Source organism: Vogesella urethralis, assembly GCF_007644045.2.
Lineage (GTDB): Bacteria > Pseudomonadota > Gammaproteobacteria > Burkholderiales > Chromobacteriaceae > Vogesella > Vogesella urethralis.
This window is the reverse complement of record NZ_VMDW02000066.1, coordinates 1-55118: the sequence shown is the minus strand read 5'-3', so window position 1 is coordinate 55118 and position 55118 is coordinate 1. Positions and strand designations below refer to the sequence as shown.

General features: G+C 59.9%; 65 protein-coding genes (1 of these 65 running past the window's edge). 8 read left to right on the top strand and 57 right to left on the bottom strand.

Annotation, left to right across the window (positions count from 1 at the left end; translation table 11 throughout):
* From FLQ03_RS05585 to FLQ03_RS05495, 19 genes are all read right to left on the bottom strand, one after another.
* On the bottom strand, positions 1-57 hold the beginning of the coding sequence (locus FLQ03_RS05585) for a 5-(carboxyamino)imidazole ribonucleotide synthase (RefSeq protein WP_144372293.1). Its footprint begins 1074 nt before the window's first position; only the first 57 of its 1131 coding nucleotides appear in the window; the start codon lies at positions 55-57; the stop codon falls past the left edge of the window.
* Complete coding sequence (gene purE / locus FLQ03_RS05580; protein WP_144372292.1) at positions 57-545, bottom strand: 5-(carboxyamino)imidazole ribonucleotide mutase; 489 nt, start codon at positions 543-545, stop codon at positions 57-59. The genes FLQ03_RS05585 and purE overlap by 1 nt, the downstream gene beginning before the upstream one ends.
* A gap of 144 nt (positions 546-689) precedes the next feature.
* Entirely contained in the window at positions 690-1445 is a 756-nt protein-coding gene (locus FLQ03_RS05575; RefSeq protein WP_144372291.1) for a YbgF trimerization domain-containing protein, read from the bottom strand.
* An 83-nt stretch (positions 1446-1528) separates the two neighbouring features.
* Positions 1529-2071, bottom strand: a complete 543-nt coding sequence (locus FLQ03_RS05570; RefSeq protein ID WP_144372290.1) for an OmpA family protein — start codon at positions 2069-2071, stop codon at positions 1529-1531.
* Between the two features lie 102 nt (positions 2072-2173).
* Positions 2174-3460, bottom strand: a complete 1287-nt coding sequence (gene tolB / locus FLQ03_RS05565; RefSeq protein ID WP_240802204.1) for a Tol-Pal system beta propeller repeat protein TolB — start codon at positions 3458-3460, stop codon at positions 2174-2176.
* A gap of 4 nt (positions 3461-3464) precedes the next feature.
* Positions 3465-4349, bottom strand: a complete 885-nt coding sequence (locus tag FLQ03_RS19535; protein ID WP_144372289.1) for an energy transducer TonB — start codon at positions 4347-4349, stop codon at positions 3465-3467.
* Positions 4349-4756, bottom strand: coding sequence for a biopolymer transporter ExbD (locus FLQ03_RS05555; protein WP_144372288.1), 408 nt, complete (start codon positions 4754-4756; stop codon positions 4349-4351). Before FLQ03_RS05555 ends, FLQ03_RS19535 begins: the two co-directional genes overlap by 1 nt.
* Positions 4757-4858: 102 nt before the next feature.
* Complete coding sequence (locus FLQ03_RS05550; RefSeq protein ID WP_144372287.1) at positions 4859-5524, bottom strand: class I SAM-dependent methyltransferase; 666 nt, start codon at positions 5522-5524, stop codon at positions 4859-4861.
* A 75-nt stretch (positions 5525-5599) separates the two neighbouring features.
* Complete coding sequence (locus tag FLQ03_RS05545) at positions 5600-5779, bottom strand: DUF3460 family protein (protein WP_144372286.1); 180 nt, start codon at positions 5777-5779, stop codon at positions 5600-5602.
* 58 nt (positions 5780-5837) lie between these two features.
* The gene (locus tag FLQ03_RS05540) at positions 5838-7103 is read right to left on the bottom strand and encodes a hypothetical protein (protein WP_144372285.1); all 1266 of its coding nucleotides are present in this window, start codon (positions 7101-7103) and stop codon (positions 5838-5840) included.
* Between the two features lie 38 nt (positions 7104-7141).
* On the bottom strand, positions 7142-8701 hold the full coding sequence (locus tag FLQ03_RS05535) for a tetratricopeptide repeat protein (protein WP_420855649.1): 1560 nt from the start codon (positions 8699-8701) through the stop codon (positions 7142-7144).
* A gap of 177 nt (positions 8702-8878) precedes the next feature.
* Entirely contained in the window at positions 8879-11071 is a 2193-nt protein-coding gene (locus FLQ03_RS05530; RefSeq protein ID WP_420855648.1) for a UvrD-helicase domain-containing protein, read from the bottom strand.
* 1 nt (position 11072) lies between these two features.
* Positions 11073-12104: a LacI family DNA-binding transcriptional regulator gene (locus FLQ03_RS05525; protein ID WP_144372282.1), complete on the bottom strand. Its 1032-nt coding sequence runs from the start codon at positions 12102-12104 to the stop codon at positions 11073-11075.
* Between the two features lie 213 nt (positions 12105-12317).
* Entirely contained in the window at positions 12318-13250 is a 933-nt protein-coding gene (rbsB, locus tag FLQ03_RS05520; RefSeq protein WP_144372281.1) for a ribose ABC transporter substrate-binding protein RbsB, read from the bottom strand.
* A 66-nt stretch (positions 13251-13316) separates the two neighbouring features.
* Positions 13317-14255 carry an ABC transporter permease gene (locus FLQ03_RS05515; protein WP_144372280.1) on the bottom strand — a complete coding sequence of 313 codons (939 nt, stop codon included), beginning with the start codon at positions 14253-14255 and terminating at the stop codon, positions 13317-13319.
* 4 nt (positions 14256-14259) lie between these two features.
* Positions 14260-15768, bottom strand: a complete 1509-nt coding sequence (locus tag FLQ03_RS05510) for a sugar ABC transporter ATP-binding protein (protein WP_144372279.1) — start codon at positions 15766-15768, stop codon at positions 14260-14262.
* 9 nt (positions 15769-15777) lie between these two features.
* Positions 15778-16176 carry a D-ribose pyranase gene (rbsD, locus tag FLQ03_RS05505; RefSeq protein ID WP_144372278.1) on the bottom strand — a complete coding sequence of 133 codons (399 nt, stop codon included), beginning with the start codon at positions 16174-16176 and terminating at the stop codon, positions 15778-15780.
* On the bottom strand, positions 16173-17063 hold the full coding sequence (locus tag FLQ03_RS05500) for a ribokinase (protein ID WP_144372277.1): 891 nt from the start codon (positions 17061-17063) through the stop codon (positions 16173-16175). The genes rbsD and FLQ03_RS05500 overlap by 4 nt, the downstream gene beginning before the upstream one ends.
* 395 nt (positions 17064-17458) lie before the next feature.
* Entirely contained in the window at positions 17459-17689 is a 231-nt protein-coding gene (locus tag FLQ03_RS05495) for a DUF2061 domain-containing protein (protein WP_144372276.1), read from the bottom strand.
* A 251-nt stretch (positions 17690-17940) separates the two neighbouring features.
* On the opposite strand from FLQ03_RS05495, the gene FLQ03_RS05490 reads away from it, so the two are divergent.
* The 8 genes from FLQ03_RS05490 (at position 17941) to lnt (ending at position 25059) form a co-directional block, all read left to right on the top strand.
* Entirely contained in the window at positions 17941-19134 is a 1194-nt protein-coding gene (locus tag FLQ03_RS05490) for a cation:proton antiporter domain-containing protein (RefSeq protein WP_144372275.1), read from the top strand.
* Positions 19135-19231: 97 nt separating this feature from the next.
* Complete coding sequence (gene miaB, locus FLQ03_RS05485; protein WP_144372274.1) at positions 19232-20566, top strand: tRNA (N6-isopentenyl adenosine(37)-C2)-methylthiotransferase MiaB; 1335 nt, start codon at positions 19232-19234, stop codon at positions 20564-20566.
* 43 nt (positions 20567-20609) lie between these two features.
* Entirely contained in the window at positions 20610-20900 is a 291-nt protein-coding gene (locus FLQ03_RS05480; protein WP_144372273.1) for a YciI family protein, read from the top strand.
* 2 nt (positions 20901-20902) lie between these two features.
* Positions 20903-21238 carry a hypothetical protein gene (locus FLQ03_RS05475; RefSeq protein WP_144372272.1) on the top strand — a complete coding sequence of 112 codons (336 nt, stop codon included), beginning with the start codon at positions 20903-20905 and terminating at the stop codon, positions 21236-21238.
* Between the two features lie 5 nt (positions 21239-21243).
* Complete coding sequence (locus tag FLQ03_RS05470) at positions 21244-22212, top strand: PhoH family protein (protein ID WP_144372271.1); 969 nt, start codon at positions 21244-21246, stop codon at positions 22210-22212.
* Entirely contained in the window at positions 22193-22702 is a 510-nt protein-coding gene (ybeY, locus tag FLQ03_RS05465; protein ID WP_144372270.1) for an rRNA maturation RNase YbeY, read from the top strand. The genes FLQ03_RS05470 and ybeY overlap by 20 nt, the downstream gene beginning before the upstream one ends.
* A gap of 7 nt (positions 22703-22709) precedes the next feature.
* Positions 22710-23546: an HlyC/CorC family transporter gene (locus FLQ03_RS05460; protein ID WP_144372269.1), complete on the top strand. Its 837-nt coding sequence runs from the start codon at positions 22710-22712 to the stop codon at positions 23544-23546.
* 1 nt (position 23547) lies between these two features.
* Entirely contained in the window at positions 23548-25059 is a 1512-nt protein-coding gene (lnt, locus tag FLQ03_RS05455) for an apolipoprotein N-acyltransferase (RefSeq protein ID WP_144372268.1), read from the top strand.
* A 130-nt stretch (positions 25060-25189) separates the two neighbouring features.
* Here the strand turns inward: lnt and FLQ03_RS05450 are convergent, their stop codons facing one another.
* The 38 genes from FLQ03_RS05450 to rplJ form a co-directional block, all read right to left on the bottom strand.
* Positions 25190-26716, bottom strand: a complete 1527-nt coding sequence (locus FLQ03_RS05450) for a methyl-accepting chemotaxis protein (RefSeq protein ID WP_240802203.1) — start codon at positions 26714-26716, stop codon at positions 25190-25192.
* Between the two features lie 376 nt (positions 26717-27092).
* Positions 27093-27485, bottom strand: coding sequence for a 50S ribosomal protein L17 (gene rplQ, locus FLQ03_RS05445; protein WP_026107677.1), 393 nt, complete (start codon positions 27483-27485; stop codon positions 27093-27095).
* Between the two features lie 23 nt (positions 27486-27508).
* Positions 27509-28492 carry a DNA-directed RNA polymerase subunit alpha gene (locus FLQ03_RS05440; RefSeq protein WP_144372266.1) on the bottom strand — a complete coding sequence of 328 codons (984 nt, stop codon included), beginning with the start codon at positions 28490-28492 and terminating at the stop codon, positions 27509-27511.
* A gap of 23 nt (positions 28493-28515) precedes the next feature.
* Positions 28516-29136, bottom strand: a complete 621-nt coding sequence (gene rpsD, locus FLQ03_RS05435) for a 30S ribosomal protein S4 (protein ID WP_144372265.1) — start codon at positions 29134-29136, stop codon at positions 28516-28518.
* Between the two features lie 18 nt (positions 29137-29154).
* Positions 29155-29550, bottom strand: a complete 396-nt coding sequence (rpsK, locus tag FLQ03_RS05430) for a 30S ribosomal protein S11 (RefSeq protein WP_017507353.1) — start codon at positions 29548-29550, stop codon at positions 29155-29157.
* A gap of 18 nt (positions 29551-29568) precedes the next feature.
* The gene (gene rpsM, locus FLQ03_RS05425) at positions 29569-29931 is read right to left on the bottom strand and encodes a 30S ribosomal protein S13 (RefSeq protein WP_144372264.1); all 363 of its coding nucleotides are present in this window, start codon (positions 29929-29931) and stop codon (positions 29569-29571) included.
* Between the two features lie 68 nt (positions 29932-29999).
* Entirely contained in the window at positions 30000-30113 is a 114-nt protein-coding gene (gene rpmJ / locus FLQ03_RS05420; protein WP_011137711.1) for a 50S ribosomal protein L36, read from the bottom strand.
* Between the two features lie 35 nt (positions 30114-30148).
* Positions 30149-30367 (bottom strand): translation initiation factor IF-1, encoded by a 219-nt coding sequence (gene infA / locus FLQ03_RS05415; protein ID WP_144372263.1) that lies wholly within the window; start codon positions 30365-30367, stop codon positions 30149-30151.
* A gap of 20 nt (positions 30368-30387) precedes the next feature.
* Complete coding sequence (gene secY / locus FLQ03_RS05410; protein ID WP_144372262.1) at positions 30388-31704, bottom strand: preprotein translocase subunit SecY; 1317 nt, start codon at positions 31702-31704, stop codon at positions 30388-30390.
* Positions 31705-31714: 10 nt separating this feature from the next.
* Complete coding sequence (rplO, locus tag FLQ03_RS05405; RefSeq protein WP_144372261.1) at positions 31715-32149, bottom strand: 50S ribosomal protein L15; 435 nt, start codon at positions 32147-32149, stop codon at positions 31715-31717.
* Positions 32150-32152: 3 nt separating this feature from the next.
* Positions 32153-32338 carry a 50S ribosomal protein L30 gene (gene rpmD, locus FLQ03_RS05400; protein ID WP_017507358.1) on the bottom strand — a complete coding sequence of 62 codons (186 nt, stop codon included), beginning with the start codon at positions 32336-32338 and terminating at the stop codon, positions 32153-32155.
* Entirely contained in the window at positions 32331-32849 is a 519-nt protein-coding gene (gene rpsE / locus FLQ03_RS05395) for a 30S ribosomal protein S5 (protein ID WP_144372260.1), read from the bottom strand. Before rpsE ends, rpmD begins: the two co-directional genes overlap by 8 nt.
* Positions 32850-32861: 12 nt before the next feature.
* A complete protein-coding gene (rplR, locus tag FLQ03_RS05390) occupies positions 32862-33215 on the bottom strand; it encodes a 50S ribosomal protein L18 (RefSeq protein WP_144372259.1) in 354 nt (117 codons plus the stop codon).
* A 13-nt stretch (positions 33216-33228) separates the two neighbouring features.
* The gene (gene rplF, locus FLQ03_RS05385) at positions 33229-33762 is read right to left on the bottom strand and encodes a 50S ribosomal protein L6 (RefSeq protein ID WP_144372258.1); all 534 of its coding nucleotides are present in this window, start codon (positions 33760-33762) and stop codon (positions 33229-33231) included.
* Between the two features lie 12 nt (positions 33763-33774).
* Complete coding sequence (rpsH, locus tag FLQ03_RS05380) at positions 33775-34170, bottom strand: 30S ribosomal protein S8 (RefSeq protein WP_144372257.1); 396 nt, start codon at positions 34168-34170, stop codon at positions 33775-33777.
* A 13-nt stretch (positions 34171-34183) separates the two neighbouring features.
* Positions 34184-34489, bottom strand: coding sequence for a 30S ribosomal protein S14 (gene rpsN / locus FLQ03_RS05375; protein WP_026107680.1), 306 nt, complete (start codon positions 34487-34489; stop codon positions 34184-34186).
* A 4-nt stretch (positions 34490-34493) separates the two neighbouring features.
* Positions 34494-35033 (bottom strand): 50S ribosomal protein L5, encoded by a 540-nt coding sequence (rplE, locus tag FLQ03_RS05370; RefSeq protein ID WP_144372256.1) that lies wholly within the window; start codon positions 35031-35033, stop codon positions 34494-34496.
* Positions 35034-35042: 9 nt separating this feature from the next.
* The gene (gene rplX / locus FLQ03_RS05365; protein WP_144372255.1) at positions 35043-35357 is read right to left on the bottom strand and encodes a 50S ribosomal protein L24; all 315 of its coding nucleotides are present in this window, start codon (positions 35355-35357) and stop codon (positions 35043-35045) included.
* An 11-nt stretch (positions 35358-35368) separates the two neighbouring features.
* Positions 35369-35737, bottom strand: coding sequence for a 50S ribosomal protein L14 (rplN, locus tag FLQ03_RS05360; protein ID WP_017507366.1), 369 nt, complete (start codon positions 35735-35737; stop codon positions 35369-35371).
* Between the two features lie 172 nt (positions 35738-35909).
* Positions 35910-36173, bottom strand: a complete 264-nt coding sequence (gene rpsQ / locus FLQ03_RS05355; protein WP_144372254.1) for a 30S ribosomal protein S17 — start codon at positions 36171-36173, stop codon at positions 35910-35912.
* A gap of 1 nt (position 36174) precedes the next feature.
* On the bottom strand, positions 36175-36363 hold the full coding sequence (rpmC, locus tag FLQ03_RS05350; protein ID WP_144372253.1) for a 50S ribosomal protein L29: 189 nt from the start codon (positions 36361-36363) through the stop codon (positions 36175-36177).
* Entirely contained in the window at positions 36363-36779 is a 417-nt protein-coding gene (gene rplP, locus FLQ03_RS05345) for a 50S ribosomal protein L16 (RefSeq protein ID WP_144372252.1), read from the bottom strand. Before rplP ends, rpmC begins: the two co-directional genes overlap by 1 nt.
* On the bottom strand, positions 36763-37467 hold the full coding sequence (gene rpsC, locus FLQ03_RS05340; protein WP_144372251.1) for a 30S ribosomal protein S3: 705 nt from the start codon (positions 37465-37467) through the stop codon (positions 36763-36765). Before rpsC ends, rplP begins: the two co-directional genes overlap by 17 nt.
* Before the next feature lie 10 nt (positions 37468-37477).
* Entirely contained in the window at positions 37478-37807 is a 330-nt protein-coding gene (gene rplV / locus FLQ03_RS05335) for a 50S ribosomal protein L22 (RefSeq protein WP_144372250.1), read from the bottom strand.
* Between the two features lie 9 nt (positions 37808-37816).
* On the bottom strand, positions 37817-38095 hold the full coding sequence (gene rpsS / locus FLQ03_RS05330) for a 30S ribosomal protein S19 (protein WP_017507372.1): 279 nt from the start codon (positions 38093-38095) through the stop codon (positions 37817-37819).
* Positions 38096-38109: 14 nt separating this feature from the next.
* Entirely contained in the window at positions 38110-38937 is an 828-nt protein-coding gene (rplB, locus tag FLQ03_RS05325) for a 50S ribosomal protein L2 (protein ID WP_017507373.1), read from the bottom strand.
* 11 nt (positions 38938-38948) lie between these two features.
* Entirely contained in the window at positions 38949-39257 is a 309-nt protein-coding gene (rplW, locus tag FLQ03_RS05320) for a 50S ribosomal protein L23 (protein ID WP_017507374.1), read from the bottom strand.
* The gene (gene rplD, locus FLQ03_RS05315) at positions 39254-39874 is read right to left on the bottom strand and encodes a 50S ribosomal protein L4 (RefSeq protein ID WP_144372249.1); all 621 of its coding nucleotides are present in this window, start codon (positions 39872-39874) and stop codon (positions 39254-39256) included. Before rplD ends, rplW begins: the two co-directional genes overlap by 4 nt.
* Positions 39874-40518 carry a 50S ribosomal protein L3 gene (gene rplC / locus FLQ03_RS05310; RefSeq protein ID WP_144372248.1) on the bottom strand — a complete coding sequence of 215 codons (645 nt, stop codon included), beginning with the start codon at positions 40516-40518 and terminating at the stop codon, positions 39874-39876. The genes rplD and rplC overlap by 1 nt, the downstream gene beginning before the upstream one ends.
* A gap of 144 nt (positions 40519-40662) precedes the next feature.
* Complete coding sequence (gene rpsJ / locus FLQ03_RS05305; RefSeq protein ID WP_017507377.1) at positions 40663-40974, bottom strand: 30S ribosomal protein S10; 312 nt, start codon at positions 40972-40974, stop codon at positions 40663-40665.
* A 20-nt stretch (positions 40975-40994) separates the two neighbouring features.
* Positions 40995-42185 (bottom strand): elongation factor Tu, encoded by a 1191-nt coding sequence (gene tuf, locus FLQ03_RS05300; RefSeq protein ID WP_144372247.1) that lies wholly within the window; start codon positions 42183-42185, stop codon positions 40995-40997.
* 72 nt (positions 42186-42257) lie between these two features.
* On the bottom strand, positions 42258-44357 hold the full coding sequence (gene fusA, locus FLQ03_RS05295; protein WP_144372246.1) for an elongation factor G: 2100 nt from the start codon (positions 44355-44357) through the stop codon (positions 42258-42260).
* Between the two features lie 27 nt (positions 44358-44384).
* Entirely contained in the window at positions 44385-44855 is a 471-nt protein-coding gene (rpsG, locus tag FLQ03_RS05290; protein ID WP_144372245.1) for a 30S ribosomal protein S7, read from the bottom strand.
* Between the two features lie 98 nt (positions 44856-44953).
* Positions 44954-45325, bottom strand: coding sequence for a 30S ribosomal protein S12 (rpsL, locus tag FLQ03_RS05285; RefSeq protein WP_017507381.1), 372 nt, complete (start codon positions 45323-45325; stop codon positions 44954-44956).
* Positions 45326-45477: 152 nt separating this feature from the next.
* Positions 45478-49671, bottom strand: a complete 4194-nt coding sequence (rpoC, locus tag FLQ03_RS05280; protein WP_144372244.1) for a DNA-directed RNA polymerase subunit beta' — start codon at positions 49669-49671, stop codon at positions 45478-45480.
* A gap of 59 nt (positions 49672-49730) precedes the next feature.
* Positions 49731-53906 (bottom strand): DNA-directed RNA polymerase subunit beta, encoded by a 4176-nt coding sequence (gene rpoB, locus FLQ03_RS05275; RefSeq protein ID WP_144372243.1) that lies wholly within the window; start codon positions 53904-53906, stop codon positions 49731-49733.
* 150 nt (positions 53907-54056) lie between these two features.
* Positions 54057-54428: a 50S ribosomal protein L7/L12 gene (gene rplL, locus FLQ03_RS05270; RefSeq protein ID WP_144372242.1), complete on the bottom strand. Its 372-nt coding sequence runs from the start codon at positions 54426-54428 to the stop codon at positions 54057-54059.
* 36 nt (positions 54429-54464) lie between these two features.
* Positions 54465-54962, bottom strand: a complete 498-nt coding sequence (gene rplJ / locus FLQ03_RS05265) for a 50S ribosomal protein L10 (protein WP_144372241.1) — start codon at positions 54960-54962, stop codon at positions 54465-54467.
* Between the last annotated feature and the right edge of the window lie 156 nt (positions 54963-55118).

Here is a 55118-nt window from a genome sequence, read left to right as displayed (position 1 = left end):
GCCCAGCTGGCCACCGCCGAGAATACCCAGCATGGCCGGTGGCAGGATGGCGGGCATTACTGCACCTCCGGCAGGGTCATGGCCAGCACGGTTTCTTCCTGCTGCTTGCGGAAAGCTTTCAGTTTGGCGGCCAACTCCGGCTGGCTGTTGGCCAGCATGGCCACGGCGTACAGTGCGGCGTTGGCGGCACCGGCTTCGCCGATGGCGAAGGTGGCCACCGGAATGCCCTTCGGCATCTGCACGATGGACAGCAGCGAGTCTTCGCCACGCAGGTACTTGGACGGTACCGGCACACCCAGCACCGGGATGTGGGTCTTGGCTGCCAGCATGCCCGGCAGGTGGGCGGCGCCACCAGCGCCGGCGATGATGGCCTTCAGGCCACGCGCTTCGGCGGTATCGGCGTACTGGAACAGCAGGTCGGGGGTACGGTGGGCGGAGACGACGCGGGTTTCAAAGGCAACACCGAAGTCTTTCAGTACGCGTGCGGCGTTCTGCATGACTTCCCAGTCGCTGTTGCTACCCATCACGATGCCAACTTCGATCATGGAGGCGGATTCCGTCAAGAAGGGGGAAAAGCGGAATTTTACCTGATTTGGCAAGGGCTTGCCGCCGCGATTTTCCTTCCCCGGAAGCATCTTCCGGGCAAGAAAAAGCCGCCCCGAAGGCGGCGTTGGCTGGCGACAGGCGGTTTACAGGGTGGCCAACTGTTGCTGCGCACGCTGCGCCGCGGGGGTGCCGGGGTACTGCTTGATGATCTTGCGCAAGGTCAGCCGGGCCTGGTCTTTCTGCTCCAGTTGCAGCTGGTTGCCGGCCATCAGGCGCAACGCTTCGGCGGCTTTCGGGTGTTTCGGGTACTGCTCGGCAAAACGGCGCTGGATATCGATAGCGGCGCTGTACTGCTTCAGCGCGGTATGCGCCACCCCCATCCAGTAGCTGGCTTCTTGCGCCTGCTCGCTACCCGGATAGCTATCGGTCACCGCTTTCAGCAGCGGCAGCGACTTGGCGAAGTCGCGTGCACGCAGCACTTCCAGCCCCTTGGCTAGGGCTGCGTCGGCCGGGTTGGCCGCCGCCTGCTCGGCCACCGGCGCTTCGGCTTGCGGCTGGCTGGCGTCGCGCAGCTGCTTTTCCACTTTGCCCAGGCGCAGGTCCATATCGTTATAGAGGTCGTTCTGCCGCTTTTGCGTCTCGGCCACCTGGTGCTGCAACACCTCGTTCTGGCCACGCAACGTCGCCATTTCGCCTTTGAGCAGGGTGACCTGGTTCACCAGATCCAGCAGGCGCTGGTTGGCCAGTTTGGCTTCCACATCGGACAGGCGGGCGCTGGCTTGCTGGTTGCTGCTGGCCAGTTTGGTTTCCAGCTCCTGCCGCGCCTGCTCCAGGTCGGTCGTGGTGGCGCAGGCACCCAGCATGACGGGCAACAACAGGGGGATCAGTCGGTTACGCATGGCAAAGGGCTTCTGTGAAAAAAACAATCCGGGAAGCGTGACGCGTTCCCGGATGCGGGTCAAGTAAGTGGCCTCAGTCCGGCTTACTGGTAGATGAAATCCGCACGGCGGTTTTGCGCGTGATCGGCTTCGGTGCTACCGGTGGCGCGCGGTTTTTCCATGCCCAGGCTAACGGCTTCCACCTGCTCCGGCTTCACGCCCAGCACTTCCAGCGATTGCTTCACGCTTTCGGCACGGCGCTGGCCCAGCGCCAGGTTGTACTCGCGGCTGCCGCGAACGTCGGTATTACCCTGTACCAGCACGTGGCCCTTGTACTTACCCAGGTAAGCGGCATGGGCTTCGACGACGCCCTTGTACTCGTCTTTGATGGCCGACTGGTCAAAGTCGAAGAACACGCTCTTGCCGTTGACACCGGCAAACGCGGCCGCTTCTGCGCCGGCGGCGTCCACCTGGGCTACCGGCTGCACCGGGTTCAGCGCGGTATTGCCGCTGCTGCCGGTATTGGCACTGCTGCCCTTGTCAGACACCACGGGTGCCGTGGTGCCGGCCTGCCCCCCAGGGTTGGTACTGGCGCAAGCGCTCAGCAGGGCGGCGGCGGCGATGACGGCAAAGGGTAGGACTTTCATGCAAGGCTCCTTTATTCAGCTGGGCCGCCTGGCGGCCGGATGGTGACGATGTTGCTGATTGGATGGACTTTTGTCCAAAACTAAAGTTCCACCCCGATGATGTCAAGGGTTGAACGGGCCCCAGGCTGCGTCTTGCACCTGGCCTTCCAGTACCCCCAGTTTCACGCGGCCGGGGTGCTGGGTGGATGCGGCGTACAACACGCTGCGGCCGCCTTCGTCGCTGGCGTACAGCACCATCTTGCCGTTGGGCGCAAAGCTGGGCGATTCGTCGTAGGCACTGCTGCTGATCATGCGGGTGTCACCACTGGCCAGGTCTTGCAGTATCACCTTGAAACGACCGCCTTCACGGGTAACGTAGGTCAGCTGGCGACCATCCGGCGAAAAGGCCGGCGACACGTTGTAGGCGCCCTGGTAAGTAATGCGGCGCACGGTTTTGCTGCCGTCCAATGCTTGTACATAAATCTGTGGCCCGCCGCTGCGGTCGGAAACAAACGCCATCTGGCGGCCGTCCGGGCTGAACACCGGTTCGGTATCGATAGCATCACTATAGGAGAAACGGCTCAGACCAGTGCCATCGGCATTGATCAGGTAAATCTGCGAATTCCCGCTAAGGGTGAGCACGATAGCCAGACGGCGGCCGTCCGGGCTCCAGGTGGGCGCCGAGTTGCTGCCCTTGAAGTTGGCCAGCAGGCGGCGCTGGCCGGTGGCCAGGTCCTGGATGTAGATCACCGGTTTCTTGTTTTCGAACGACACGTAAGCCAGACGGCTGCCGTCCGGGCTCCAGGCCGGCGAGATGATGGGTTCGGCGGAACGCAATACCGTCTGCGCACGGCGGCCGTCCACGTCGGCCACCTGCAGTCGCGATTCGCGCCCTTTTTGCACCACGAAGGCAATGCGGCTGGCAAACAGGCTCTTGCCGCCCAGCAGCGCTTCGTAGGTCATGTCGGCAATACGGTGCGCCACGTCGCGCAGCTGCGAGCTGTGCACGTCAAACTCGGCGGCCAGCTTCTGTTCGCGCGGGTTGACGGTGTCGGCCCAGAACGTCAGGCGCAGCATGCCGTTATCGAGCTTGCTGACCTTGCCGTACAGCACGGCGCGGCTACCGTTCTGCAGCCACGGTGCGGTGTCGAATGCCTGCGGCGACGCCGGCAACGCCACACCAGCAGGCGCCTCCAGCAAACCGAACAGCCCGGTCATCGCCAGGTCGCTCTTGACGGTCTGGGTCACTGCCTCCGGCAGCCACTCTTCGTTCTGCAACGGCAAGATGGTCAGCGGGTAGCGGTTGCTGCCGCCACCGACGATGTCCACGGTCAGGTCGGCACGCGCCGGCGCCACCAGCACCATGGCCAGCAGCAAGGCGTGCAGGATAAAAGCGATCAGTCGTTGCAAGGCATTACTCCTTGGGACGGAAATTGAGGGTGATGCGGCGATAGTCGGCAAACTCGGCCCCCTTGGGCAGCGGCGGGAAGCGCTTCACTTCGGCCAGCGCCGCCAGTACCGCCTGGTCCCAGGCCGACGAACCGCTGCTGCGCAGGATACGGCTGCTACGGATCTCCAGCGTCGGCAGGATGATCACTTCCACCACCGCCTCCGGGTTGCCCTTGATGCCGTCCGGCAGCACCACATACGGCCGCACCCGGTTGCGTACCGACTCGCCATATTGCTGTTTCAGGTCCGGCTGGCCGTTGGCCGCACCATTTTTGCTGCCCACCTTGGCGCCAGCCTGACTGGTTTTGGCATTACCCGGGCCGGGCGGCAGGTTATCCAGCTCGGCCAACAGATCGTCGGTTTTCACACCGGGGGCCGGTTTGGCCGCTGTTTTGCTGGCAGGCGCAGGGTTGGCCGCAGCGGCCGGCTTGGCCTTGCTGTCGGGGCGCTGCGCCGGCTTGGTCTCCGGTTTGGCTTCCGGCTTCGCCGGTTTCACCGGTTCCGGTTTGGGCGGCGGCGGTTTGGGCGTCGGCTGCGGTTTGATCTTGTCGGGTTTGGCGGCTTGCAGTTTCACGTCGGCCGCCGGGTTATCCGCCACCAACGACGGCGGCGCCACTTTCGCTACCGGTGCCGGGGCTGGCTTCACCGGCGCGGGCGGCGGCGGGGCGGGTTCTGCAGGCTGGGGGGCCAGAATCGGCTGCGCGCCACCGGCCCACAGTTCCACCGCCAGCGGCGGCGGCGTGTCCAGTTTTTGCGGCGCGGCCGACCACCACAGGCACAGCAGCACCAACAGATGCAATGCACCAGAAAACAGCCAGGAAGCGATGCCCGGCTCGCGTGCGGCTGCCATCAGCTACCCTGCTGGCGCACCGTCAGCGCCACCCGCTGGATACCGGCCGCGTGCAGTTTATCGGCCACTTTCACCACTTCGCTGTACTTGAGATCCTGGTGGGCAGTGACCACCACCGGGCGGCTGTCTTTCAGCCTTGCCTGCACCATGCCGATCAGCGCATCCAGGTTGGCAGCCGGCTCGCGCTTGCCGCCTTCGCCGACAAAATAATCACCGTTGGCTTCAATACTGATTTCCAGCGGCGTGGTGTCCACCTGCGCGGCACGGCTGACGCTGGGCACGTCGATGACGCCGGGCGTGAACATGGGCGCGGTGACCATGAAGATCACCAGCAGCACCAGCATCACGTCAATGTAAGGCACCACATTCATCTGGTTCATCATGCGGCGCGGGCGGCGTTGCAACATGGCGGTATCCTGATTCAATAAACAAGCCGATGGTAACACCGGCAGCGCACAAACACATGCCGGACAGACTGCGCGCCGGCGGCCAGGTTCCTGCGCGCCGGCTTACAGTTTGCGCAGCAGCGTCATGCCATCGCCCATCGGCAGGATGCACAGGCTGACACGCGGGTCGTTGACCAGCGCGTCGTTGAAGGCGCGCATGATGGGGACGCTGCGCGGGTGGTCCGGCTGCGGGTCTACCACACGGCCATTGAGCAGGATGTTGTCGATGGCGATGATGCCGCCCGGGCGCACCAGCTGCAGGCAGGTTTCGTAGTATTCCGGGTAGTTGTTCTTGTCGGCGTCGATGAAGGCCAGGTCGAAGGTACCGGCCTGGCCCTGCGCCAGCAACATGGCCAGCGTGCGCACTGCCGGTTGCACGTACAGGTCGATGCGGCCATCCACGCCGGCTTCGGCCCAGTACTGGCGCGCGATGGTGGTGAATTCGGTGCTCATGTCGCAGCACACGGTACTGCCCTGCTCGCCCATGGCCAGGGTGACGGTCAGCGCGCTGTAGCCGGTAAAGGTACCGATTTCCAGATAACGGCGGGCGCCGGTCAAGCCCACCAGCCAGGTGAGGAACTGCCCCTGCTCCGGCGCAATCTGCATCTTGGCCAGGCGATGGGTGGCAGTGAACTCGCGCAGTGCGCGCTGTACCGGGTGTTCGCGTACCCCCACCTGCAACAGGTAGTCAGCAACGTCGGCACCCATGGTCATGGTTTGTCTGGTCATGCCAATGCTCAAAAAAAACAAACGCCCTTGCGGGCGTCATGGTCTGTCCGCTACACGGCAAGCCGTGCGGGCGGGTCACTCCGGCTGGTAAACGTACGGTTTTTGCGGCACGCGGGATTCTTTCCAGCGGCGCAGGTCGTCCAGATCCAGCTTGCGCTCCCACCAGGTCAGGCGCAGTTCGCGACGTTCGGTATCGACTTGCGGGTTCTGTTCCAGAAAGCCGTTCATGAAAGCGGTAAAGTCGGATTGGTACACGGTATCTTCCCCCGGTTAACGTTGGCCGCAATTGTAGCGCAAAAGCAGCGGCAGGACATCAGCGCCGGTCTGGCAAGCGGCTGCGCTCGTGCCCCGGCACGTACCATTGTGCATCGCCAATGGTACGCTCCAGTGCCTGCACGCCGTGGCTGACATCGAAGCATTGCCACAGCAAGGCGGCATCCTCCGCCCGCCCGCCCATCACAGCAGTAAGCCAGGCAGACAGTTGCGATACCGTCTCGCCCGCCTGAGAGGCCTCCAGTTGCAAAGCCAGCAGTACCCCCCCGTGCCGCAAGCGCATGGCCGACACGCCGTCGGACGGCGCATGCAGCAACTGGTGCTCCAGCCGCAGCATCGCGGCTTCACGGTTGAAGTGCCGACGACGCACGCCCTTGCCATGTACCCACCACACCACCAACTGCTGCGAAGATTGCAAGGACTGTACCTTGCGTTCCAGCGTGGCCAGGGCACCTTGTACCGATACCAGCGCCAGCGCTTCAGCCTGGGCCAGCCACTGCTGCTGCAGCGCCCTGGCCTGGCCGATACTTTGCATCAACGTGCAATGCAGTCGCCACGAGCGCCAACCCAGCCACCCGAGCAACGCCAGGAACAGCAAACATACCAGCATGCGCCACCCTAGCACCTCGCCCAGCGACCACGGCTGCCATACCGTGAGGCTCACGGCGATAACGCCACTTTGCAGCGGTAGCTGGACAAACAGGTTGCGGCCTTCCAGTGCCTGCTGCGGCACCACCGGCAAGGCTGACAACTGCGAGCGTTGCGGCCCGCTACCCCGTTCTGGCAGCCATAGCTGTGGCTGCAGCCACACGGCCAGTGTCAACCCGTGCTGGCCGGGCACCAGCAACAGCCATTGTTCCGGGCCGCGCCGCTGCCACAGCAACAGTAACGGCTGGCCGCGTTGCAGCATCGGCAGTGCAGCCGCCACTACCGGTTGGCGCGCCAGGTCCTGGGTTGGCAGCAAACGGGTATCAGACTGAGACGGCGTAAACGCTAGCACTTCCAGTTGCCGGCCCGCTGCCGGGTTGGCACCCAACAGGGCCACTTGGCCCAATGGGGGCTGCAACTGACGATAATTGCTCAGATAAGACAGGTATTGGCGCTCGCCCTGCTGCTGCGCCTGCTCCAGACTGCGCAGCAATTGGCGGGCGGATAGCTGCAAGCCATCCAGCTGGCTGCGTAGCATCATGCGTTGCTGGCTGGCGTGTGCCTCCAGCGTCTGTTGCGCAGCGTTGCGCTCGCTGGCCAGCAGCCACAGCCAACCGATACCGGCAAACAGCAGCCAGCAACAAAACAGCCCCGTCAACAACAGGGGCTGTAAGCAGCGGCGCCACTCGGGCGAGGTCACAACAGGAATTCCCGTTTCTGGCTCTGCTCAATCAGGCTGCGCCAGGCTTGCAGCAGCTTCTGGAACTTGTTGTTGGTCGGTGCCATCTCGCGCACGCGCTGCAGCAGCTCGTGCGCCTGGCGGATGTGGCTTTCGTGCCAGCCCTGGCGATGGCTCTGCGCGATGATGGCGTTGACCAGGTTGAGCATCAGCTGCACGTTGTCGGGCATTTCCTGCAGCGCCTTCTGGAACAGCGCAATGGCCTTGTCGTGATCGCCGGACTGCGCTTCGCGCACCGCCTGGTTGTTGAGGTCGACAATGCCCTGCACATTGCTGGCAATCAGCTCGCGACCGGCGTCGCCGCGGCCAACCTGGTCGAACATGGTGGATAGCTTTTGCAGCAGCTCTTCGTTGTCGTGGTTGTTGCGCACCAGCTCGCGTGCCACCTTGTCGCCGATGTCATGCTGGCCCTGGCCATAGGCGGCGCGGGCAAACTCCATGCGGTCGGCTTCTTTCAGCTTGGTCAGCTGCGGCATGCGCTCTTCTGCTGAACGCAGCAGCTTTTCGGCCGCAGCCTTGTTGCCGCTATGGTTTTGAATACTGCTATCCACCACGTCTGCCATCCACTCGCCTTCCGGGTTGTGCTTGTAGTCGCGGCGCAGCGAGGCCAGCGTTTTCATCGCTTCGGCCTTGTCCTGGCTAGCCAGCTGCGTGCGCGCCAGCGTGGCATAGTGGGCGGGGCTGCGGTGCCAGCTGGCCTTGGCCAGGTCCAGCGTGGTGGCGTAGGCTTTCTTGGCCTGCTCCAGATCACCGTTTTCTTCGGCCACCTGCGCCAGTGCCTGGTGACGACGAATGGTGGCTGGCGACAGCTCGGTGGCGCGCTTCAACGTCTGCTGTGCCTTGTCCAGCTCGTGGTTGTCCTGATACAGCTTGGCCAACCAGTCGTAAGCCTCCATCACGCGGTCGTTTTCGATGATCACCTGCTGAAACAGACCGATGGCCGGTTCCACTTTCTTCAGCCCGGCCATCGACTTGGCCATGCCCACCTTGGCCCACGGAATTTCCTTGATCTTCAGCACCTGTTGGTACAGGTTGTGCGCCGAGTCGTAGTCGCCGATCTTCATGCTCAGGCTACCCTTGAGCTTCATGAAGTCGAGGCTGAACTCGTTGCGCTCGCCAATCTTCTTGCTGCAGGCGTCGATGGCTGCCATGTAGTCGTGGCTCATCAGTGCTTCGTCCACCACCTTGAACGCGTCGCGGCGGCGCATGGCCACCTCCAGCCGCTTGGCCAACTCTTCGCCGGTAAACGGCTTCAGCAGGTAGCCATCCGGTGCCAGCTCGGCCGCCGACAACACCTTGGCCGCACGGCGCTCGCCGCTGACAATCATGAACACGCACGATTGCTTGAGCAGGTTGCGCTCCTTGGCCTCCTCATACAGGTACAGGCCGTCGCTGCCGCTGCCCAGGTCGTAATCGCACAGCACCACATCGAAGTCGTAGCGCATCAGCTTGACCAGTGCATCGCTAGCCTTGCCGGCGTACTCCACCTTCTCGGCACCGAAAGACTGCAGCGTCATCGACATCGCACGCTGCATTTCCGGTACGCAATCCACCACCAGAAACTGCTTCTTGGCAAACGGGTTGCTGTAATCGCGGCGGCCGGTCGCTTCCTTGGCCCCGGTGATGGCATTGAAGGTAGTCGATTGGTTGGACAACGAACTCATGGAAGGCCCCACTATTGTTGGTGTTGTGGCTTATGCAGGTGTCAGTTTGTCAGCAGCGTAACGCAAATCCAGCAGCTTGACGCCGTGTTCTGCAAAATTGATGAGCAAGCGCAAGTCTTCGCCGCTGCCTTCTGCAGTAATGATGACGCCGGCGCCAAACTTGGTGTGCGTCAACGACTGCCCTACCCGCCACTGCCCCTGCCCTTCGGCGGCACGCTGCTTGACGAAAGCCGGCGTGGCCTGATCCCAGCGCTGACGGGTCGATACCGGTGCAGCTTTTACCGTAGCAGATAATGCGTGCAGCAGCTCGGCCGGAATTTCATCGACAAAGCGCGAACGGATCGGATAGCGGCTCTGCCCGTGCAGCATGCGGCTTTGCGCATGGCTGAGGTACAGGCGCTTGCGGGCGCGGGTGATGGCCACGTACATCAGGCGGCGCTCTTCTTCCAGGCCCTTGGGGTCGTTGAAACTGTTCTCGTGCGGGAACAGGCCTTCTTCCAGGCCGCCAACGAATACCGCGTCGAACTCCAGGCCCTTGGCCGCGTGCACCGTCATCAGCTGCAGCGCGTCTTCACCGGCCTCGGCCTGATGGTCGCCAGCTTCCAGACTGGCCTGGGTAAGAAACTCCACCGCGGCCAACTGCGGTTCTTGCGGCATGAAGCCGGTGGCGGCGTTGATCAGTTCGTCCAGGTTGGCCAGCCGTTCTTCGCCTGCCTTGCGGTCGGCCTCGTACATGGCGCGCAGGCCGCTGTCGTCGATCACCAGGCTGATCTGCTCCGCCAGGTTCAGCGGTTCGCTGCGCTGGCGCAGTTTTTCGATCAGCAGCACAAACTCGGCCAGCTTGCCGGCGGTACGGCCGCCGCCGGCACCGCAGCAGGCTTGCCACAGGCTGATGCCCTGCTCGCGGCTGGCGGTCTGCAGGTTTTCCACGCTGCGGGCGCCGATGCCGCGCGCCGGTACGTTGATCACGCGCAGCAGCGCGTTGTCGTCGTCCGGGTTCAGTACCAGGCGCAGGTAGGCCAGCGCGTGCTTGATCTCCTGACGCTCGAAGAAGCGCAGGCCGCCGTAGATGCGGTAGGCCACACCGGCCTGCACCAGCACCTGCTCCAGGATGCGCGACTGCGCGTTGCTGCGGTACAGCACCGCCATGTCGGCCAGGTTCCAGCCGTCGCGGCGCAGCGCCTTTACTTCATCCACGATGAACTGCGCTTCTTCGCCGTCGGAGTAGGCCTCGAACAAGCGGATCTTGTCGCCGGGGCCGGCGGCGGTCCACAGCTTCTTGCCCAGCCGGCCGTCGTTGCGTTCGATCAGCGCGTTGGCCGCATCCAGAATGGTGCCGGCCGAGCGGTAGTTTTGCTCCAGCCGTACTGGGCCGGCCACGCCGTAGTCGGCCAGCAGCGCGCGCATATTGCCCACTTCGGCGCCGCGGAAGGCGTAGATGGACTGGTCGTCGTCGCCCACCGCAAACAGCGCGTTGTCGGGGCCGGCCAACAGCTTCAGCCAGGCGTATTGCAGGCGGTTGGTATCCTGGAATTCGTCCACCAGCACAAAGCGGAAGCGCGCGCGGTAGTGCTCGCACAGCGCGGCGTTGCGCGACAACAACTCGTAGCAGCGCAGCAGCAGCTCGGCAAAATCCACCACACCTTCGCGGTTGCACTGCGCGTCGTAGGCGGCGTACAGCTCGATCAGCTTGCGGGTGTAGGGGTCGTAGGCGTTCAGTTCGCCGGCGCGCACGCCGGATTCCTTCTGCCCGTTGATGAACTGTTGCACCTGCTTGGGCGGGAATTTCTCGTCGGAGATGTCCAGGCTTTTCAGCAGACGCTTGATGGCGCTTTGCTGCTCGCCGCTATCCAGAATCTGGAAGGTTTGCGGCAGGCCGGCGTCGCGGTAGTGCATGCGCAGCAGGCGGTTGCACAGGCCGTGGAAGGTGCCGATCCACATGCTGCGCACGTTCACCGGCATCATCGCGGCCAACCGTGTCTGCATCTCGCGCGCCGCCTTGTTGGTAAACGTCACCGCCAGGATGCTGGCCGGGTTGGCCTGGCCGGTTTGCATCAGCCAGGCGATGCGGGTGGTCAGCACCCTGGTCTTGCCGCTGCCGGCACCAGCCAGCACCAGCGCGCTTTTGGCGGGCCAGGTAACGGCGGAAAGTTGTTCGGGGTTGAGGCCGGCAAGCAGGTCGTGGTTCATGGGGGTGGCGTCTGGCAATTCGGAAAACGCCATTCTACACCAGTGCCAGTGCTGCCCCGGCGTGCGGGCTGTGCTGCACGCGGGCGGCAATGCGGGTGTCGCTTTGCGCCAGCGGCTGGCCTTCCAGCAAGGCCAGCACCTTGGCCAGGCTGGCCTCGGCCAGCGCGGTGCTGTCCTGCTGCACGGTGTCGATGGCCAGCGGCAGGCAGTCCAACAGCGCGTGGTGGTCAAACGTCATCATGCAGCGCGGCGCCCCGTGCAGGCCGTGCTGCTGGCGCATGAAGGCCAGCACGCCTTCCAGCAGCGTAATGGAGGCGGTAAACAGCGCCTGCGGGTAACGGCCGTTGGCCGCGTGCCAGTCGCGCATCATGGCAAAGCCCGACTCGCGCAGGAAGTCGCGCTCGCACACCCAGCCCGGCTGCTCGGCCAGGCCGGCCCCGGCCAGCGCCTGGCGGTAGCCGGCCAGCCGGTCGCGGCTGGGCGACAGCGCGGCCTGGCCGCCGAAGTACACCAGCTCGTCCAGCCCTGCGGCCAACCTGGGTGCCAGCAATTGCACCACGCTGTCAGTGGCGTCGGTGACCACCGACGGAATGCCGCTGTCGTCCAGGCGGCGGTCGACAAACACCAGCGGCAGGCGCCGTGTCCACTTCTGGTAGGCCCGCACGTCGCTGCTACAGGGCACCACCAGCATGCCGTCTACCTGGCGCGCCACCAGCTGGGTCATGCCAGCGCTTTCGCGGGCCGGGTCTTCGTCGCTGGTCACCATCAGCAGCTGCAGGTCGCGCGCGCGGCACAGGTTTTCCAGCGCTTGCGCCAGCGCGGCGTGGCTGGCGTTGGTGAGGTCGGGAATGACCAGACCAATAGCCTGGCTGCGGCGGTTGCGCAGCGAACGCGCCGAGTGCGACGGGCTGAAATGCAGCTCGCGCGCCACCTGCTCTACCCGCTCCACGGTGGCCTGGGCAATGCGGTAACGCTCGGCGTGGCCATTGAGCACCATGCTGGCCGTGGTGCGGGACACCCCGGCAATACGGGCCACGTCGTCAATGGTCAGGCGCTGGAAAGTCATGCGGTATTCTCCTGTGGCCGCAGCCGGAATGAAAACTCCCTGCCGGCGAGGTAGCGCCGGCAGGGAGGATTGTAGCAGGGCCGGTGCCGGCGCTTGCCGCCGCCCGCCGATGAGGTTGGCCGCAGTTGGCACGGGCCCTAGCGGGCATCGCTTACCGACAGCATCCGGCAGGCTGGCGCGTCCGGACGCCGGCCTGCCCGTCTTGCCAGTGGCTTACTTCACCAGGTTCAGCGGTACCGGAATGAACTTGTCTACCGGCTGGCCGGCGATCAGTTTCTTGGCGGTCTGCACGCCGTACTGGCCGATCAGCTCCGGCTGTTGCTGAACGGTAGCGGCCAGGGTACCGGCTTTCACCGCAGCCACGGCGTCGGCGGTAGCGTCAAAGCCCACCACCACCACGTTCTTCAGGCCGGCAGCCTGGATGGCTTTTACTGCACCCAGCGCCATTTCGTCGTTGTGTGCAAACACGCCCTGGATGCCCTTGTTGCCCTGGATGATGTTTTCCATCACCGACAGGCCCTTGGCGCGGTCAAAGTCGGCCGGCTGTTTGGCCAGCAGTTTCACGTCGGCCTTGCCGTCTACTACCTGATGGAAGCCCTGACCACGCTCGCGCGCGGCGGAGGAGCCGGCAATGCCTTCCAGCTCCACGATATTGCCCTTGCCACCCAGTTTTTCCAGCAGGAACTCGCCGGCCATCTTGCCACCTGCCACGTTGTCGGAGGCGATGTGGGCGCTCACCTCGGCACCGGTCACGCTACGGTCCAGCGACACCACCTTGATGCCCTTGCTGGTGGCTTCTTTCACCACGTTGGCCACCGCGGCGGAGTCGGTCGGGTTGATCAGAATGACGTTCACTTTTTTCTGGATCAGGTCTTCCACGCTGGCCTGTTGCTTGGCCGGGTCGTCCTGCGCGTCCACGGTGATCAGGTTGATGCCTTCTTTCTTGGCTTCGGCTTCGGCGCCGTTACGCAGCGACACGAAGAACGGGTTGTTCAGCGTGGACACCGCCAGGCCGACGGTAGCGGTGCTGGTGGCGGCTGCCGGCTCGCTGGCGGCGGCCGGTGCGCTGTCCGGGCCTTGCTTGGAGCAGGCGGCGATACCGAAAGCCAGCAGGCTGGCCAGCAGCGGGGTAATGATGCGATTCATGGTGCGACTCCCTGTTTGTATTGAACGACACGTGTTGCCGCCGCCGGCCACCTGCCGGCGACCGGTTTACTTCTTGCCTGCGCGGTCCAGCAGCACCGCCAGCAGGATGACTGCGCCCTTGATCACTTGCTGGTAGAACGACGATACACCCAGCAGGTTGAGGCCGTTATTCAGTACGCCGATCAGTAGCGCCCCCATCAGGGTGCCGAAGATCCAGCCGCGGCCGCCGGTGAGGCTGGTGCCGCCCAGCACCACCGCCGCAATGGCGTCCAGCTCGTAGCCGGTACCGGCGGTGGGCTGCGCCGAGTTCAGGCGCGAGGTCAGCACCACGCCGGCCATCGCCGACATGGCACCGGACACGGTATAGACCCAGATCTTGACGCGATCCACCTTCACGCCGGACAGGCGCGAGGCTTCCTCGTTACCGCCGGTGGCGTACACGTGGCGGCCGAACACGGTCTGCTTCAGCAGGAACCAGAAGCCGGCAAACATCAGCAGCATCCACACCACCGGTACCGGCACCAGGCCGGCCACATAGCCGCCACCCAGCATCTGGAAGAAATCGCTGTCCAGCCCGGTAATCGGGCTGCCGCCCGACGCCACCAGCGACAGGCCGCGCAGGATGGTCATCGACGCCAGCGTGGCGATGAAGGGCGCCACCTTGCCCTTGCTGATGATCCAGCCGTTGGCAAAGCCCATGGCCGCGCCAGCGCCAATGCCCAGCAGCGTGGCCAGCACCGGGTCCAGCCCGCCCTGGATCATCAGTGCGATGCACACCGACGACAGCGCCAGGATGGAACCGACCGACAGGTCGATGCCGCCCAGCAGGATGACCAGCGTCATGCCGAAGGCGATCAGTGCGTTGATCGACACCTGGCGCATCACGTTCATCAGGTTGCCCACGGTGAGGAAATCCGGGCTCATGATGGCCAGCGCGCCGGAAACCACCAGCAGCGCAATGAAGGGGCCCAGCTTTTGCAGCGTGGCTTTTTGTTGTGCAGTCATGCTCTCAATCCTGTGTTGTGCGGGTGTCGTGGCCGGCGGTGCCGGTGGCAGCGGCCATGATGTCTTCCTGGCTGAGGTTGGCCGCATCGAACAGCGCCGTCTGGCGCCCCTCGTGCAGCACCAGGATGCGGTTGCTCATCGCCATCACCTCGGGCAGCTCGGACGACACCATCACGATGGCCACACCGGCGGCGGCCAGCTGGTTGATGATGTGGTAGATCTCGGCCTTGCCACCCACGTCCACGCCGCGCGTGGGTTCGTCCAGCAGCAATACCTTGGGCGGGTTGGCCAGCCATTTGGCAAACACCACTTTTTGCTGGTTGCCGCCGGACAGCGACTTCACGTCCAGCTCGGCGTCGCGGGTGCGGATGCGCAGCTGGCTGATCTGCTGCGCCACCGCCGCCTGCTCGGCAGCCTGGTTCACCACACCCAGGCGGGCGTAGTGGTTCAGGTGCACCAGCGTGGCGTTTTCACGGACCGACATGCCCAGCACCAGGCCCTGGCTTTTGCGGTCTTCGGTCACGAACGCCAGGCCGGCGGCAATGGCGGCGGCCGGGCTGCGCACGTCCAGCGGCGCACCGTCCAGCCACACCTCGCCGGCGCTACGGCGGTTGACGCCAAACAGCGTTTTGAGGATTTCGCTACGGCCGGCGCCCATCAGGCCGGCAATGCCCAGCACCTCGCCGGCGCGGGCCTCGAAGCTGATGCTGTCGATGTGGCGACCGTCGGACAGGCCGCGTACCGCCAAGCGCACGGCACCCGGCAGCACGTCACGGCCGGGGAAGCGGTCGCCGATCTCGCGGCCAACCATCAGCTTCACCACTTCGTCGAAACCGGTGTCGGCAATCACGCGCTCGCCGACAAAGCAGCCATCGCGCAGCACGCTGATCTTGTCGCAGATGTGGAAGATCTCTTCCATGCGGTGCGACACGTACACAATGGCCACGCCGCGTGCCTTCAGGCCGCGCATCAGCGCAAACAAGGTGTCGATCTCGCGCGCCGACAGCGCGGCGGTGGGCTCGTCCATGATCAGCACGCGGGCGTCCATCGCCAGCGCCTTGGCGATTTCCACCATCTGCTGCTGGCCGATGGACAGGCTGCCGGCTTCGGCGTCCACGTCGATCTGGCTGGCGCCCAGCGCGTCCAGCTGTGCCCGCGCCTGCTGGCGCATGGCTGCACGCTGGATCACGCCAAAGCGCGACGGCTCGCGGCCCAGAAACAGGTTTTCCATCACCGACAGCTGCGGAATCAGGTTCAGTTCCTGGTGGATGATGGCAATACCGGCCGCCTCGGCGTCGCGGGTACTGCGGATCGCCACGGTCTGGCCATCCACCTCGACGCTGCCGCTGTCCGGCTGGTACACGCCGCTGAGGATCTTCATCAGCGTGGACTTGCCGGCGCCGTTTTCGCCCATCAGCGCGTGGATTTCGCCGCCGTGCAGGGTGAAGTCCACCTTGTCCAGCACCCGCACCGGGCCGAAGGCCTTGCAGATGCCGCGCATGCTTACCTTCATCGCCGCCTCCTAGAAAATCACGCCGGCGTACAGGATCACGTTGGCGTACGGCGTGGCGTCGCCGGTGCGGATCACCGCCCGCGCCTGACGGCAGTGCTGCTTGAACGCTTCGTGGCTGACAAATTCGGTGGCAATGCCCTGCGCCGGCAGCGCGGCGGCCAGCGCCGATACTGCCGGGTTATGGCTGTGGCACTCGCTGGCAAACAGCGCGCGCTCGCAGGCCATATCGGCCAGTACGGTGTCCAACACGCGGGCAAAGCCGGGCTCGCCCAGCGCCAGCGACACGTCGATGCACTCCACGCCCGGTGGTACCGGCAGGCCGCAATCGGCGATGACGATGCTGTCGGTGTGGCCCAGGCAGGCCAGCACGCGGGCGATATCACGGTTCAGATGACCCAGCTTTTTCATGCGGCGTGCTCCTGCAAAAAGGTATCCAGTGCGGCCAAGGTCGGCATGCCGCCCTGCGCGCCGGGCTGCGTCACCGACAAGGCGCCGGCTGCCGCGGCGCGGCGTACCGCCTCGGCCAGGCCCAGGTGCAGGAAGGTGGCCAGCGCACCGTTGAAGGTGTCGCCGGCGCCGGTGGTGTCTACCGGCGTCACGGCAAAGCCGGGCTGGTGCTGCAGTTGGCCGCCGGCATCGGCAAAGAAGGCGCCGTCGGCGCCGTGCGTCATCACGACGCCACCAGCGGCCTTGGCCACCAGCTCGCGCCACGGTTGCTGGCTGGCCAGCGTGGTGGCCAGCTCGAATTCGTTAGGGGTCAGTACGCTGACGCGGGCCAGCAGCGCAGCCGGCAGCGCCACCGCAGGCGCCGGGTTCAGCAGGAACGGTTTGCCGTGGCGGGCGGCCAGCAGCGCGGCGTGCGCGACGGTGGCCAGCGGCACTTCCAGCTGCGCCAGCACCACGTCGGCGTCGGCAAAGGCCTGTTCGGCGGCGTCCAGGTGTGCCGGCAACAAGGCATGGTTGGCGCCCGGCACCACGATGATGGCGTTATCGCTACCGCACAGCGTGATGCTGGCTACGCCGGTGGCCACGTCCACCTCGCTCACCCAGCGTGTGTCCACGCCTTCGTTGGCCAGCACGGCTTTGAGCGCGGTGCCGAAATCATCGCGCCCCACGCAGCCGATCATGCTGACTTGCGCCCCCAGCCGGGCGGCTGCTACCGCCTGATTGGCGCCCTTGCCGCCCGGATAGGTGGCAAAACCGCTGCCGCTAAGCGTTTCGCCCAGCCGCGGCATGGTGGGGCTATTCACCACCATATCCATATTGATACTGCCTATTACCAGCACACGCGTCATCGCGCTCGTCTCCAGCCTGCGGCCAACTCGCTAGTTGGCCGCGTTATTCTGTTAGCTGACGTTAGCTAAAACGTCATCAGCAAGCGCGAATGCTAGCGCAGCCGCTTGCCCGATGAAAGAGCGACACGCAAAAAATGTAAGGAAGTCACTACAGAAAGCGGGGTTTCAGCCGTCTGAAGTGTCGGAAAACAATCAAAACACGCCGGTTTACCCGCCCAGGCGTAGTTGCAGCGCACACATTCCGGCACCCTGACAGCACAAGCCTGCCAGCCGTCGTACATTGCACTGCAACACGCCACACCAGCCAGCTGGCAGCCAGGCAAGCCGCGCTTGCTGCAAAAACAACACCCCGGCCACGCAAGGTGGGCCGGGGTGTCGACAAGGGGAGGCTGCCCTCAATGCAGGTGCAACAGGCCGCCGTGGCCGGCGGTGGCGGCGTGCGGGGCGCCGCCGCGACGGGCGCGGATGCGGTCCCATACTTTTTCGTGGAAGTAGTAGGCCACGGTATTCACCAGCGGCTCCACCAGCGCCAGCAAGCTGGCCACGCCAAAGCTGCCGGTGAGCAGATAAGCCACGCTGAACGCCACGGTGAAATGACAGATGGCGAAGGTGATGGTCTTGATCATGATGCGCTCCAGCAGGCTATTGAACTTGAAGTGATGATAGCCATTATCACTTCATAGCTGAAATTGAATGTTTCTAGCCACTTCATTGATAGAAACAAATTCGATAGATTATGCCCAATCGGTGAACTCTGCAGCCGCCAGACTTTCTATCTTTAAATAGCCGCCGCAGCCGCCTGCCCGCTTCCCGCACGCGGGCCCCATACGGCAAGGCGTGCCGGCGACCAAAAAACGATAACGGACAGGGAGAACCCATGCACGCAACCCCACTGATTACGACGCTGGTCGGCGCCTTGGTTACCGCTTTTCTGCTGGGTGCGCTGGCGCTGAAGCTGCGCCTGCCACCACTATTGGGCTACCTAGCGGCCGGCATTCTGGTCGGCCCGTTCACCCCCGGCTTTGTGGCCGACGGCCACCTGGCGGCCGAGCTGGCCGAACTGGGCGTGATTCTGCTGATGTTCGGCGTGGGCCTGCACTTTTCCATTCCCGACCTGTGGGCGGTACGCCGCATCGCCCTGCCCGGCGCCTTTGCCCAGATCGGTGTGGCCATTGCGCTGGGCTGCGGCATGGGCGTGCTGCTGGGCTGGAGCGTGCCGCAGGGCCTGCTGTTCGGCATGGCGCTGTCGGTGGCCAGTACCGTGGTGCTGCTGAAAGCGCTGGAAGAACACAACAAACTGGAAACCCCGGCCGGCAAGGTGGCGGTGGGCTGGCTGGTCAGCGAGGACCTGGCCACCATTCTGGCGCTGGTGCTGATTCCGGCGCTGGCCGGCAGCGCGGCGGCCAGCCTGGGCGATTCGCTGCAGGCCATCCTGATCACGCTGGGCAAGGTGGCGGCCTTCGTGGCGGTGATGATGCTGGTGGGCCAGAAAGTGATTCCGTGGATGCTGGAAAAAATCGTGTACACCGGCAGCCGCGAGATGTTCCGCCTGGGCGTGCTGGCCACCGCGCTGGGGGTAGCCTACGGCGCTACCGCGCTGTTTGATGTGTCGTTTGCGCTGGGGGCATTCTTTGCCGGCACCGTGCTGGCCGGCTCGCCGTTCAGCCACCGCGCGGCAGAAGAAGCCATGCCGCTGCGCGACGCGTTTGCCGTGCTGTTTTTCGTGGCCGCCGGCATGCTGTTCGACCCGCGGGTGCTGATCAACGACACCGGCGCGGTGCTGGGCACCGTGGCCATCATCATCGTGGGCAAAGGGTTGGCCGCGTGGCTGCTGATGGCGCTGCTGCGCCAGCCGCGTGGCGACCGCTGGCTGCTGGCGGCCAGCCTGGCGCAGATCGGCGAGTTTTCGTTCATCCTGGCCAACCTGGGCCTCAGCCTCGAGCTGCTGACCCCGCGCGGCCACGCGCTGGTGATGGCCGGCGCCATCCTGTCCATCCTGCTGAACCCCTTGCTGTTCAAGCTGGCACTACGCCGCAGCGGGCAGGCCGCTGCCGCGCCCGCCGCCTTGTGATACACTCGCGCGCAAGCTATTCATTCGCCAGCAAAAACGCCAGCCAGGAGGGTTCCGGCCGGGGTGAGCTGGCCTTCTCTTTTTTGCAGATACCCGCATGAAAAAGGTTTACATCAAGACGTTCGGTTGCCAGATGAACGAGTACGACTCCGACAAGATGGCAGACGTACTGGGCAGCAGCGAAGGCATGATCAAGACGGACAACCCGGAAGAGGCGGACGTCATCCTGTTCAACACCTGTAGCGTGCGCGAAAAGGCGCAGGAGAAGGTGTTTTCCGATCTGGGCCGCATCAAGCCGCTGAAAGAAGCCAACCCCAACCTGATCATCGGCGTGGGCGGCTGTGTGGCCAGCCAGGAAGGCGACACCATCGTCAAACGCGCACCGTACGTGGACGTGGTATTCGGCCCGCAAACGCTGCACCGCCTGCCGGACCTGATCAAGAGCCGCCAGCAAAGCGGCGCCGCCCAGGTGGATATTTCCTTCCCCGAGATCGAGAAGTTCGACCACATTCCGCCGGCCAAGGTGGAAGGCGGCGCGGCCTTCGTGTCGGTAATGGAAGGCTGTTCCAAGTACTGTACCTTCTGCGTGGTGCCGTACACCCGCGGCGAGGAAGTATCGCGCCCGTTTGACGACGTGCTGACCGAAGTGGCCAACCTGGCGATGCAGGGCGTGAAGGAAATCACCCTGTTGGGCCAGAACGTCAACGCCTACCGCGGCGCCATGGCCGACGGCGAGATCGCCGACTTCGCCACGCTGCTGGAATACGTACACGAAATTCCGGGCATCGAGCGCCTGCGCTTCACCACCAGCCACCCGCGCGAGTTCAGCCAGCGCATCATCGACTGCTACGGCAAGCTGCCCAAGCTGGTTTCGCACCTGCACCTGCCGGTGCAAAGTGGCGCCGACCGCGTGCTGGCCGCGATGAAGCGCGGTTACACCGGCCTGGAATACAAGTCCATCATCCGCAAGCTGCGCGCGCTGCGCCCCGACCTGTGCCTGTCATCCGACTTCATCGTCGGCTTCCCGGGCGAGACCGAGGCCGACTTCGAGCAGACGCTGAAGCTGGTGAAGGACATGGAGTTCGACTTCAGCTTCGTGTTCATCTACAGCCCGCGCCCGGGCACCCCCGCGGCCAACCTGCCGGACGACACCCCGCACAAGGAAAAAGTGCGTCGCCTGGAAGCGCTGAACGAAGTGATCGAAGCCAAGGGCTTCGAGATCAACCAGGGCATGGTCGGCACCGTGCAGCGCATCCTGGTAGAAGGCATCTCCAAGAAAGACCCCGCCATGCTGGCTGGCCGTACCGCCAACAACCGCGTGGTCAACTTCTACGGCCAGCCGCGCCTGATCAACCAGATGATCGACGTGGTGATCACCGAAGCCTTCCCGCATTCGCTGGGTGGCGAGGTGCTCACCGTCGAACACGTCTGAGCCTGCCCCGGCGGCCTGGCCGCCGGGCTTACCGGAAGCCGCCATGTACGTGATCAGCCTGCACTACACCGCCCCGCTGGCGCAGATCGATGCGCTGCTGGACGGCCACGTCGCCTGGCTGCAGGCCGCCTACGCCGACGGCCTGTTGCTGGCATCGGGCCGCAAGGTGCCGCGCAGCGGTGGCGTGATCCTGGCGCGCGACATGCCGGAAGACGTGCTGCGCGCCCGGCTGGCGCAAGACCCGTTCTGGCAGCACGGCGTAGCCCGCTACGACATCACCCGCTTTCAGCCCGGCATGACCAGCCCCGAGCTGGCCATGCTGCGCGAAGCCTGATCATGCGCCACATCGCCCTGCTGCTACCGCTGCTGCTGGCTGCCTGCAGTACGCTGAGCCCGCCAGACCCGGCCACGCTGGACTGCCCGGCGCTGGCGCGGGAAGTTGGCCGCACCGCCAAACTGCTGGCCGCCGAGCGCACAAACCCGCGGCCGCCGGTTACACTGAACATCGGCCTGGGCGGCGCCGTGGGCAGCCACGGCAGCATCGGCGTCGGTTTTGGCCTGCCGATCGGCACCCCGAAGCTGGACGACGACCGCATCCAGGCCTTGCAACAGCAGCTGGCTCGTCTGCAAGCCCTGCAGCGCCAGCGTCAATGCCCGCCAACCACACCCTAGCGTCCATGAACGAAACCACCGTTACCCATAGCTTCACCCCCGTCGATAACGATCGTCTGGCCCGTCTGTGCGGCGCGCTGGACGAAAACCTGAAGCAGATCGAAACCGGTCTCGATGTCGGCATCCAGCGGCGCGGCGAGCAGTTCACGCTGCGCGGCGAGCAAGCCGACGCTGCGCTGCAACTGCTGCTGCGCTGCTACGACATGGCCGAAAAACGCGATGTCGGCATCCGCGACGTGCAGCTGGGGCTGGTGGAAGCCCGCCAGCGCAACCCGCAGGGCGAGGAAGACGACACGCCGCAGCTGGCCACCCGCCGCCGCGACCTCAAAGGCCGCACGCCGCGTCAGGGCGCCTACATCAAGGCCATCTTCGGCCACGACATCACCTTCGGCATTGGCCCGGCCGGTACCGGCAAGACTTACCTGGCCGTCGCCTGTGCGGTAGACGCCATGGAGCGCGACGCGGTGAAGCGCATCGTGCTGGTGCGCCCGGCGGTGGAAGCCGGTGAGAAGCTGGGCTTCCTGCCCGGCGACCTGGCACAGAAGGTAGACCCGTACCTGCGCCCGCTGTACGACGCGCTGTATGACCTGATGGGCTTCGACAAGGTGGCGCGCCTGTTCGAGAAAAACCTGATCGAGATCGCCCCGCTGGCCTATATGCGCGGCCGCACGCTGAACAACGCTTTCATCATTCTGGATGAAGCGCAAAACACCACGCCGGAGCAGATGAAGATGTTCCTCACCCGCATCGGCTTCGGCTCGCGCGCCGTCATTACCGGCGACGTAACCCAGATCGACCTGGCGCGCCACCAGAAGAGCGGCCTGGTCGAGGTGGAGCGCATCCTCGGCAAGGTACGCGGCATCCATTTCCATCATTTCCAGAGTGACGACGTGGTGCGCCACCCGCTGGTGCAGAAGATCGTCGACGCCTACGACCGTTATCAAGCCAAATACGATGAAACAAGCGAAACGTAACCCCTTCCTGCAGCGCCAGGCGGCCCGCCTCGACCTGACCCTGGAAGACCGCCTGGAAACCGAACAAGCGTTGCCGGAAGGCAAACTGTGGCGCCGCTGGTGCCAGGCTGCACTGCAACGCCAGCACCAGCACGCGCAGGTGTCGCTGCTGGTGGTGGATGAGGCGGAAGGCCGCCAGCTCAACCACGATTACCGCGGCAAGGACTACGCCACCAACGTGCTGTCGTTCGCGCTGAACGAAGGCGACACGGTGGCCGGCATGCCGCTGTTCGGCGACCTGGTGTTCTGTGCGCCGGTGGTGGCACGCGAAGCCGCCGAGCAAGGCAAGACGCTGGAAGCGCACTACGCCCACCTCACCGTACACGGCATGCTGCACCTGCAAGGCTTTGATCACGAGCAGGATGACGAAGCCGAGGTCATGGAAGCGCTTGAAACCGTCATCCTTGCCAAGTTAGGCTATGCCGATCCTTACGCCGCCGAGAAAGCCTGATCCAGCCATGGACGACCCCAGTAAAACCGCCAGTTGGTTTGAACGCCTGCTGAACCGCTTCACCCACGAGCCGGAAGACCGTGAAGAACTGCGCGAGCAGCTGCATGCGGCTTTTGAGCGCAACCTGATGGACGCCGAAGCGCTGTCGATGATCGAGGGCGTGCTGTCGTTCTCGGAACAGACCGTGCGCGACGTGATGGTGCAGCGTAGCCAGATCAGCGTGCTGAAGCTGGAAGACAGCATCGAGCAATGGCTGCCTCAGCTGATCGAAACCGGCCACTCGCGCTTTCCGGTAATCGGCGAAGACAAGGACGACATCAAGGGCATCCTGCTGGCCAAAGACCTGCTGCGCTACTTCCATCACCCCGAGCAGTTCGACGTGAAGAAGGTGCTGCGCCCGGTGATCTTCGTACCGGAAAGCAAACCGCTGAACGCCTTGCTGCGGGAGTTCCGCGCCAGCAAGACCCACCTAGCCATCGTGGTGGACGAGTACGGTGGCGTGTCCGGCCTGGTGACCATCGAAGACGTGCTGGAAGAAATTGTCGGCGAAATCGACGACGAACACGACCAGGAAGAGCAGGAAGAAGACATCGTGCCGGTACGCGGCGGCCGCTATCGCGTGCGTGCCACCACCGCCATCGACGACTTCAACAGCTTTTTTGATTGCGCGCTGCCCGACGACGAAGTGGACACCGTTGGCGGGCTGGTGATGGCCAATCTGGGCTACGTACCCACCCGCGGCGAAGGCCTGCAGCTGGACGAATGGCACTTTACCGTCATCCGCGCCGACAGCCGCCGCCTGCACGCGCTGCTGGTGGAACGGCGCGCAGCCAAACGGGACTGACATGCTGCAACGCCTTGCCCTCTACCTGCTGGCTGCGCTGGCCGGCGCCAGCACGGTACTGGCCTTTGCGCCGCACCGCCTGTACTGGGTAGCGCTGCTGGCGCTGACCGTGCTGGTACTGCTGTTGCAACGTTGGCCACAACGCGCGTTCGGCATCGGCTGGAGCTGGGGCGTGGCCGCCTATACCAGCCAGTTTTACTGGATCTACATCAGCCTGCACGATATCGCCGGCATGCCGGCCTTGCTAGCGGGTGCCATGACGCTGCTGCTGCCGATGTACCTGGCGCTGTACCCGGGCCTGGCCAGCTGGCTGAGCGTACGCATGCACGACCGGCCCGCCGTGCGCTGGCTGCTGCTGTTCCCTGCGGCCTGGACGCTGGGCGAATGGCTGCGCAGCTGGGTCATGACCGGCTTCCCCTGGGGCGCCATCGGCTATAGCCAGATTACCGAAAGCCCACTGTCCGGCCTGGCGCCGGTAGGCGGCATTCACGCCGTCACGCTGGCGGTCGCCCTCAGCGCCGGCATCCTGGGGCTGCTGCCCCAAGCTGGCTTGCAGACCGCGCGCCGTGCCGCGCTGGGCAGCTTGTTGCTGGCCTTGTGGGGCAGCGGGGCCTGGCTGCAACAGCAAAGCTGGACCACACCGGCCGGCCCGGCCATGCGGGTGGCGCTGCTGCAAGGCAATATCCCGCAAGCGCTAAAGTGGGACCCGGCCACCTTCGACTTTACCCTGGCCACCTACTACCGCATGGTGGTGCAAGCCCCCGCCGCCGACATGACCTTGTTGCCGGAGACGGCGCTGCCGGTTTTTCTGGACGACCTGCCCTCCGGCTACCTGACCATGGTCAACGGCGTGGCCGACCGCAAACGCACCACGCTAGTCACCGGCATTCCACGCCGCACTCCCGACGGCCGCGGCTACCTCAACGCCGTCATCGCGTTGAACCAGCCGACGCAGGACTACTATGCGAAGAATCATCTGGTGCCGTTTGGCGAGTTTATCCCGCTGCCAGCCATCACCGGCTGGCTGTACCGCTTCATGAACATGCCATTGGCCGGCTTTACGCCTGGCGGTGACAATCAGGCTCCCCTCACGGTCGGGCAGCAAAAAGTAGCATTCAACATCTGCTATGAAGACGGCTTTGGCGAAGAACTGATCGGCCCGGCGGCTAACGCCACCATACTGGCCAACGTCAGCAACCTGGCCTGGTTCGGCAAGAGCCACGCCATGAGCCAGCACCTGCAGCTGTCGCAGGCGCGGGCACTGGAAACCGGCCGCCCCATGCTGCGCGCCACCAATACCGGCATGACCGCCGCCATCGACCATCGCGGCGAACTGATCGCCGCTGCCGCGCCAGACACCCGCCAGACGCTGCTGGCCACGGTACAGGGGCACAGCGGGCTTACGCCCTATATGCGCCACGGCAACGCGCCGGTGCTGCTGCTATGCGTGGCACTGTTGGTACTCGCCGGCGGCTGGGGCTGGTGGCGGCAGCGCACGACTGGCTCGCAGTAAAACACACAGCCTACACATCCAAACCCGTAACACACAAAAGGTTGGCCGCACGCCCTGTGACAGGCAATGCGGCCAACATTTGCAGCTTGGACGTGACCGCGCAGCTTGCAGCCACTGGCACGGGAAGCGGCTATACCTGGAAGCGGGATACCATGGCGCGCAAGCGCTGGGTCAGCTCGTTCAACTCGCCAATTGCCTGTGACGACTGGCTGGAGGCTGCCGCGTTACTGGAAGCCGCCTGGGCAATCTGCTCCACATTCCGCGTAATCTCCTCGCTGGCGTGGCCCTGCTCGGCCAAGGCCTGCGAAATGTCTTTCACCACCCCCACCACACCATTGGCGCTATCGCGGATCTGGTGAATCGCCTCGCCGCCCTGTTCGGCCAGCGCCAGGCCGGCTTTGACGCGGGTAACCGCCTCTTCCATATTGCGGCGCGACGCTTCGGAGCCATCCTGGATCTCGTCTATCATGCCGGCAATTTCCTGGGTGGCGGCAGCGGTGCGTTCCGACAGCTTGCGTACCTCGTCGGCCACCACGGCAAAGCCACGGCCCATCTCGCCCGCCCGCGCCGCCTCAATGGCGGCGTTCAACGCCAGCAGGTTAGTCTGGTCGGCGATGTCCTTGATCACCTGCATGATGGTAGAAATGGTCTGTGTCTTGCTCACCAGATCGCCAATGGTGCCGGCGGCCTGATCCACCGCGCCATTGATGCGCTGCATCTCGGTTACCGCACTGGCGATCACTTCGCCGCCCTGATTGGACAGCTGCCCGGAGCGGGCAGACACCTCACGCGCATGCTCGGCCAGGTCGGCAATCTGCTTGATGCTGGCGGTCATCTGTTCGATGGAGGCCGCCATTTCGGTGGCGGCGTGGCTTTGCTGGTCGGAACTGCTGGCAACCGCAGCGGCTGTACCCGCAATGTTACCTGCCATACCACTAAGCGTCTGGCTGCTACCAGCAATCCCGCCCACCAGTTCCCGCAAGTGTTGTTGCATATTGGCCACCGCAGCCAACAGGCTGTCGGTATCCCCTGCAGCAACCGGCACCTGCACGTGCAGATCCCCCTGAGCGATACGATGCACTACGTCGCGCGTCAGGGCAGGTTCGCCGCCCAGCTGTTGCATGACGTTGCGTCGGATCAGGTAGCCCACCACGATCACGATCGCAATCGCCAGCAGCACTTCGGCGACCAACACATAAGCCTGGCGCAGGAAGCCGCTTTGCACATCATCAAGATAAATACCGGTCCCTAATACCCAGCCCCACTTCGGACTGCTCATCAGATAGGAAACCTTGTCTTGCGGCGTATCAAAGCCTGGTTTATCCCACACATACTCGACCATGCCTTTGCCACCTCCCTGTTGCAAGGCCGTGGCGAACAGCGGCTGCAGCGGCTGACCGGCTGCATCCTTTACCGTGCTCAGGTTCTTGCCGATCATGGCGGCTTTGGCGCCATGCGCCACCCAGTTCCATTCGCGATCGAAGGCAAAGAAATATTCACGCTCGTCGTAGCGCATCGCATTCAGGACGGCTGCCGCCTGCTGTTTGGCAACCGGCTCACTCAGTTGGCCACTGGCCGCCTTGTCTTCGTACGCTTTCACTACCGTCAGCGCCGACTCCACCAGGTTACGCACCTTGTCATGGCGGTCTTTCAGCATGGTCTCACGCTCGTGCACCAAAGACAGCGCACCCAGAATACAGAGAATGAGCGCGACCAATACCACCTGAAACTGCAGCCTGCGTTTCAGGGACAAACCTGCCTTGTTTTGCATTCCATCACTCCCGTGCAGCATTTTTATCGAGTCAGGCGGCTGAAAACCGCTTATTTGTACCAAGCAATTTAAACTGCACGGGAGCGCTTGTCATGCCCTTAAACAAAAAAACCCGACACAAAGTCGGGTTTAATGCACCAAACAAGGGTTATCCCTGCACCAGCAACGTGCTTTTACCATAGCAACAGCGGCAACGGACACGAAAAGTCGCAGACATGAAAAAAGCCAGCCCTAAGGCTGGCTTTCTCGAGAGGGCAACTGATTACTCAGCAGCTTCTTCCACAACTACTTCACCTTCCGGACGGTCCACCAGTTCAACCAGTGCCATCGGAGCGTTGTCGCCCTGACGGAAACCGTACTTCAGGATACGCACGTAACCGCCGTTACGGGCAGCGTAACGCGGGCCCAGAACGTCGAACAGTTTTACAACCATTTCGCGGTCGCGAGTGCGGTCGAAAGCCAGACGACGGTTAGCCAGGGACGGCTTCTTACCCAGGGTAATCAGCGGCTCGGCTACGCGGCGCAGTTCTTTGGCCTTCGGCAGGGTGGTCACGATGACTTCGTGACGGAGCAGCGAGTTCGCCATGTTGCGAAGCATCGCCAGGCGATGGCTGCTCGTGCGGTTCAGTTTACGATTGCTATTACGATGACGCATTGTAGTGTCCTTTTATCCCAAACTTACGGCTTCTCGAGACCAGCCGGCGGCCAGTTTTCGAGTTTCATGCCGAGTGTCAGGCCTTTAGAAGCGAGAACTTCCTTGATCTCGTTCAGCGACTTACGACCAAGGTTCGGGGTCTTCAGCAGCTCGGTTTCCGTACGCTGAATCAGATCACCGATGTAGTAAATGTTCTCGGCCTTCAGACAATTGGCGGAACGAACAGTAAGTTCGAGATCATCGACCGGACGCAGCAAGATCGGATCGATCGGCGGCGCCTTCTCAACGACTTCCTCAACTGCTGTACCTTGCAGGTCTGCAAAGATCGACAGCTGATCTACCAGGATGCGGGCCGCCAGGCGTACCGCTTCTTCCGGTTCGATCACACCGTTGGTCTCGATGTCCAGTACCAGACGATCCAGGTCGGTACGTTGTTCTACACGGGCGCTTTCAACATTGAAGCTGACGCGGCGCACCGGGGAGAAGGAAGCATCAAGCTGGATGGTGCCAATCGCACGATTGTCGTCATGGTTGACGCGGGAAGCTACCGGCTGGTAGCCACGGCCCTTCTCAACCTTGATTTCCATATCGATTTTACCGCCAGCGGACAGATAGCAGATAACGTGATCAGGGTTGATCACTTCTACATCGTGCGGCAGTTCGATGTCACCAGCCAGGACAGGACCTTCACCCTCTTTCTTCAGAGAGAGGATCAGGCTGTCACGACCATGCAGCTTAAGCACTACGCCCTTCAGGTTCAGGAGGATGTCAACGACATCTTCCCGAACACCGTCAAGAGCGGAATACTCATGCAAAACGCCAGCGATTGTTACTTCGGTCGGAGCATAACCCGGCATGGACGAGAGCAGGATGCGACGCAGGGCGTTACCCAGAGTGTGGGCGTAGCCTCGCTCGAACGGCTCCATCGACACACGAGCATGCGTAGCCGAAACAGGCTGCACATCGATCAGTCGCGGTTTCAGAAATTCCGAAGCGCTGTTTTGCATAGTCATTCCTTAAGAGCTAGCGATTACTTGGAGTAGAATTCCACAACGAGTTGTTCGTTGATATCGCTAGACAACTCGGAACGCTCAGGAGCAGTTTTGAAGACACCTTCCATCTTCTTGGTGTCAACGGCAACCCAAGCCGGGAAGCCGATCTGCTCAGCCAAAGCCAGACCTTCTTGAATACGAACCTGTTTCTTGGCCTTTTCACGAACAGCAACCACATCACCAGCTTTAACCTGGTAAGACGGGATGTTCACTACAACGCCATTAACGGTGATCGCTTTGTGGCTAACCAGTTGGCGAGCTTCTGCGCGGGTAGAACCGAAGCCCATGCGATAAACAACGTTATCCAGACGAGCTTCCAGGATCTTCAGCAGGTTTTCACCAGTGGAGCCTTGGCGACGCGCAGCTTCTGCAAAGTATTTACGGAACTGACGCTCCATAACACCGTAGATGCGGCGTACTTTTTGTTTTTCACGCAGTTGAACACCGAAGTCCGACAGACGGGTGTTCTTAGCGCCGTGCTGGCCAGGTGCGGTATCCAGTTTGCACTTGGTATCCAGTGCACGACGGGCGCTCTTCAGGAAGAGATCGGTCCCTTCGCGACGAGCCAGTTTACATTTAGGGCCGGTGTAACGTGCCATTTCTCAGACTCTCCGAAATTAGATACGACGTTTTTTGGGAGGACGGCAGCCGTTGTGCGGAACGGGCGTCACGTCGGAGATGCTGGTCACTTTGAAACCCAGCGCATTCAGGGCGCGAACAGAAGACTCACGACCCGGGCCTGGGCCCTTGATGCGTACTTCCAGGTTCTTAACACCGTATTCTTGGGCAACTTTACCAGCGTGCTCTGCAGCTACCTGAGCGGCAAAGGGTGTACTTTTACGCGAGCCTTTAAAGCCAGCACCACCGGAGGTAGCCCAAGACAAAGCATTTCCCTGACGGTCAGTGATGGTAATGATGGTGTTATTGAAGGAAGCGTGCACGTGCACGATACCGTCGCTAACAGACTTGCGTACTTTTTTGCGTACACGGACAGCTGTGTTTGCTTTAGCCATTATCTGTGTTCCTTAAAATTACTTCTTACCGGCGATAGCCTTGCGCGGACCTTTGCGGGTACGGGCATTGGTACGAGTGCGCTGGCCACGGCACGGCAGACCACGACGATGGCGGAAACCACGATAGCAACCCATGTCCATCAGACGTTTGATGCTCATGGTAATTTCGCGACGCAGATCACCTTCAACGGTGAACTTGGCGACTTCTACACGCAGCGACTCCATCTCGGCTTCGGTCAGATCCTTCACTTTGGAGGAAGGATTGATACCAGCGGAAGCACAGATGAGCTTCGCGCGGGTAGCACCGATACCGTAGATAGCCTGCAGGCCGATAACAGCATGCGCATGATTGGGGATGTTTACCCCTGCAATACGGGCCATTCTCTTTCCTTAAGCCTTAAGCTTGAAAAGGTTGCGATTGTAACACGACAAAATCCGGCTAACAAATGTTAGCCTTGTTTTTGTTTGTGACGCGGATCAGTGCAGATCACTCGTACAACACGATTGCGACGAATGATTTTGCAGTTACGGCAAATTTTCTTTACCGAAGGTTGTACACGCATTTCAGTTCCTTTCTATCTGAAAAGAGCAAGTGCGATTACTTCGCACGGAACACGATACGGGCACGCGACAGGTCGTAAGGAGTCATTTCGACCGTGACCTTGTCGCCGGGCAAAATACGGATGTAGTGCATACGCATCTTGCCGGAGATGTGACCGAGAACAACGTGTCCATTTTCGAGCTTGACCCGGAAAGTTGCGTTAGGCAGCGTTTCCAGGACCTCGCCCTGCATCTGGATAGTATCTTCTTTCGCCATAAAGCCAGTTACCGTTTACCTTAGCGGCTGACGCCACTCTTGAAGTTAGCTTTCTTGAGCAGGCCCTCGTACTGATGGGAAAGAACATACGACTGTACTTGAGCCATGAAATCCATCGTTACCACCACCATAATCAGCAGCGATGTACCGCCGAAGTAGAAGGGAACGTTCCAGTTAAGAATAAGGAACTCAGGCATCAAGCAAACAAGTGTGATGTAGATCGCACCAATCAATGTGAGGCGGAGGATGATCTTCTCGATGTAACGGGAAGTCTGCTCACCCGGGCGGATGCCTGGGATGAAAGCCCCACTCTTCTTCAGGTTATCTGCCGTTTCCTTGGGGTTGAACACCAAGGCGGTATAGAAGTAACAGAAGAAAATGATTGCCGCAGCGTACAGCAGCACGTATACCGGCTGACCAGGATGCAGCTTGTCCGCAATGGACTTCAGCAGGCCCAGACCTTCGGTATTACCGAACCAACCCAAAACCGTTGCCGGGAACAGAATGATGCTCGAAGCAAAAATCGGCGGAATCACACCGGCCATGTTCAGCTTCAGCGGCATGTGGGTACTCTGACCCTGCATAACACGGTTGCCGACTTGACGCTTGGCGTAATTCACCAGAACTTTGCGCTGGCCACGTTCCACAAATACAACCAGGTAGGTTACCGCGATAACTGCCACAAACAGCGCAATTACCAGCAGGATAGGCAAGGAGCCTTGACTGGTCAGAGTCAGGGTCTTGCCGATCGCAGACGGAACACCTGCCGCAATACCGGCACAGATGATCAGGGAGATACCGTTACCCAAACCGCGTTCCGTAATCTGCTCACCGAGCCACATCAGGAACATGGTACCGGTTACCAGCGTGACAACTGTCGTTACATAGAACTCCAGCTGCGGCACAATAACCAGATTGGGTTGCTTAAACAGCATCACTGCGATACCAAAACTCTGAAAAGTTGCCAGAGCCAAGGTTGCATAGCGGGTGTACTGGGTTATTTTGCGACGTCCCGCATCGCCCTCTTTCTTCAGCTGTTTGAGCGTCGGCACGATTTCCGATGCCAACTGAAGAACGATGGACGCAGAGATGTACGGCATGATGCCAAGAGCAAACACCGTAAATCTCTGCAAGGCGCCCCCCGAGAACATGTTGAACATGTCCAGGAGGCCCGTTTGCGACGACTGGAACAACTTCGCTAGTTCTGCAGGATTGATGCCCGGCACAGGTACGTGAGCACCGATGCGGTAAACAATCAGCGCACCGACCAGAAACATGATACGGCGCTTGAGATCACCAAACTTGTTGGTGCTTCCAACTAGAGAAGTATTCGCCACGGATTGCGCCTTATTCTACGAAACTGCCACCAGCAGCTTCGATCGCAGCTTTAGCACCAGCGGTAGCAGTAACGCCACGCAGGGTGAAGGCACGATCAACAGTACCGGACAGGATCAGCTTGGCGCCCAGAGCTTGAGCGTGTACCAGGCCAGCCTGTTTCAATGCCAGCAGGTCAACCTCGCCAACCGGCAGCAGCGCCAGTTCGGACAGGCGAACTTCAGCTACGTTGCCAGCAGTCAGCGACTTGAAGCCACGCTTCGGCAGGCGACGTTGCAGCGGCATTTGACCGCCTTCGAAGCCTACTTTATGGAAGCCACCAGCGCGGCTCTTCTGACCTTTGTGACCACGACCAGCGGTTTTACCCAGGCCGCTACCGATGCCACGGCCAACGCGACGCTTAGCGTGCTTGGCACCTGCGCCCGGCTTAATGGTATTCAGCAACATTTATCAGCCCTCGCTCTTAACCAGGTAGCTGATCTTGTTGATCATGCCACGGTTAGCTGCAGTGTCGATAACTTCAACGGTCTGATTGATTTTCTTCAGACCGAGACCACGTGCGCAAGCCTTGTGCGATTCAATACGACCAATCAGGCTCTTCACCAGAGTCACTTTGATGGTTTTGATATCACTCATGATCCGCCCCCAGGATTTGCTCCACGGTCAGACCACGCTTAGCAGCGATCTGGGCCGGAGTATGGATCTTGCTCAGGCCGTCCAGAGTTGCACGAACCACGTTGTACGGGTTGGTGGAACCGTGGATCTTGGCGGACACGTTGTGTACGCCCAGCGCTTCGAAAATTGCACGCATCGGACCACCGGCTTTAACACCGGCACCGTCTTTAGCGGGCTGCATGAACACGGTGGTAGCACCGTGCTTGCCTACAACTGCATGATGCAGGGTACCGTTTTTCAGCGGTACTTTGATCATGTTGCGACGAGCCTGTTCCATGCCCTTCTGTACAGCGGCAGGAACTTCTTTGGAACGGCCCTTACCCATGCCGATACCACCGTCGCCATCACCTACGACAGTCAGAGCCGAGAAGGCCATGATACGGCCACCCTTCACCACTTTGGTGACACGGTTTACGCCGATCATTTTCTCGATCAGACCATCGCCACGATCTTCGATCTCGTGCTTAGCCATTCTTAACTCCGATTAGAATACAAGACCGTTTTCACGGGCAGCGTCTGCCAGGGCCTTGATGCGACCATGGTATTTGAAGCCGGAACGATCAAATGCAACTTGACTAACGCCTGCAGCCTTGGCTTTTTCAGCGATTGCCTTGCCCACCACAACTGCGGCAGCAATGTTGCCACCGTTTGCAAGATTAGCGCGCACATCAGCTTCAAGACTGGAAGCACTTGCCAGAACGCGGCTACCAGTTTCGTCAATGACCTGAGCGTAAATGTGGCTATTAGTGCGGTATACGCACAGACGAGCCATCTTGAGCTCCGCAATGCGTGCACGGGTTTTGCGTGCGCGGCGGAGTCGAGTCTGTTTCTTGTCCATTTCAGTGCCTCAATTACTTCTTCTTGGTCTCTTTCAGAACCACCACTTCATCAGCGTAACGAACGCCCTTGCCTTTGTACGGCTCAGGGGAACGGTAAGCGCGGATTTCAGCAGCCACCTGGCCAACGCGCTGTTTGTCAGCGCCTTTGATCAGGATCTCGGTCTGAGTCGGCGTTTCACACTTAACGCCTTCCGGCATTTGGTGTACGACCGGGTGAGAGAAGCCAAGAGACAGGTTCAGGGCGTCACCTTGTGCCTGAGCACGGTAACCTACGCCTACCAGTTGCAGCTTCTTCTCGAAGCCTTTGCTAACGCCATTTACCATGTTGTTCAGCAGGGCACGCAGGGTGCCAGACATCGAACGGGCAAATTTGGAGTCATTGTTGGCCGCGAAAACCAGTTGGTTATCAACCAGTTTTACGTCAACGTCAGCAACCAGCGCAGTGCTCAGAGCGCCCAGCGGGCCCTTCACGGTCACTTCGCCAGCACCGAATTTAACTTCAACGCCTGCCGGGATAACCACGGGGTTTTTAGCTACGCGAGACATTACACCCTCCGATTAAGCCACGACGCAGAGCAGCTCACCGCCGATACCGGCAGCACGCGCTTTACGATCAGTCATTACGCCACGAGAGGTAGAAACGATGGTTACGCCCAGACCGTTCATTACCTTCGGGATCTCGGTGGAGCCCTTGTAAACGCGCAGGCCAGGACGGGAAACGCGCTCGATGCGCTCGATTACCGGACGACCAACGTAGTACTTCAGTTCCACTTCCAGAACCGGCTTCTTATCAGCTTCGGTTACGGAGAAGTTCTCGATATAGCCTTCATCCTTCAGGACCTGGGCGATCGCCACTTTCAGTTTCGACGACGGCATCGAAACAGAAGTCTTAGCAGCGCGCTGGCCGTTACGGATGCGGGTCAGCATATCGGAAATAGGATCTTGCATGCTCATTCTGTATCTCCTATTACCAGCTAGCTTTAACCACGCCCGGGATCTCGCCTTTCATAGCGATTTCACGGAGCTTGTTACGAGCCAGACCGAACTTGCGGAATACACCACGCGGACGACCGGTCAGGGCGCAACGACGACGCTGACGTACCGGGCTAGCGTTACGCGGCAGCTGCTGCAGCTTCAGACGAGCGGCAAAACGCTCTTCTTCAGACAGATTCGGGTTGTTGATGATGGCGAGAAGTTGCTCGCGCTTGCCGGCGTACTTAGCCACGAGCTTCGCGCGCTTCTCTTCGCGATTAATCAGTGCAAGAGTTGCCATTTGCTTAGCCCTTAAACGGGAATTTGAACGCAGCCAGCAGTGCGCGGGCTTCTTCGTCAGTCTTCGCGGTGGTGGTGATGGTAATGTTCATACCACGCAGAGCATCGATCTTGTCGTACTCGATTTCCGGGAAGATGATCTGTTCCTTAACGCCCATGTTGTAGTTACCGCGGCCGTCGAAGGACTTGGCGGAAACACCACGGAAGTCACGAACGCGCGGCAGCGAGATCGTCACCAGGCGGTCCAGGAATTCGTACATACGTTCACGGCGCAGGGTAACCTTGCAGCCAACCGGGTAGTTATCGCGAATTTTGAAGCCAGCGATGGACTTGCGGGCAGTGGTAACTACCGGCTTCTGACCGGCGATCTTTTCCAGATCACCTACAGCGTGGTCCATCACTTTTTTGTCGGCAACAGCTTCGCCAACACCCATGTTCAGGGTGATCTTCTCGATGCGCGGCACTTCCATGATGGACTTGTAGCCGAACTTTTCGATCAGCGCCGGAACAACGGTGCTTTTGTAGAAATCATACAAACGTGCCATTTTTGCTCCTTACGCGCCCACGATTTCGCCAGTGGACTTGAAGATGCGCACTTTTTTGCCATCTTCCAGCACTTTGAAACCTACGCGGTCAGCTTTCTGGGTTGCCGCGTTGAAAATAGCGACATTGGAAACATCCAGCGGCATGGTTTTTTCCACGATACCGCCAGCTACGCCGCGGACCGGGTTCGGCTTCTGGTGTTTTTTCACCAGGTTGATGCCTTCAACCACCACCTTGCCCTCGAGCACGCGCAGTACGGCACCACGTTTGCCTTTGTCTTTGCCGGTGATTACGACTACTTCGTCGCCTTTACGAATCTTACGCATGGGTACTCTCCTTACAGAACTTCAGGAGCCAGCGACACGATCTTCATGAAGCGCTCGGTACGCAGTTCACGCGTAACAGGCCCGAAGATACGAGTACCGATCGGCTCAAGCTTGTTGTTGAGCAGAACAGCCGCGTTGCTGTCAAATTTAATCAGAGAGCCATCAGGACGACGAACGCCTTTAGCGGTACGAACCACTACTGCGTTGTATACGTCACCCTTTTTGACACGACCACGGGGAGCAGCATCCTTGATGCTCACCTTGATGATGTCACCCACGCCGGCATAGCGACGCTTGGAGCCGCCCAACACTTTGATGCACATTACGGAACGCGCACCAGTGTTGTCTGCAACATCCAAAATGGACTGCATTTGAATCATGTTTGATTACCTTTCTATCCAACTTAATTCCGCCTCTTTCCCTCTCAAGATGAAGGAAACGCCGCAAAAATTGCGGCGTGTCTAGCGGCCAGTCTTGGACCCCGTCAGGGATGATTTCGGAGGAACCCCCGAAAACAACCATTATACAGAGGGGTTGCCCCCTCTGCAAGCATTACACTTGGCGAGCCTTCTCGACCAGTGCAGTGACAGCCCAAGTTTTTGTTTTGGAGAGCGGACGGGTCTCGCTGATGACGACGATGTCGCCAGCGCGGAACTCGTTGTTCTCGTCATGGGCATGAAACTTCTTGGAGCGACGGATCACTTTACCGTAGATCGGGTGCTTAACCTTGCGCTCTACCAGTACAGTAACGGTCTTGTCCATTTTGTCGCTGACTACTTTACCAGTCAGCGTACGAACCACTTTAGTTTCGCTCATCTTAAGCAGCCTTCTCTTTCAGAACGGTGCGAACACGCGCGATGTCACGACGCACTTTCTTCAGCTCGCTGGTTTTAGCCAGTTGCTGGGTAGCGTGTTGCATGCGCAGTGCGAATTGAGCTTTCAGGAGACCGAGCAGCTCGGCCTTCAGCTCATCAACGCTCTTGGCTTTCAGTTCAGTCGCTTTCATTACTGACCCACCTGTTTAGTCACAAATACCGTCGGGATCGGCAGCTTGGCAGCAGCCAGACGGAAGGCTTCACGAGCCAGTTCTTCAGCAACGCCGTCCATTTCGTACAGCATCTTGCCTGGCTGGATTTCAGCTACGTAGTACTCCGGCGAACCTTTACCCCCACCCATACGAACTTCGGCAGGCTTGGAAGTAATCGGCTTGTCCGGGAATACACGGATCCAGATGCGACCGCCACGTTTGATGTGACGGGTCATCGCACGACGGGCAGCTTCGATTTGGCGAGCAGTCAGACGACCACGGCCAATAGCTTTCAGACCGAAGTCACCAAAGCTCACTTTGTTGCCACGGGTAGCAATACCAGTATTGCGACCTTTGTGCTGTTTGCGGTATTTGAGTCTAGTTGGCTGCAGCATTACGAGCTCCTGCCTTTCTGGATTTCTTCTCAGGTGCTACCGGGGCGGCCTGAACCTGACCAGGTTTGATGTCGCCCTTGTATACCCATACCTTGATACCGATCACACCGTAAGTGGTGTGAGCTTCGGAAGTCGCGTAGTCCACGTCAGCACGCAGGGTGTGGAGCGGAACGCGGCCTTCGCGGTACCATTCGCTACGAGCGATATCGATACCGTTCAGACGGCCGGAGCTCATGATCTTGATGCCCTGGGCGCCCATGCGCATGGCGTTCTGCATGGAACGCTTCATGGCGCGACGGAACATCACACGCTTCTCCAGCTGGGAAGCGATACCGTCAGCGATGATTTGCGCATCGATTTCCGGCTTGCGAACTTCTTCGATGTTCACGTGTACAGGTACACCCATACGACGCTGCAGTTCTTTTTTCAGAACTTCGATGTCTTCGCCTTTTTTACCGATCACAACACCCGGACGGGCGCTGTGAATGGTGATACGGGCGGACTTGGCCGGACGCTCGATAACGATGCGGCCAACAGCGGCGTGAGCGAGCTTCTTTTTCAGGAATTCACGTACTTCGATATCCTGCTTCAGTTGACCTGCAAAGTCGTGCGAGTTTGCAAACCACTTGGAAGCCCAGTTTTTGGTTACTGCAAGACGGAAACCCGTCGGATGAATCTTCTGACCCATTGCTTACCCCTTAGTTGCCTACACTGAGCGTGATGTGGCAGGTCTGCTTCTCGATGCGGTTACCGCGGCCTTTGGCACGAGCGGTGAAACGCTTCAGGGAAGGACCCTTGTCAACATAGATGCTCGTCACTTTCAGAGTGTCGATATCCGCGCCTTCGTTGTGTTCAGCGTTGGCGATTGCGGATTCCAGAACTTTCTTGATCAGTGCAGCACCCTTTTTCGGGCTGAAGGTCAGGATGTTCAGTGCTTGACCCACGTCTTTACCGCGGATCAGGTCTGCTACCAAGCGGCACTTCTGTGCCGAAAGGCGTGCATTATTCAGTTGTGCAGAAACTTTCATCGCATCACCTTATTTCTTCTTGGCCTTCTTATCAGCCGCATGGCCTTTGAAGGTACGAGTCAGCGAGAATTCACCAAGCTTGTGACCAACCATGTTCTCGGACACATAAACCGGCACATGAGTGCGGCCGTTGTGTACGGCGATAGTCAGACCGATGAAGTCCGGCAGAATAGTCGAGCGACGGGACCAGGTCTTGATCGGGCGCTTGTCGTTCGTTGCACGCACCGCATCCACTTTCTTCAGCAGGTGGAGATCAACGAACGGGCCTTTTTTAAGCGAACGTGCCATAAGTCAGTTATCCCTTATTTCGAAAAGCGACGGCGTACGATCATATTGTCGGTACGCTTGTTGCGACGGGTACGGAAGCCCTTAGTCGGGGTACCCCACGGGCTAACAGGCACGCGACCTTCACCAGTACGACCTTCACCACCACCGTGCGGGTGATCCACCGGGTTCATGGCAGTACCACGAACGGTCGGACGGATACCGCGCCAGCGGTTGGCACCGGCTTTACCGATCTTGCGCAGGCTGTGCTCTTCGTTGCCCACTTCGCCAACAGTGGCGCGGCAGTCAACGTGAACCTTGCGGATCTCGCCGGAGCGCAGACGCAGCTGGGCGTAAACGCCTTCGCGGGCCAGCAGCATGGCGGAGGAGCCAGCGGAACGTGCAATTTGGGCGCCTTTGCCCGGTTGCAGTTCGATGCAGTGGATGGTGGTACCTACCGGGATGTTGCGGATCGGCAGGGCATTACCAGCCTTGATCGGTGCTTCGGCGCCAGACATCAGCTCGGCACCCGGCTTCACGCCGCGCGGAGCGATGATGTAACGACGCTCACCGTCTGCGTAGCACAGCAGGGCGATGTGGGCGGTACGGTTCGGATCGTATTCGATGCGCTCAACTTTAGCCGGGATGGCATCTTTGTTGCGACGGAAGTCTACGATACGGTAGTGCTTTTTATGACCACCACCCTTGTGACGGGTAGTGATGTGACCGTTGTTGTTACGGCCAGCAGTCGAAGTTTTCTTTTCAACCAGCGCTGCGAACGGAGCGCCTTTGTGCAGGTCAGGATGTACGACCTTAACAACGGCACGACGACCAGCGGAAGTCGGTTTAACTTTTACGAGAGGCATGCTCTATCTCCTTACTCCGCAACGGCCGGGGTGGCGGTCAGGTCAAGTTCTTGACCCGGAACCAGGCTTACATAAGCCTTTTTCCAGTCCTTGCGGCGGCCAACGAAACGGCCAAAACGCTTGGTCTTGCCTTTAACGTTGACAGTGGAAACACCTTCAACCTTGACATTGAACAGCAGTTCAACGGCAGCCTTGATTTCCGGCTTAGTTGCATCGGTAGCAACGCGGAAAGCAACCTGCTGGTTTTTCTCGGCAACCAGAGTGCTCTTTTCAGACACGATCGGCGCCAGGATTACTTGCAGCAAACGTTCCTGGTTCATACCCACTGCTCCTCGAGTTGCTTCACGGCATCACGGGTGATTACCACTTTCTTGAAGCGGACCAGGCTGAACGGGTCAGCTTGCTGAGCTTCAATTACCAGCACGTTAGGCAGGTTACGGGAAGATAGATACAGATTCTCATCCAGCTCTTTGGTGATGATCAGCGCGCGATCCAGACCCAGGGATTTCACTTTGGCAGCGAATTCCTTGGTTTTCGGGGAAGCAACGGTCAGTTCATCAACAATGATCAGGCGCTCGTCGCGAACCAGCTGGGACAGAATGGTAGCCATACCAGCGCGGTATTGCTTACGGTTCACCTTCTGGGTGAAGTTCTCGTCCGGCTTGTTCGGGAAGGTGCGACCACCACCACGCCACAGCGGGGAAGAAGTCATACCAGCACGGGCGCGGCCAGTACCTTTCTGACGGAAAGGTTTCTTGGTCGAGTGTTTAACCTCGGCACGGGTCAACTGGGCACGGTTGGCGCTACGAGCGTTTGCCAGGAAGGCGGTAACCACCTGGTGTACCAGTGCTTCGTTGTAGTCACGTGCAAACAGTGCTTCAGAGGCTTGCAGGGCTTCTACTTGCTGGCCCTGAGCATTGATCACTTTCAATTCCATTATGCACCTGCCTTCACGCTAGGACGCACTACCACGTCACCGTTCTTGGCACCCGGCACTGCGCCTTTGACCAGAATCAGTTGACGCTCCACGTCGATACGAACGATTTCGAGACACTGAACAGTGCTCTTCACATTACCGTACTGACCTGCCATGCGCTTACCCGGGAATACACGGCCCGGATCTTGCGCCTGACCGATAGAGCCAGGGGAGTTGTGGGAAACCGAGTTACCGTGGGAAGCACGGTTGGACGAGAAGTTGTGGCGCTTGATGGCACCGGAGAAGCCTTTACCCTTGGAGGTACCGGTAACGTCTACCAGCTGGCCTACGGCAAAGATTTCAACGGACAGTGCATCACCAACATTTAGCGCTGCCAGCGCTTCTGCGGTAGCGGTAAACTCGCGCAGAGTGCGGGCGGCTTCGATGCCAGCCTTAGCGAAGTGACCGGCTTCAGCCTTGGTCACACGATTAGCCTTGCGGGCACCAGCAGCAACCTGTACGGCTACGTAGCCGTCGGTGTCTGCAGTTTTGATTTGCGATACGCGGTTTGCGGACATGTCCAGCACAGTTACCGGAACGGATACACCGTCCTCAGCAAATACGCGGGTCATGCCGACTTTGCGACCGACTAGACCTAAAGTCATGGTTATTTCCTTTACAGGCGCCGATTACGATTGACCGGCTTGCTCAAAGAAAAGCGGACTCATCAAAATGATGAGTCCGCGACTTTATCACAGAAAAATCAATGCTTGCAAGCACTTAGACCGACAAACATTGTAAATCCGTAATTACTGAAGCTTGATTTCCACATCCACGCCAGCCGGCAGGTCCAGCTTCATCAGCGCGTCGACAGTTTTGTCTGTCGGATCAACGATGTCCATCAGGCGCAGGTGGGTACGGATTTCCAGCTGATCGCGGGAAGTCTTGTTCACGTGCGGGGAACGCAGAACGTTGAAACGCTCGATTTTGGTCGGCAGCGGAACCGGGCCTTTAACAACGGCACCAGTACGCTTGGCGGTTTCAACGATTTCCTGAGCGGAACGGTCGATCAGGTTGTAATCAAATGCCTTCAGGCGGATACGGATTTTCTGGCTTTGCATGGTATTGACTCCGCGTCCGATTAGGCGATGATTTTAGCAACAACGCCAGCACCAACGGTGCGGCCGCCTTCACGGATCGCGAAACGCAGACCTTCTTCCATAGCGATCGGAGCGATCAGCTCTACGGTGATTTCTACGTTGTCACCCGGCATAACCATTTCCACACCTTCGGACAGGCCAACAGCGCCAGTCACGTCAGTAGTACGGAAGTAGAACTGCGGACGGTAGTTAGCGAAGAACGGAGTGTGACGACCACCTTCTTCTTTGCTCAGTACGTATACCGAAGCAGCAAACTTGGTGTGCGGGGTGATGGAACCCGGCTTGGCCAGAACCTGACCACGCTCTACGTCTTCACGCTTGGTACCACGCAGCAGTACGCCTACGTTATCACCAGCCTGACCTTGATCCAGCAGCTTGCGGAACATTTCCACGCCGGTGCAAGTGGTCTTAACGGTGTTTTTCAGACCAACGATTTCCAGCTCTTCGCCGACTTTAACGATACCGCGCTCAACACGACCGGTAACTACGGTACCACGACCGGAGATCGAGAATACGTCTTCGATCGGCAGCAGGAACGGCTTGTCGATAGCACGCTCCGGAGTCGGGATGTAGGAATCCAGCGCGTCAGCCAGACGGAAGATTGCCGGCTCGCCGTATTCGGATTGGTCGCCTTCCAGTGCCAGACGAGCGGAACCGGTAACGATCGGGGTGTCATCACCCGGGAAGTCGTAGGAAGACAGCAGATCGCGCACTTCCATTTCAACCAGTTCCAGCAGCTCAGCGTCGTCCACCAGGTCAGCCTTGTTCAGGAAGACGATGATGTACGGTACGCCTACTTGGCGGGACAGCAGGATGTGTTCGCGAGTTTGCGGCATCGGGCCGTCAGCAGCGGAACATACCAGGATAGCGCCGTCCATCTGGGCAGCACCGGTAATCATGTTTTTAACGTAGTCAGCGTGACCCGGGCAGTCTACGTGAGCGTAGTGGCGGGTAGCGGTTTCGTATTCTACGTGAGCGGTATTAATGGTAATACCACGAGCTTTTTCTTCCGGCGCGCTGTCGATCTGGGAGTAATCTTTAGCTTCGCCACCGAATTTCTTGGACAGAATGGTGGTGATAGCAGCGGTCAGAGTGGTTTTACCATGGTCTACGTGACCGATGGTGCCAACGTTTACGTGCGGCTTGGTCCGCTCAAACTTTTCTTTTGCCATTTTGCAAATTTCCTTAATTAAAGAACAAACAGTTCAGAGGTTGGCCGCATGCGGCCAACCTCGTCGCGCAGATTACTTACGCGCCGCCATTACCGCGTCAGCGATATGACGCGGGGCTTCAGAGTAGTGCTTGAACTCCATGGAGTAGGTAGCACGACCCTGGGTAGCGGAACGCAGGTCGGTGGAGTAACCGAACATTTCGGACAGCGGTACTTCAGCGCGGATCTTCTTGCCACCCACGCCATCGTCGTCCATGCCCTGTACGATGCCACGACGACGGTTCAGGTCGCCCATTACATCGCCCATGTACTCTTCCGGGGTTTCCACTTCAACGGCCATCATCGGCTCGAGGATGCACGGACCAGCACGACGCATGGCTTCTTTGAAAGCCAGGGAGCCTGCCAGTTCGAACGCGATCTGCGAGGAGTCAACGTCGTGGTAGGAACCGAAGGTCAGACGTACGGTTACGTCCACCACCGGGTAGCCAGCCAGAATACCGTTGTTCAGCGAGTTACGGATACCCTTGTCAACCGACGGGATGAATTCGCGAGGAATCACACCACCTTTGATCTCGTCGATGAACTTGTAGCCCTGACCTTCGCCGGACGGTTCCAGCGTGATCGTACAATCACCGTACTGACCTTTACCACCGGACTGCTTGGCGTGTTTACCTTGCACGTCGGTAACGGTCTTGGTGATGGTTTCGCGGTAGGCTACTTGCGGTGCACCTACGTTGGCTTCCACACCGAATTCACGCTTCATGCGGTCAACCAGAATTTCCAGGTGCAGTTCACCCATACCGGAAATGATGGTCTGTGCCGATTCTTCATCGGTACGCACGCGGAAGGACGGATCTTCCTTGGCCAGACGGTTCAGGGCAACACCCATCTTCTCTTGGTCGGCCTTGGTTTTCGGCTCAACGGCAACGTGAATTACCGGCTCCGGGAATACCATGCGTTCCAGAACGATCGGGGCGTCAACCGCACACAGGGTCTCACCAGTGGTTACTTCTTTCAGGCCAATACCCGCGGCGATGTCGCCAGCGCGTACTTCGGTGATTTCCTGACGGTCGTTAGCGTGCATCTGCACGATACGGCCCATGCGCTCTTTCTTGCCTTTAACCGAGTTCAGCACGGTGTCGCCAGAGTTAACCACACCAGAGTAAACGCGGAAGAAGGTCAGCTGACCAACGTACGGGTCGTTCATCAGTTTGAACGCCAGCGCGGAGAACGGCGCATCGTCGGAGGCTTCACGAACGGCCGGGGTGCCGTCTTCGTTTTCGCCCGGTACCGGCGGTACATCCAGCGGGCTCGGCAGCAGTTCAACAACCGCGTCCAGCATGCGCTGTACGCCTTTGTTCTTGAACGCGGAACCGCACAGCATCGGCTGGATTTCGCAACGCAGGGTACGCTGACGCAGACCATTCACGATTTCTTCTTCGCTCAGGGTCTCGCCTTCCAGGTACTTGTTCATGGTGTCTTCGTCGACTTCCGCCGCCGCTTCAACCATTTTCTCGCGCCATTCTTCAGCTACTGCAACCAGGTCAGCCGGGATGTCGCCGTACTCGAATTTCATGCCTTGGGAAGCTTCGTCCCAAATGATGGCCTTCATCTTCAGCAGGTCAACAACACCTTCGAAACCTTCTTCAGCACCGATAGGCACAACGATAGGTACCGGGTTGCCACGCAGACGGGTCTTCACTTGCTCTACGGCACGGAAGAAATTGGCACCCTGACGGTCCATCTTGTTCACGAAAGCGATACGCGGCACTTTGTACTTGTTCGCTTGACGCCATACGGTCTCGGACTGCGGCTGAACGCCACCTACCGCGCAGTACACCATAACGGCACCGTCCAGAACACGCATGGAACGCTCTACCTCAATGGTAAAGTCCACGTGACCCGGGGTGTCGATGATGTTGAAGCGGTGTTCCGGGAACTGCATGCCCATACCTTTCCAGAAGGTAGTGGTAGCAGCGGAAGTAATGGTAATACCGCGCTCTTGCTCTTGTTCCATCCAGTCCATGGTGGCAGCGCCATCATGCACTTCACCGATCTTGTGGTTTACACCGGTGTAGAACAGGATACGTTCGGTAGTAGTGGTCTTACCAGCGTCAATGTGAGCCGAAATACCGATGTTACGGTAACGCTCAATGGGGGTCTTTCTAGCCATGGCCAGAATCCTTTCGCGGGATGGTAATTAGAAGCGGAAGTGCGAGAACGCCTTGTTGGCTTCAGCCATGCGGTGAACTTCGTCACGCTTCTTCATCGCGCCGCCACGGCCTTCGGCTGCATCGATCAGCTCGCCGGCCAGACGCAGGTCCATGGATTTTTCGCCACGCTTACGAGCGGCGTCGCGCAGCCAGCGCATTGCCAGCGCCAGACGACGGGAAGGACGTACTTCAACAGGAACTTGATAGTTGGCACCACCTACACGGCGGCTTTTTACTTCCACGATCGGCTTGGCGTTGGAGATGGCAGTGTTGAACACTTCCACCGCATTTTTGCCGGTTTTTTTCTCGATTTGCTCGAGAGCGCCGTAAATGATGCGTTCAGCAACAGACTTCTTGCCGTCGATCATTACAACGTTCATGAATTTGGTCAGATCCTGGCTACCGAACTTCGGATCCGGCAGGATATCGCGCTTGGGCACTTCTCTGCGTCTTGGCATTTCAATTCCTTCAATCTATTCAGTTGAGCTTTACGCTCGCGACTACTCAACAAAGCAGCCACTTACTCGACGGATAACTCCGCCGCACATGCCCTAAATTACTTAGGACGCTTGGCACCGTACTTGGAGCGAGCCTGCTTACGATCTTTAACGCCAGCAGTGTCCAGGGAGCCGCGAACGGTGTGGTAACGTACACCCGGCAAGTCTTTTACACGACCGCCGCGGATCAGTACCACCGAGTGTTCCTGCAGGTTGTGGCCTTCACCACCGATGTAGGAGATCACTTCGAAACCGTTGGTCAGGCGCACTTTGCACACCTTACGCAGAGCGGAGTTCGGTTTTTTCGGGGTAGTGGTGTATACACGGGTGCACACGCCACGCTTCTGCGGGCAGGCCTCCAGTGCAGGCACCTTGCTCTTCGACAGAACCGCGGTACGGCCTTTGCGAACGAGTTGGTTAATGGTTGGCATTACTATCAGTTCCTAGTTGATTCTCTTGGCGGCACCATACCACCAAGAAAGACGTGGATTATATTTTAGTCAAACACTTAGCGTCAATGAAATAACGCTGCCCTTCCAACGTTAGACGTTGAAAGGACAGCGTTTTTTGGTGTCAACGCAACTTACAGTGCGTTATTGCCAGCGTCGATCTCGGCTTCCAGCGGTGCGAACTCCACCGGCACGTCACCGGCAGCAGCCTGGCGACGACGGTTGCGGTGGTAAGCCAGACCGGTACCTGCCGGGATCAGGCGGCCAACGATTACGTTTTCTTTCAGACCACGCAGATCGTCTTTCTTGCCCATGATCGCCGCTTCGGTCAGCACGCGAGTGGTTTCCTGGAAGGACGCCGCGGAGATGAAGGAGTCGGTGGACAGCGATGCCTTGGTGATACCCAGCAGTACGTTGTCGTACTGCGCCGGGATCTTGCCGTCGGCAATCATCTGGTCGTTGGTCTCCAGCACTTCTGCGCGCTCTACCTGCTCGCCGGTGATGAAGTCGGTATCACCGGAATCGGTGATCACCACACGACGCAGCATCTGGCGAACGATCACCTCGATGTGCTTGTCGTTAATCTTCACGCCCTGCAGACGGTAAACCTCTTGTACTTCCTGGCCGATGTAGCGGGCCAGCGCTTCGATACCCTGCAGTCGCAGGATGTCGTGCGGATCGACCGGACCGTCGACGATCAACTCGCCGCGGTTCACTACCTGGCCATCGTGTACCAGTACGTGCTTGTCTTTCGGGATCAGGCTTTCGTAGGCATTGCCGTCCAGATCGGTAATGATCAGACGTTGCTTGCCCTTGGTGTCCTTACCGAAGGAAACGGTACCAGTTACCTCGGCCAGCATGCCGGCGTCTTTCGGCGAACGGGCTTCGAACAGCTCGGCTACACGCGGCAGACCACCGGTAATATCGCGGGTCTTGGACGATTCTTGCGGAATACGTGCCAGTACTTCACCCTTGCCGACTTCCTGACCGTCACGCACGGTAATGATCGCGCCAACCTGGAAGGTGATGGATACCGACGCATCGGAACCGGCCAGCTTCACTTCGTTGCCGTTGTCGTCCAGCAGCTTCACCAACGGGCGCAGCATCTTGGACTGGGCACCGGCACGACGCTTGGCATCGATCACCACCAGGGTGGACAGACCGGTTACTTCGTCGGTCTGCTTGGCAACGGTAACGCCCTCTTCCACGTTCTCGAACTTCACGCGACCAGCGTACTCGGTGATGATCGGACGGGTGTGCGGATCCCACGTTGCCAGCACGGCACCGGCCTTGATGCTCAGACCATCGGTCACCATCAGGGTCGCACCGTACGGTACTTTGTGACGCTCGCGCTCGCGGCCAACGTCATCGTGAATCACCACTTCGCCGGAGCGGCTGATCACGATCAGCTCGTCCTTGGTGTTCTTCACGTAACGCATCTGGCTGGAGAAGCGTACGGTACCGTTCGACTTACCTTCAACCTGGCTGGCAGCGGCATTTCGGGATGCGGCACCACCGATGTGGAAGGTACGCATGGTCAGCTGGGTACCCGGCTCACCAATCGACTGCGCAGCAATCACACCCACGGCTTCACCGGCGTTCACGCGCTTACCGCGGGCCAGATCGCGACCGTAACACTGGGCACACAGACCGTAGCGGGTGTCGCAAGTGATGGCGGTACGCACTTTCACTTCGTCGATACCACGCTCATCGATCAGGTCTACCAGGCTCTCGTCCAGCAGGGTGCCGGCTTCGATCACGGTTTCGCTGGTGGACGGATCCACCACGTCGTTGGCGGTTACACGGCCCAGGATACGGTCGCGCAGCGGCTCGATCACGTCACCGCCTTGTACCACGGCCTTCATTACGAAGCCGTTGGTGGTGCCGCAATCGTCTTCGATCACCACCAGATCCTGCGTCACGTCTACCAGACGACGGGTCAGGTAACCGGAGTTCGCCGTCTTCAGTGCCGTATCCGCCAGACCCTTACGTGCACCGTGGGTGGAGATAAAGTACTGCAGTACGGTCAGACCTTCGCGGAAGTTCGCGGTAATCGGCGTTTCGATAATGGAACCGTCCGGCTTGGCCATCAGACCACGCATACCGGCCAGCTGTTTGATCTGGGCTGCGGAACCCCGCGCACCCGAGTCAGCCATCATGTAAATCGAGTTGAACGATTCTTGCTCGACTTCCTTGCCTTCGCGGTCGATCACCTTCTGCTTGGACAGCTCGTCCATCATCGCCTTGGCGATCTTGTCACCGGTACGGCCCCAGATATCCACTACCTTGTTGTAGCGCTCACCCTGGGTAACCAGACCTTGACGGTATTGCTCTTCGATCTCTTTGACTTCTTTTTGCGCTTCGCCCAGCAGGTCGAACTTCTTGGCCGGGATTTCCATGTCGTCCACGCAGATGGAGATACCACCGCGGGTCGAGTAGGCAAAACCGGTGTACATCAGCTGGTCGGCGAAGATCACCGTGTCGCGAATACCGCAACGACGGAAGGAGCCGTTGATCAGACGGGAAATTTCTTTCTTCTTCAACGCGCGGTTGATGAACTCGAACGGCAGACCCTTCGGCAGGATCTCGGACAGAATGGCGCGGCCAACGGTGGTGTTGTAGCGTTTGGTAACGGCTACGAACTCGCCCTGGTCGTCTTTTTCCCACTCTTTCAGACGCACGGTAATGCGCGTGCCCAGTTCCACTTGGCGGGTTTCGTAAGCGCGATGAACCTCGGCAGTGTCAGCGAAGGCCATGCCCTCGTTGCGGCCGTTGATCTTGTCGCGGGTCATGTAGTACAGACCCAATACGATATCCTGCGACGGAACGATGATCGGTTCACCGTTGGCCGGGGACAGCACGTTGTTGGTGGCCAGCATCAGGGTGCGGGCTTCCATCTGCGCTTCCAGCGACAGCGGCACGTGAACGGCCATCTGGTCACCGTCAAAGTCGGCGTTGAATGCCGCGCAGACCAGCGGGTGCAGCTGGATGGCCTTGCCTTCGATCAGCAGCGGTTCGAACGCCTGGATACCCAGACGGTGCAGCGTCGGTGCACGGTTCAGCAGTACCGGATGCTCGCGGATCACGTCTTCCAGGATGTCCCATACTTCCGGCACTTCCTGCTCTACCAGCTTCTTGGCAGCCTTGATGGTGGACGCCAGGCCCAGCACTTCCAGCTTGTGGAAGATGAACGGCTTGAACAGTTCCAGCGCCATTTTCTTCGGCAGACCGCACTGGTGCAGACGCAGGGTCGGGCCCACGGTAATCACGGAACGACCGGAGTAGTCCACGCGCTTACCCAGCAAGTTCTGACGGAAGCGACCGCCCTTGCCCTTGATCATGTCGGCCAGCGATTTCAGCGGGCGCTTGTTGGCGCCGGTCATGGCTTTACCGCGACGACCGTTATCCAGCAGCGAGTCAACCGATTCCTGCAGCATGCGCTTCTCGTTGCGCACGATGATGTCCGGTGCGCGCAGTTCCAGCAGACGCTTCAGACGGTTGTTACGGTTGATGACGCGACGGTACAGGTCGTTCAGGTCGGAGGTCGCGAAGCGGCCACCATCCAGCGGTACCAGCGGACGCAGTTCCGGCGGCAGCACCGGCAGCACTTCCATGATCATCCACTCCGGCTTCATGCCGGAACGCTGGAACGCCTCCAGCACCTTGAGGCGCTTGGCGATCTTCTTGATCTTGGTGTCGGAGCTGGTGGCTTCCAGTTCGCGGCGCAGGGTCTCGATCTCGCTCGTGAGGTCCAGACGCTTCAGCAGCTCGCGTACGGCTTCGGCACCCATCAGGGCAACGAACTCTTCGCCGTACTCGTCCAGCTTGTCGAGGTAGTCTTCCTCGGTCAGCAACTGGCGCGGTTGCAGGCTGGTCAGGCCCGGCTCGGTCACGACGAATGCTTCAAAGTACAGCACGCGCTCGATATCGCGCAGGGTCATGTCCAGGACCATACCCAGACGCGACGGCAGCGATTTCAGGAACCAGATGTGCGCTACCGGCGATGCCAGTTCGATGTGGCCCATGCGCTCGCGGCGCACTTTGGACAGGGTCACTTCCACGCCGCACTTCTCGCAGATCACACCGCGATGCTTCAGGCGTTTGTATTTGCCGCACAGGCATTCGTAGTCCTTAACCGGACCGAAAATGCGCGCGCAGAACAGGCCATCACGTTCCGGCTTGAAAGTACGGTAGTTGATGGTTTCAGGCTTTTTGACTTCACCGAACGACCAGGAACGGATCTTGTCCGGGGAGGCGATGCCGATCTTAATCGCATCAAACTCTTCTTCTTGCGTCACTTGCTTAAAGAGGTCGAGCAGAGCTTTCATTGCGTCTCCATTCAGGAGGAAGCCTGCGGCCAACGTTGGCCGCAGACTGCCTTACCTAATTAATAACGTTCCAGGTCGATATCCAGGCCCAGCGAACGGATTTCCTTCACCAGCACGTTGAAGGATTCCGGCATGCCGGCATCGATCTTGTGTTCGCCCTTGACGATGTTTTCGTAGATCTTGGTACGACCGGTCACATCGTCCGACTTCACAGTCAGCATTTCCTGCAGGGTGTAAGCGGCACCGTAAGCTTCCAGTGCCCACACTTCCATCTCACCGAAACGCTGACCACCGAACTGCGCCTTACCACCCAGCGGCTGCTGGGTAACCAGCGAGTACGGACCGGTGGAACGGGCGTGCATCTTGTCGTCAACCAGGTGATGCAGCTTCAGGTAGTGCATCACACCCACGGTTACCTTGCGGTCGAAGGCTTCGCCGGAGCGGCCGTCGAACAGGGTCATCTGGGTCTTGCTGCTGTTGAACGACAGCTGTTCGGTATGCGGGTCTTCGTCCGGGTACGCCAGATTCAGCATATGACGGATTTCGGACTCTTTGGCGCCATCGAATACCGGGGTAGCAAAGGTCATGCCCTTGCGCAGGTTTTCGGCCAGCAGCTTCACTTCCGCGTCGCTCATCTCGGCCAGCTCAACCTTCTTGCCGGTATCGTTGTAGATGCGTTCCAGGTAGTTGCGCAGCTCGTCAACGCTTTGCTGTTGTTTCAGCATGCGGTCGATACGCTCGCCAATACCCTTGGCGGCCCAACCCAGGTGCACTTCCAGAATCTGACCGATGTTCATACGCGACGGTACGCCCAGCGGGTTCAGCACGATGTCTACCGGACGACCGTCAGCCATGTAAGGCATGTCTTCTACCGGCAGGATGCGCGATACCACACCCTTGTTACCGTGACGACCGGCCATCTTGTCACCGGCTTGCAGACGACGTTTAACGGCGATGTACACCTTCACCATCTTCTGTACGCCCGGCGGCAGTTCGTCACCCTGGGTCAGCTTGCGTTTCTTGTCTTCGAACTTCAGGTCGAATTCTTCACGCTTCTGCGCCAGGCTTTCCTTGATCAGTTCCAGCTGCTTGGCGATGTCTTCATCAGCCATGCGGATGTCGAACCAGTCGTGCTTGGTCGGCAGGCCGGCCAGGTACTCGTTGTCGATCACAGTGCCTTTGGCCAGACGCTTCGGACCACCGTTGGCGACTTTGCCCACGATCAGGCGCTCGATACGGCTGAACGCATCGTTATCGAAAATACGCAGCTGGTCGTTCAGGTCGAGGCGGTAGCGCTTCAGTTCGGCATCAATGATGGACTGGGCGCGCTTGTCGCGCTCGATACCTTCGCGGGTGAACACCTGCACGTCGATCACGGTGCCGGTCATGCCGGTCGGTACGCGCAGCGAGGTGTCTTTCACGTCGGAGGCTTTTTCACCGAAGATTGCACGCAGCAGTTTTTCTTCCGGAGTCAGCTGGGTTTCGCCTTTCGGGGTTACCTTGCCGACCAGTACGTCACCGGCAGTCACTTCCGCGCCGATGTAGACGATACCGGAATCATCCAGACGACCGGCCATGCGCTCGGACAGGTTCGGGATGTCGCGGGTGATTTCTTCCGGGCCCAGCTTAGTGTCACGGGCAACGACAGACAGCTCTTCGATATGGATCGAGGTGTAACGGTCGTCTGCTACTACCTTCTCGGAGATCAGAATCGAATCCTCGAAGTTGTAGCCGTTCCACGGCATAAAGGCGATGGTCATGTTCTGACCCAGTGCCAGTTCACCGATATCGGTGGAAGCACCGTCAGCCACCACGTCACCACGTGCAATCAGGTCACCTACCTTCACGATAGGACGCTGGTTGATGTTGGTGTTCTGGTTGGAGCGGGTGAACTTGGTGAGGTTGTAGATATCCACACCCACTTCACCAGCCATCGCTTCTTCGTCGTTCACACGAACCACGACGCGGTTGGCGTCCACGTAGTCCACCACACCGCCACGACGGGCGATCACGGTGGTACCGGAGTCAACGGCCACATCGCGCTCGATGCCGGTGCCGACAAACGGTTTTTCCGGGCGCAGGCACGGTACGGCCTGACGCTGCATGTTGGCGCCCATCAGTGCACGGTTCGCATCATCGTGTTCCAGGAACGGAATCAGCGAAGCAGCGACGGATACCACCTGACCGGTCGCCACGTCCATGTACTGCACGCGGTCCGGGGTTGCCAGGATGGTTTCGCCTTTTTCACGGCAGGTCACCAGCTCGTCGATCAGGTTGCCCACTTCGTCCAGCTCGGCGTTGGCCTGAGCGATGACGTAGCGGCCTTCCTCGATGGCGGACAGGTAGTCGATCTCGTTGGTGACTTTGCCGTCGATCACTTTGCGGTACGGGGTTTCCAGGAAACCGAACTCGTTGGTACGAGCGTACACGGACAGGGAGTTGATCAGACCGATGTTCGGACCTTCAGGCGTTTCGATCGGGCACACGCGGCCGTAGTGGGTCGGGTGTACGTCGCGCACTTCGAAGCCTGCGCGTTCGCGGGTCAGACCGCCCGGACCCAGGGCCGATACGCGGCGCTTGTGGGTCACTTCGGACAGCGGGTTGGTCTGGTCCATGAACTGGGACAGCTGGCTGGAACCGAAGAACTCTTTGATCGCAGCCGAAACCGGCTTGGCATTGATCAGGTCGTGCGGCATCAGGTTGTCTGATTCAGCCTGGTTCAGGCGTTCCTTCACCGCGCGCTCAACACGCACCAGACCGGCGCGGAACTGGTTCTCGGCCAGTTCACCTACCGAACGCACGCGACGGTTACCCAGGTGATCGATATCGTCCACTTCGCCGCGGCCGTTGCGCAGTTCGCACAGGATGGCGATCACGGCAACGATGTCTTCGGTGGCCAGTACGCCGTCGGTCACGTCACGACGATGACCGAACTTCTCGCCCACCAGGGTCTTGAACCACTCCGGGGACTTCTCGTCGAACTTGTACTGGAAGGTACGGGTGTTGAACTTCATGCGGCCAACGCGGGACAGGTCGTAGCTGTCTTCGCTGAAGAACAGACGCTGGAACAGTTGCTCAACGGCGTCTTCTGTCGGCGGTTCGCCCGGGCGCATCATGCGGTAGATGGCCACGCGCGCGGACAGCTGGTCAGCGGTATCGTCGCCACGCAGGGTTTGCGAGATGTAGGCACCGTGGTCCAGGTCGTTGGTGTACAGCACGTCGACTTCGGCCACATCATGGATGTCCATTTTGGCCAGCAGGTCGTCGGTGATTTCGTCGTTGGCACGCGCGATGACTTCGCCGGTTTCCGGGTTCACCACGTTACGCGCCAGCACTTTGCCGACCAGCAGGTCGAACGGTACTTCGATGCGGGTCAGGTTGGCCGCAACGATATCGCGGATGTGCTTGGCGGTGATGCGCTTGTCTTTGGCAACGATCAGCTTGCCGTCTTCGCCCACGATATCGAACTTGGCCACTTCGCCCTTCAGGCGTTCGGCCACTACCTTCATGAACACGCCGTTGCCGGTGAGGTAGAAGGTGTCGGTATTGTAGAACTCGGACAGGATGCGCTCGTTGGTGTAGCCCAGTGCCTTCAGCAGGATGGACACCGGCATCTTGCGACGGCGGTCGATACGGAAGAACAGCTGGTCTTTGGCATCGAACTCGAAGTCCAGCCAGGAGCCGCGGTAAGGAATCACGCGAGCGGAGAACAGCAGTTTACCGGAAGAATGCGTCTTGCCGCGGTCGTGCTCGAAGAACACGCCCGGGGAACGGTGCAGCTGCGAAACGATAACGCGTTCGGTACCGTTGATAATGAACGACCCGTTGGAAGTCATCAGCGGGATTTCGCCCATGTAGACTTCATTTTCGCGCACTTCTTTTACCACCGGCTTGGACGATTCTTTGTCCAGGATGGTCAAGCGGATGCGGGCACGCAGCGGCGAGGCAAAGGTAATACCGCGCAGTTGGCACTCCTGTACGTCGAACGGCGGATCGCCCAGCACGTAGTGCACGAAATCCAGACGTGCGAAACCATTGTGACTGTTGATCGGAAAGATCGACTTGAATGCGGCTTGCAGGCCGACATCCTTGCGCTGATCAAACGGTGCACCCAGCTGGAGAAACTCGGTGTACGAATCGATCTGGGTCGCCAACAGGAATGGGACGTCGAGAACGGTGTTACGCTTCGCAAAACTTTTACGAATACGCTTCTTCTCAGTAAACGAATAACTCATAGAGTCTCCATCATGGGGGGGTGGCGCAAGAAACCAAACGTCAGCAACCACACAACTTGAATGCTGACCTTTGCCATCTTGCAATGCATTACAAGCGCAACAAGGCTGGCGGATTACTCCGCCAGCCTGACTAATCTTCCCTAAGGAAGATTATTTTACTTCAGCCTTAGCACCGGCTTCGGTCAGTTGCTTCAGCACGTCTTCAGCTTCAGCTTTGGACACGCCTTCTTTCACGTTCTTCGGAGCGCCGTCTACCAGGTCTTTGGCTTCTTTCAGGCCCAGACCGGTGATAGCACGAACTACCTTGATCACGTTTACTTTGTTGTCGCCAGCAGCGGTCAGAACAACGTCGAACTCGGTTTTTTCTTCAGCAGCAGCAGCGCCACCAGCAGCCGGGCCAGCAACGGCAACAGCAGCAGCGGAAACGCCGAACTTTTCTTCGAAGGCTTTAACCAGGTCGTTCAGTTCCATTACGGTCAGACCAGCAACTGCTTCGAGGATATCTTCTTTAGTGATAGCCATTTGTATTACTCCTGAATACGGTATGTGTCGAATGAATTAAGCGGCTTCGGTTTGCTTTTTCTCTGCCAGAGCGGCCAGAGCACGGGCAAAACCGGATACCGGAGCCTGCATAACGAACAGCAGCTTGGACAGCAGCTCTTCGCGGCTCGGGATAGATGCCAGTTCGGCTACTTCGGCAGCGTTCAGCACTTTGCCGTTGTAGGAACCTGCCTTGATAACAATCTTGTTATCTTCTTTGGCAAACTGGTGCAACACCTTGGCAGCAGCTACCGGGTCAGCGGATACACCGTATACCAGCGGGCCAACCATTTGGTCAGCCAGCGCTTCGAACTGGGTACCAGCAACCGCACGGCGCACCAGCGTGTTCTTCAGAACGCGCAGGTAAACACCGTTCTCACGCGCCTTGGCGCGGAGTTTGGTCATGCTGCTAACCTCGATGCCCCGATATTCAGCGATAACGAGAGTCTGAGCATCTACCAGTTGAGCAGATACCTCAGCTACGACCGCCTTTTTATCTTCGATATTGAGACTCAAGGTCCACCTCCTAGACTGAAATGAAGCAGGTTATCCTGCCCCTCTTTGCAGCGGCGACCTAATCAGGAGACATAACAAACGGATGGTGCTCATGGGCGGAATTGAACCGCCGACCTCTCCCTTACCAAGGGAGTGCTCTACCCCTGAGCTACATGA

Excerpts from the sequence above, each read along its gene's own strand:
- purE (WP_144372292.1), bottom strand. The coding sequence starts at position 545 with ATGATCGAAGTTGGCATCGTGATGGGTAGCAACAGCGACTGGGAAGTC.
- FLQ03_RS05575 (WP_144372291.1), bottom strand. The coding sequence starts at position 1,445 with ATGCGTAACCGACTGATCCCCCTGTTGTTGCCCGTCATGCTGGGTGCC.
- FLQ03_RS05570 (WP_144372290.1), bottom strand. The coding sequence starts at position 2,071 with ATGAAAGTCCTACCCTTTGCCGTCATCGCCGCCGCCGCCCTGCTGAGC.
- FLQ03_RS19535 (WP_144372289.1), bottom strand. The coding sequence starts at position 4,349 with ATGGCAGCCGCACGCGAGCCGGGCATCGCTTCCTGGCTGTTTTCTGGT.
- FLQ03_RS05555 (WP_144372288.1), bottom strand. The coding sequence starts at position 4,756 with ATGTTGCAACGCCGCCCGCGCCGCATGATGAACCAGATGAATGTGGTG.
- FLQ03_RS05550 (WP_144372287.1), bottom strand. The coding sequence starts at position 5,524 with ATGACCAGACAAACCATGACCATGGGTGCCGACGTTGCTGACTACCTG.
- FLQ03_RS05535 (WP_420855649.1), bottom strand. The coding sequence starts at position 8,701 with ATGACGCTGCAGTCTTTCGGTGCCGAGAAGGTGGAGTACGCCGGCAAG.
- FLQ03_RS05530 (WP_420855648.1), bottom strand. The coding sequence starts at position 11,071 with ATGGCGTTTTCCGAATTGCCAGACGCCACCCCCATGAACCACGACCTG.
- FLQ03_RS05525 (WP_144372282.1), bottom strand. The coding sequence starts at position 12,104 with ATGACTTTCCAGCGCCTGACCATTGACGACGTGGCCCGTATTGCCGGG.
- rbsB (WP_144372281.1), bottom strand. The coding sequence starts at position 13,250 with ATGAATCGCATCATTACCCCGCTGCTGGCCAGCCTGCTGGCTTTCGGT.
- FLQ03_RS05515 (WP_144372280.1), bottom strand. The coding sequence starts at position 14,255 with ATGACTGCACAACAAAAAGCCACGCTGCAAAAGCTGGGCCCCTTCATT.
- FLQ03_RS05510 (WP_144372279.1), bottom strand. The coding sequence starts at position 15,768 with ATGAAGGTAAGCATGCGCGGCATCTGCAAGGCCTTCGGCCCGGTGCGG.
- rbsD (WP_144372278.1), bottom strand. The coding sequence starts at position 16,176 with ATGAAAAAGCTGGGTCATCTGAACCGTGATATCGCCCGCGTGCTGGCC.
- FLQ03_RS05500 (WP_144372277.1), bottom strand. The coding sequence starts at position 17,063 with ATGACGCGTGTGCTGGTAATAGGCAGTATCAATATGGATATGGTGGTG.
- FLQ03_RS05495 (WP_144372276.1), bottom strand. The coding sequence starts at position 17,689 with ATGATCAAGACCATCACCTTCGCCATCTGTCATTTCACCGTGGCGTTC.
- FLQ03_RS05490 (WP_144372275.1), top strand. The coding sequence starts at position 17,941 with ATGCACGCAACCCCACTGATTACGACGCTGGTCGGCGCCTTGGTTACC.
- miaB (WP_144372274.1), top strand. The coding sequence starts at position 19,232 with ATGAAAAAGGTTTACATCAAGACGTTCGGTTGCCAGATGAACGAGTAC.
- FLQ03_RS05480 (WP_144372273.1), top strand. The coding sequence starts at position 20,610 with ATGTACGTGATCAGCCTGCACTACACCGCCCCGCTGGCGCAGATCGAT.
- FLQ03_RS05475 (WP_144372272.1), top strand. The coding sequence starts at position 20,903 with ATGCGCCACATCGCCCTGCTGCTACCGCTGCTGCTGGCTGCCTGCAGT.
- FLQ03_RS05470 (WP_144372271.1), top strand. The coding sequence starts at position 21,244 with ATGAACGAAACCACCGTTACCCATAGCTTCACCCCCGTCGATAACGAT.
- ybeY (WP_144372270.1), top strand. The coding sequence starts at position 22,193 with ATGAAACAAGCGAAACGTAACCCCTTCCTGCAGCGCCAGGCGGCCCGC.
- FLQ03_RS05460 (WP_144372269.1), top strand. The coding sequence starts at position 22,710 with ATGGACGACCCCAGTAAAACCGCCAGTTGGTTTGAACGCCTGCTGAAC.
- lnt (WP_144372268.1), top strand. The coding sequence starts at position 23,548 with ATGCTGCAACGCCTTGCCCTCTACCTGCTGGCTGCGCTGGCCGGCGCC.
- FLQ03_RS05450 (WP_240802203.1), bottom strand. The coding sequence starts at position 26,716 with ATGCTGAAAGACCGCCATGACAAGGTGCGTAACCTGGTGGAGTCGGCG.
- rplQ (WP_026107677.1), bottom strand. The coding sequence starts at position 27,485 with ATGCGTCATCGTAATAGCAATCGTAAACTGAACCGCACGAGCAGCCAT.
- FLQ03_RS05440 (WP_144372266.1), bottom strand. The coding sequence starts at position 28,492 with ATGCAAAACAGCGCTTCGGAATTTCTGAAACCGCGACTGATCGATGTG.
- rpsD (WP_144372265.1), bottom strand. The coding sequence starts at position 29,136 with ATGGCACGTTACACCGGCCCTAAATGTAAACTGGCTCGTCGCGAAGGG.
- rpsK (WP_017507353.1), bottom strand. The coding sequence starts at position 29,550 with ATGGCTAAAGCAAACACAGCTGTCCGTGTACGCAAAAAAGTACGCAAG.
- rpsM (WP_144372264.1), bottom strand. The coding sequence starts at position 29,931 with ATGGCCCGTATTGCAGGGGTAAACATCCCCAATCATGCGCATGCTGTT.
- rpmJ (WP_011137711.1), bottom strand. The coding sequence starts at position 30,113 with ATGCGTGTACAACCTTCGGTAAAGAAAATTTGCCGTAACTGCAAAATC.
- infA (WP_144372263.1), bottom strand. The coding sequence starts at position 30,367 with ATGGCGAAAGAAGATACTATCCAGATGCAGGGCGAGGTCCTGGAAACG.
- rplO (WP_144372261.1), bottom strand. The coding sequence starts at position 32,149 with ATGTTGCTGAATACCATTAAGCCGGGCGCAGGTGCCAAGCACGCTAAG.
- rpmD (WP_017507358.1), bottom strand. The coding sequence starts at position 32,338 with ATGAGTGATATCAAAACCATCAAAGTGACTCTGGTGAAGAGCCTGATT.
- rpsE (WP_144372260.1), bottom strand. The coding sequence starts at position 32,849 with ATGGCTAAGCACGAGATCGAAGATCGTGGCGATGGTCTGATCGAGAAA.
- rplR (WP_144372259.1), bottom strand. The coding sequence starts at position 33,215 with ATGGACAAGAAACAGACTCGACTCCGCCGCGCACGCAAAACCCGTGCA.
- rplF (WP_144372258.1), bottom strand. The coding sequence starts at position 33,762 with ATGTCTCGCGTAGCTAAAAACCCCGTGGTTATCCCGGCAGGCGTTGAA.
- rpsH (WP_144372257.1), bottom strand. The coding sequence starts at position 34,170 with ATGAGCATGCAAGATCCTATTTCCGATATGCTGACCCGCATCCGTAAC.
- rpsN (WP_026107680.1), bottom strand. The coding sequence starts at position 34,489 with ATGGCAACTCTTGCACTGATTAATCGCGAAGAGAAGCGCGCGAAGCTC.
- rplE (WP_144372256.1), bottom strand. The coding sequence starts at position 35,033 with ATGGCACGTTTGTATGATTTCTACAAAAGCACCGTTGTTCCGGCGCTG.
- rplX (WP_144372255.1), bottom strand. The coding sequence starts at position 35,357 with ATGCGTAAGATTCGTAAAGGCGACGAAGTAGTCGTAATCACCGGCAAA.
- rplN (WP_017507366.1), bottom strand. The coding sequence starts at position 35,737 with ATGATTCAAATGCAGTCCATTTTGGATGTTGCAGACAACACTGGTGCG.
- rpsQ (WP_144372254.1), bottom strand. The coding sequence starts at position 36,173 with ATGAGCGAAACTAAAGTGGTTCGTACGCTGACTGGTAAAGTAGTCAGC.
- rpmC (WP_144372253.1), bottom strand. The coding sequence starts at position 36,363 with ATGAAAGCGACTGAACTGAAAGCCAAGAGCGTTGATGAGCTGAAGGCC.
- rplP (WP_144372252.1), bottom strand. The coding sequence starts at position 36,779 with ATGCTGCAGCCAACTAGACTCAAATACCGCAAACAGCACAAAGGTCGC.
- rpsC (WP_144372251.1), bottom strand. The coding sequence starts at position 37,467 with ATGGGTCAGAAGATTCATCCGACGGGTTTCCGTCTTGCAGTAACCAAA.
- rplV (WP_144372250.1), bottom strand. The coding sequence starts at position 37,807 with ATGAAAGTTTCTGCACAACTGAATAATGCACGCCTTTCGGCACAGAAG.
- rpsS (WP_017507372.1), bottom strand. The coding sequence starts at position 38,095 with ATGGCACGTTCGCTTAAAAAAGGCCCGTTCGTTGATCTCCACCTGCTG.
- rplB (WP_017507373.1), bottom strand. The coding sequence starts at position 38,937 with ATGCCTCTCGTAAAAGTTAAACCGACTTCCGCTGGTCGTCGTGCCGTT.
- rplW (WP_017507374.1), bottom strand. The coding sequence starts at position 39,257 with ATGAACCAGGAACGTTTGCTGCAAGTAATCCTGGCGCCGATCGTGTCT.
- rplD (WP_144372249.1), bottom strand. The coding sequence starts at position 39,874 with ATGGAATTGAAAGTGATCAATGCTCAGGGCCAGCAAGTAGAAGCCCTG.
- rplC (WP_144372248.1), bottom strand. The coding sequence starts at position 40,518 with ATGACTTTAGGTCTAGTCGGTCGCAAAGTCGGCATGACCCGCGTATTT.
- rpsJ (WP_017507377.1), bottom strand. The coding sequence starts at position 40,974 with ATGCAAAGCCAGAAAATCCGTATCCGCCTGAAGGCATTTGATTACAAC.
- tuf (WP_144372247.1), bottom strand. The coding sequence starts at position 42,185 with ATGGCAAAAGAAAAGTTTGAGCGGACCAAGCCGCACGTAAACGTTGGC.
- fusA (WP_144372246.1), bottom strand. The coding sequence starts at position 44,357 with ATGGCTAGAAAGACCCCCATTGAGCGTTACCGTAACATCGGTATTTCG.
- rpsG (WP_144372245.1), bottom strand. The coding sequence starts at position 44,855 with ATGCCAAGACGCAGAGAAGTGCCCAAGCGCGATATCCTGCCGGATCCG.
- rpsL (WP_017507381.1), bottom strand. The coding sequence starts at position 45,325 with ATGCCAACCATTAACCAACTCGTTCGCAAAGGCCGTACCGCGGTTCTG.
- rpoC (WP_144372244.1), bottom strand. The coding sequence starts at position 49,671 with ATGAAAGCTCTGCTCGACCTCTTTAAGCAAGTGACGCAAGAAGAAGAG.
- rpoB (WP_144372243.1), bottom strand. The coding sequence starts at position 53,906 with ATGAGTTATTCGTTTACTGAGAAGAAGCGTATTCGTAAAAGTTTTGCG.
- rplL (WP_144372242.1), bottom strand. The coding sequence starts at position 54,428 with ATGGCTATCACTAAAGAAGATATCCTCGAAGCAGTTGCTGGTCTGACC.